The following is a 56739-nucleotide window of genomic DNA, read 5'->3' as shown; positions in this document are numbered from 1 at the left end:
CGGTGCAATATTGGTGGGCACCTTGATGCGTAACCCGATTCCCTCGGTGCAGATGAGTCCGGCGTAAATGCACGATTTGATTTGTAAAAGCGCGCTTGTCAGCAATGGATCGCGAAGCGGCGCGTTCAATACGTCGCCGTTTTCGAGGCATCAATCATGTACCACGCACTAGCTCTGCCCTGCTCCCCCAACGACGTCCACGAGCGGATTTACAAAGGGCAAATCTTGGCTATCGACGCCCAACCGGCGATGGCGAAACTGGTGACGTTCGCCGATGAGTTTCTGCGCGAGGCGCTGTTTCCCCACACCCCTGCGCTGATTCATCAGCACTGGTCCCACGCCCAACAAGCCGAAGGATTCACTCGCTGCCAAGCTGATTTTCATCAGGCACACGAAGCAAATCGCCTCTGGGTCAAGCTCATGGAAGACATCGGCCTTGACCCTATGGAGCTTGCCTGTGACCGGCTGCACTTACGCTTTCAACCGCCACCCAGTTCCGACGCCCCAGCGTCTCGTGCACGTGCAACCGCAACCATTGCGTTTCATCGTGATACCTGGGGTTCGAATCTGTATGCGCAAACCAATTGGTGGGCGCCTATTTACCCCGTGAGTGCGCAAAGAACATTTGCCATGTACCCGCATTTATGGGACCAACCGTTGCAAAACACCAGTGCTGAGTTCGACCTTGCGTCAGTGCTAGCGCGATCCCAAGCCGGCGGCCGTAATTCGGTAGACGCTGACCAGGCCACTCCGCATTTACTTGAAACCGTGGACGCTAGCCTTGGGCAACCCGTGGTGATCGCGCCCGGTTCGATCATCGCCTTTTCCGGAGCCCATGCCCATGCAGGCGTGCCTAATAGCAGCGCCCTGACGCGCATCTCTTTCGAAACCCGGACCCTGTGGCTCAACGATCTGCGTAAGGGGCGCGGCGCACCAAATATAGATGGCCATGCACGGTGGATGTCCCCGGGATTTTTTCGTTGCTTGAGCGACGGCCAACGTCTGCATGAATGGCTAGGCTGCAGTTACCTCACGCTTTACAAAAAAGGCCAAAAATACCCTTAGCGTGACGACGCCAACTGCCACACCCGAGCCAGATCACGCGCTCGGTCGTGTAACAATTGGGCGGCATTACGACATGCATAATCGAGGGTCATCGGGCCACTGGTCAGCGCAAAAGCCGCATTTATGCCGTGTTGGTACAACTGGGCATAGCCCTCCCCCAGCGTTCCCGCCAAAACGATCACCGGAACGCCTTTGTGCTGGGCAATTTTGGCAACCCCAAATGGCGTTTTACCACGCAGAGTCTGAGCGTCGAAACGACCCTCGCCGGTAATTACCCAGTCGGCGCCCTCCAGTGCATCGGCCAGTCCAACCAGATCAGCCACTACGTCCACGCCGGGACGAAAGGTCGCATTCAGATACGCCTTGGCGGCGAAGCCCATGCCACCCGCCGCACCACATCCGGGGTCGTCCCGTAGATCGCGGTTCAGCACCTCAGCAGATTGATCGGCGAAATGCCCCAACGCCGCGTCCAATTCCAGGACTTGCTGCGGTGACGCGCCCTTTTGCGGCCCAAAGACATGCGACGCCCCATGCAGACCGCACAACGGATTATCAACGTCCGCAGCGACTTCAAAGCACACGTCGCGCAAACGCTTGTCGAGGCCATCCATTTCGATCCGTTGGACCCGCGCCAATGCCAGGCCGCCCGGCTCCACACGCTGCCCCTGGGCATCCAGAAACCGCGCACCCAGTGCCGACAGCATGCCGCTGCCTGCGTCATTGGTCGCACTGCCGCCAATAGCCAAAATGATCCGTTGCGCACCGGCATCCAGCGCCGCGCCGATCAATTCGCCTGTACCTTGAGTACTGCTGAGGCAGGCGTTTCGTTGTTCCAGGGTCAAGAGTTGCAGGCCGCTGGCCATGGCCATTTCGATGATCGCGGTGCGGCTTTGCGCTAGCCAACCCCATTGCGCGTCAACCGCATCTCCCAGCGGCCCAGTTACCGAGGCGCTCATCCAATGACCATCACACGCCGCCAAAATCGCCTCGATAGTGCCTTCACCGCCATCTGCCATCGGGCATTGAACGAGTTCGGCATCAGGCCAGACTTCGGCAAGGCCGCTCGCGATAGCAATGGCCGCAGCTTGAGCGCTCAGACTGTCCTTGAAAGAATCCGGGGCGATGACGATTTTCATGATTATTTTCCTGTCCGTAATACGTGGATGTTCTCACCCCGGCCCACGTTTGCCGCCTGACCTTCGCACAACTAACGTCACAGGCTGTTGGTCATCGGAACAAAGGTCGCGACCGTTTTACTCATTAACAACGCGCGCAGTCATTTGCAAACCCAAGTAAAGGCGCAGAAGGTCGTTGGTTCGATAGGGATCGCAGCCGCTGAGTTCGGCAACTTTTTCCAGACGATAACGCAGACTATTACGGTGAATGCCTAACGCGTCGGCGCAGGCCTGGCTTTCGCCGCTGTAATCGAACCAACTGCGTAAAGTTTCCAGCAACAGGCTGCTATTGCTGTGCTGCAATCGGGTGATGGGATCAGCGATGCCTTGAGCCAGCCAATCATTTCGGTAACGCCAAAACAATACCGCAAGCCGATGCACCGCCAAACGAAAGAGCCGTTGTTGTGGATGAACGTGGCGCGCGTAATCAAGCAAATCTCGAGCGGCGGCGCACGCGTGGCGTAAGGTCGACAGATCGGCAGATTGCTCCACGGTGACCAAGCGCAGTGCTGCCCAACCCTGCTCATTTAGTTGCTCCAGCAGCAGTGCGTCGTCGCGCTCTTTACCATTGGCTCGGCACCAATACACCAGCGTCGATTCGCGAACGACGCACCAACTGTTGGTGTAACGAGTATTCAGCCAATTGCTTATTTGATTGGCCGTAGCCGTGTGTGCTGGCAGTTCAATCAAGACCGCTTGACGCGGTAATTGCGGTTGCAATCCCAGGTGTTCAGCCTCTTCAACCAACGCGTCGGGGCAGTCGGACAGCAACAGCCTGGAGAGTAAATCTTCGCTGCGCTGATGCCGCCAATTTTGGTCCGCTTGCTGGCGCCGATGTTCCATAAGCATTTCGGCGGTCATCTTGACCAACTCGCCGTAGACCCGAACCTGATCGGGTTCGCCCGTGATACCTAGCACGCCCACCAATTGCTGATCGAGCATCAACGGCAAATTGACCCCCGGCCGGACGCCGCTCAGGTGCTTGGCAGTTTGCGAGTCAATTTCCACCACTCGATGATTGGCCAGCACTAACTGCGCGCCCTCGTGCCGAGTGTACAAACGGTCGGCCTCACCACTTCCGATGATGATGCCCAGATAATCCATCACATTGACGTTGCACGGCAGAATCGCCATAGCTCGGTCAACGATGTCTTGGGCAAGGGCGTGGTCAAGCGCAAACATAAAAGGCTCCGCATAGAGGGGAATCAGAGGAGTTTGCCTCAATCATAGCGCTGAATCATAGACTCCTCTGCGGCTTTTCGCCCCGACGGTTTTACGACACAGGCCCACCAGCGTGCGGTTTTTTCATCTAACACAAAGGCCGTGCTAAGGTTTGCACAGACCCTGACCGCGATGCTTCCCAATGCCTCATCTTGCCCATACTCATCCCCGCCTGACCGTTGCTGGATTGATTGGCTGCGCCAGCGGAATCGTCTGCAGTTTCGTTGTTCCCGGACTCACGCCAACCACCCACATATTGATCGGCTGGAACATCGGTGTATGGACATACCTGATGCTGATGATATGGCGAACCAATCGTGCGGGTGCCGACGACGTCAAACGTTTTGCCATTGTTGAAGATGAAAATGCCGGGCTCGTATTGGCCATGGTTTGCGTGGCAGCGATTGCCAGCCTGGCAGCTATCAGCGTGGAGTTGATCGGTAGCAAAGACCTCAGCGCCAGCCTCAAAGCTTGGCATTACGGCTTCACCGGGGTAACCGTGGTGGGTTCATGGCTGATGACCGGGGTGATTTTCAGCCTGCACTATGCGCGGCTGTTCTATACCGCCAACACTCCGGAACCGGCATTGCGCTTTGCAGATGGCGAAAAAAATCCGAACTATTGGGACTTCTTGTATTTTTCTTTCACCATCAGCGTTGCCGTACAAACAGCCGACGTCGGTGTCGCCAGCCGAGATTTGCGCAAGACCGTGCTGGCGCAGTCGTTGATTGGCTTTGTGTTCAATACAGCGATTTTGGGGTTTTCGATCAATATCGCGGCGGGATTATTTGGTTAGAACATCGTTCTACGAATCATTTATTGCATAAAAAATGAAATTCAGGAGCAAGCCCTTGTTTGCTGCGAAAAATTCCAGCGCACCTTATCGAGGCATTTTGAATGACTGAGCATTCTCGCCTGCACATCGCCGTCCTTGATGACTGGCAATCAATAGCCAGCGACGTGGTGGACTGGACCGTTCTCAGCACCTTCGCAGAGCTAAGTTTTTTGCACGAATTCCCGGCAGACGCCGACACCATGATCACCCGGCTAGCGTCGTTCGACGTAATTTGCGTGATGCGTGAGCGTACACAGTTCAACGATGCATTATTAAGCCAATTACCACGTCTGAAGCTGCTGGTCACTGGTGGCATGCGCAATGCCGCAATCGACCTCTACGCTACGGCACGCTTGGGCATTCAAGTGTGCGGCACTGCCAGCTACAAAAACGCCGCGCCCGAATTGACTTGGGCATTGATCATGGGCATTACCCGCCACATGGTGGGGGAAGCCAATTCCCTCCGCCAAGGCGGGTGGCAAATCGGCTTGGGCGGCGACTTGTATGGCAAGACGCTGGGTATTTTGGGCTTGGGTAATATTGGTCAATGGGTCGCTAAATATGCCCAGGCATTTGGCATGCGAGTGATCGCCTGGAGTGAAAACCTTACCGCCGAACGTGCTGCTGAAGTCGGCGTGACCTACGTCACCAAGCGCGAACTGTTTGAACAATCGGATGTGCTAAGTGTGCACCTGGTCCTCAGCGACCGCAGTCGCGGCATCGTCGATGCCCAAGCGCTGAGCTGGATGAAGCCTACAGCCTATCTGATCAATACAGCGCGCGGTCCCATCGTCGACGAAGCGGCACTCATTGGCTTATTACAACGCGGTGATATTGCCGGCGCAGCGCTGGATGTTTTTGAGCCGGAACCCCTGCCCGTCGATCATCCGTTTCGTACCTTGAGCAACGTGCTGGCAACGCCGCACATCGGTTACGTCACCGAGAACAACTACCGGATATTCTTTAGCCAAATGATCGAAAACATTCAGGCTTGGCACGGAGGAGAACCTATTAGGGTGCTGGGGTAATACCGAGTCGAGCCTTTGGGGATGAATACGCGAAGAGACAGTACCGGCGATACCGTCTACTAATTCGCAGCTTTATCGATTAAGGCGCTCAACAACGGCTTATGGTTCTGCGCCGAGTGAGGCACACTGCGACTTTCCGCCACCGCGGATGACGCTCAAGGCGGAGCTGACCATGATTTTTTCAAGCGCTTCTTCCCCCAACAGCTCTGGTAGCGCGCTGCTGGTTATTGATATGCAAAATGATTTCATGCCTGGAGGGCAACTGGCGGTCATCGATGGCAACGCCTTGGTGCCACTGGTCAATCAACTCGGGGCATGCTTTCGCAACGTGATCATCACTCAGGACTGGCATCCTGCCGGCCACCTCTCTTTTGCCTCCAGCCATGCCGAACGCAAACCGTTCGACAACATTCACCTGCCTTACGGCGCACAAACCCTGTGGCCGGATCACTGCATACAAAACAGCCACGGCGCACAGCTACACGCCGACCTTGAGCTACCCAATGCTCAGCTGATTGTGCGCAAGGGCTATAACGCCTGCATCGACAGCTACTCTGCGTTTATTGAAGCCGACCGCTGCACCCGCACCGGGCTTGCTGGCTACCTCAGGGATCGCGGCATACACACTGTATTTCTGGTCGGCCTGGCTTTGGATTTTTGTGTCGCATGGTCGGCCCAAGATGCTTGTGCAGAGGGTTTTGACACCTTTGTCATCGCCGACGCCTGCCGCGCCATAGACTTAAACGGCTCACTCGACACCGCGTGGGAAACGATGCTGCTGGCTGGGGTGCAACGCATTGAGTCCGACGAAGTATTCAGCATCAGCAAAGATCACTCGCCCAACGCGAAGCCTTTCAACGTATCCCCGGCCAGGCGATAACGGACCCACTCCTCCTGGGGCTCTGCGCCGATGGATTTGTAAAAATCAATAGCCGGGGTGTTCCAGTCCAACACACTCCACTCAAAGCGTCCGCAACCGCTGTCGTAAGCCAACTTGGCCAAATGGCGAAGCAGTTTTTTCCCGGCACCCACGCCACGGTGACGCGAAGAGACAAACAAATCTTCCAGGTAAAGACCTTTGCGCCCCTGCCAAGTCGAGTAGCTAAGAAAGTAGACCGCGAAACCAATTGGCTGCTCATCGAGCAGACAGATCAAAGCCCGCGCCGGGGATGGTTCATCGAATAGGCTGCGCTCGATGTCCGCTACGCGGGCCAATACTTCGTGTTCGGCGTTTTCGTAGGTTGCCAGTTCGGTAATAAAGCCGAGGATCACCTCGGCATCGGCCCTGGTCGCTTCACGAATGAGGATGCTCACGGTATTTCTCCTGAATAAATAGACTGTGCTCGCAAAACTCGCGCCCTCGGCCTGAAAAAGGAAAGGGCCGAACGCTCGACAGCGGATTGTGTCTTAACCACCAGCGCCGTGCAGCATTCCATGCGCCACAAATAAACTCCGTACCCGAATCAAGGACTTTTATGGCCAGCAAAACAGACGGCAAAACCCCAGGGCTGTCCGAGGCAGAAGAAAAAAACGTCGACAAAAACCAACCTCCTCGTGCGGCGGTGCTGCATGAAACCATTCGCTTGCAAGGCGACCAAGAGCTGGAGCGCAGCGTGGCTGCGTTATGGTGGTCGGCTCTGGCCGCAGGCTTGACCATGGGTTTGTCGCTGATGGCGATGGGCTTATTCAATGCACGCCTGCCCGCAGGCGAAGCCAGTAAGGTGATTGCCTGCCTGGGGTATTCAGCAGGGTTCCTCGCGGTGATTCTGGCGAGACAACAGTTATTCACCGAAAACACCCTGACCGCTGTGTTGCCGGTCATGAGCAAACCGACCTTGCGTAACTTCGCACGGCTGCTGCGCTTATGGAGCGTCGTGCTGGTCGGCAACTTGACCGGTACGTTGCTGGTCGCCTATGTGATGTTGCATCTACCGATTTTTGATCTTAGAACCGATGCAGCTTTCCTCGATATAGGTCATAAGGTCATGGAGAACGATGTGAGCCAAATGTTCTCCAAGGGCATCATTTCCGGCTGGATGATCGCCACCATGGTCTGGATGATTCCCTCCATGGAAAACGCGAAAATCTGGATCATCCTGCTCATAACGTATTTGATGGCGCTGGGAGACTTCACTCACATCGTCGTCGGCTCGGCCGAAGTGTCTTATTTGGTATTTGCCGGGCAGCTACCTTGGAAAGACTTCTGGCTAACCTTCGCTGGACCGACGCTGGCGGGCAACATCATCGGCGGCAGTTTCATCTTCGCCCTGATCAGCCACGCGCAAATCCGTAGCGAAAGCGAAAAAACAGACAACCGCGAAAAAGACCCAAAGCGCTTTGGGCACTAGTCAAACTCCCGCAGTACAAGGCCTGCAAGAGCAAATGGCTGGCAGAGGTACCGCCACTGTGCAGGCCAATAAATTAATTTTTAAAAATTAACCCATCATTTAAGAGCAAAATGCCGCCCTGAGCCGTAACCCCTTTAGGTGTTCCCCCCATGACCCGAATTCTGACCATCGAGGACGATGCTGTCACGGCGCAAGAAATCGTTGCCGAATTGAACAGTCATGGATTCGATGTTGATTGGGTCGACAACGGACGAGAGGGGCTGATAAGGGCTGTAAGCGGCGATTATGACTTGATCACGCTGGACCGCATGTTGCCGGATGTGAACGGTTTGGCCATCGTCACCACCTTGCGGGCTCTGGGCATCGGCACACCGATTCTGATGATCAGTGCGCTGTCCGATGTTGACGAGCGAGTGAGGGGCTTGCGTGCGGGGGGTGACGACTATCTATCCAAACCTTTTGCCTCCGATGAAATGGCCGCCAGGGTCGAAGTGTTGCTGCGTCGACGCAATCCCGTAAGTGAGGCCCAGACCGTGCTGCACGTCGGGGACCTTGCACTCAACATGATCAGCCGCGAAGCCAGCCGAGGCGATCAGCCCCTAAGCCTGCTGCCCACTGAATACAAACTACTGGAATTCATGATGCGCAACACCGGGCAAGTTATCACTCGGATGATGATTTTCGAGGAGGTCTGGGGCTACCACTTCGACCCCGGCACAAACCTGATAGACGTGCACATTGGGCGTCTACGCAAAAAGATCGATGGCCCCAGCCTGACACCGCTGATTCGGACCGTACGAGGCTCGGGTTATGTCATTGCTGAACCCCTCTAAGGGTTGGCGCTCATCGAGCAGCCGTCTATTGGCGCTGTATAGTTTTCTGTTCGTCGCTTGGAGCAGCATCCTTATGGGCGTGCTGTATTGGGAAGTAACCAGCTACCTGAACACGCTCGCCCGCCACTCGCTAACCCAACGGCAACATCTTTTTTCGCGGTTTCAGGGTTATCAGTTGATTGATGCGTTGAACACCAGCGAGAAATCCGACATGCGCGCCGTGGACGCTTATGGGTTATTCGACAGCGAATTTCGCCCCATCAGCGGACCGGTAAGCAGCATCCCGGCCAATTTACCTATGGATGGCCACATTCATGAACTAAGCGACTGCATAGATTCCGACGACCCGCAGTTGCCGCAAAACAGTTGCGACGCGGTAGCTACCCAAACCCACGACGGGCGCTGGCTGATTTTGGTGCGCGACAACGGTTCATTGTTTGCTGTCACTGCCATCATTTGGCACGCCTTGCTGTGGGCCATGTCCCTGACTATTATTCCCGGCGCTGCGGGGTGGCATTTGTTGCGTCGCCGACCGTTACGCCGAATTCGCGGCCTCCAGGCCAGCGCAGAGTCCATCGTTGCGGGTGACATGGCCCGTCGGCTACCGGTGTCTGACCGCCGTGACGAACTGGACATGCTCGCTGTGATTGTCAATGCGATGCTGGATCGCATCGAAAAGCTGATGCACGAGGTCAAGGGCGTCTGTGACAACATCGCCCACGACCTACGGACCCCGCTGACCCGCCTGCGAGCTCAGCTGTACCGCATTCAACAGCAGTCTGCACAAGACTCTACGCAAGCAATGCAGATGGGCCAAGTTATTGCAGAAGCCGACACTTTGATGGCGCGCTTTCGTGGCCTATTACGTATCTCGGAACTTGAAGACCAGCAACGCCGCTCAGGCTTCGTCGAACTTGACCCACGAGCTTTGCTACACGAGCTTTACGCGTTTTATCTGCCGGTGGCTGAAGAGGTCGGCCTTACCTTGGAATTGCGGTTAGCGTCCTTTTTGCCGACGTTAATCGGCGACCGTGCGTTACTGTTTGAAGCATTGGCCAACTTGCTGAGCAACGCCATCAAGTTCAGCCCCCTTGGTGGTGTGGTCGTCCTCACCGCCTACGGCGAAGGCGACAACACGCGCATCGAAATCCAAGATTCCGGTCCCGGTATCCCGGTCGCGGAACGCAACGCTGTATTTCAACGGTTCTACCGGTGCGCAGACGGCACTCAGCAGAGTGGCTTCGGCCTGGGTTTGTCCATCGTTGCCGCCATCATCAATTTGCACGGGTTCAAACTGCGAATCGACACCAGCCCTGCGGGTGGTGCGAGTCTGATTCTTGATTGCCGCCGAGGTAGCGCGCTGGCTTAGGGCTTGGTCTGACAAGCAGCGTAATCCGGCTGAACGTCGTGTCGGTGCCCGCGACCCTGGCCTAAACCAACCTTCGGCGGCGCCTACAAACACGCAAGCCCAAACAAGCTTCGGGGCGCATCCACCAATATGGCCTGTTCAACCTGCGCCGACCAACCCAGTTGCCTACGCTGCTCAACCGCGGAGCCATAATCCATCTGCCCTTCGAACTGGGTGTGGGGCCAATCGCTACCCCATACCAAACGCTTTGTGCCGAACGCCCGAATCAACAACGGCATCGCCTCTTGGGCGAAAGTCAGGTTCTGTCGCAGGTCGCCACCCAATCGATAAATGCCCGATACTTTCAGCCAGACTCGCCCACTCAACCCCAGCTCCAGCAACTGCGCAAACGCCGGTTGCTCCACACCCAGCAACGCATCCGGGCGACCGAAATGATCGATGACTATTTTGCAGTCATACGCCATCAACGCACTGAGCAGCATCGGCAAGTCTTCAACGTCGCGGTGCAGTTCAACGTGCCAGCCCAACGCTGAGACCTGGCTCAACAACGACTTCCACTTGGGGTCGGTAAAGTCCGGCAGCGCTTGTCCCATCAGGTTCAAGCGAATGCCCACGATGCCTTGCTCGGCCATGCTCATCATCATTTCGCGGCTGATGCCGGTGTCGACTACTGCCACGCCGCGCAATTGTATTGGCGCCTGTTGTAAGGCAGACAACAGGTAGCTGTTATCCGTCCCGAGAAAACTCGGTTGTACCAACACCCCATGGCTCAGGCCGCTCACACGTAAGTACGTCAAATACTGATCCAGCGTGGCGTCGTATCCCGGGCTGTAACGCCGGGCCCACGCCATTGACAGTGCGCGGCTAAAAACATGGGCATGGGCGTCTACGCCGCGGATCGGGAGAGGGCTTGCGGACCGACAAATATCAGGCATGGAACTCATCTAAAAAGTGAGCGCAGCAAATTGGCCGCGCGGTTAGGAAGCAGAATCAAGCCTGGGCGGCTTCTGTTTTGTTCACTGAAACCTCAGACGCCACTGCCGTGGCATCCAGTGAACGGCCTCGGGTTTCCGGTAGCAACATGGCCGCCATGACCGCAACGCCATAGGCTATCCCCGCATCAATGCCAATCGCCGAGCCAAGCGACATGGATTCGCTCATATGGCCGACCATGAACGGGAACACAGACGACACAACCCGGCCAAAGTTGTAGCAAAAACCCACGCCCGCGCCGCGTACGTCGGCAGGGTACAGCTCGTTAAACAGCGCCCCCAGGCTCGCAGGAATACCAGCAGCGAAGAATCCAAGCGGGAAACCGAGAAACAACATTTGAGTATTGGTTAGCGGCAGGAATAGGTAGCACTGCACCGTCACCACGCAGCACAGCGCAAACAGAATGATGTTTTTACGACGGCCGATTTTGTCGATCAAAAATCCGCTGACTACGCAACCACACCAGAACGCGACAATGATCACCGCCAAGTACCCACCGGAACTGAGCACCGACAAATGGCGTTCGGTCTTAAGGAACGTCGGCAACCAGGTCATGACTGCGTGGTAACCACCATGTGCGCCGAGGCCCAACAACCCACCCAGCAGCGTCACGCGCAACAACTGTGGACGAAAAATACCGGCCATTGAGGTAAAAAAACTCACGGGTTTGATTTGTTCTTTTTGTTGACGCTGGAAGCTGTCGGGCTCTTCAACATTGCGTCTTACCCAGATGATCAACAGCGCTGGCAGAAGGCCGATCATAAACATGACCCGCCAGGCCATGGCTTCGGGCACGAAGGAATAAATCAGCGCGAAAGTAGCCACCGCAATACCCCAACCCACGGCCCAGGCGCTTTGCACCGTGCCCATGACTTTGCCACGGTATTTCGGCTGGATGGTTTCGGCCATCAGCACCGCACCGGCCGCCCACTCGCCGCCAATCCCAAAGCCTTGCAGGGCTTTTACGATCAATAGCTGATTGAAGCCTGTAACGAAGGCTGATAGGCAGGTGAATATCGAAAACCACAGGATCATCCATTGCAGGGTGCGGACGCGGCCGTAACGGTCGGACAACGTCCCACCGATCCAGCCGCCCAGCGCCGAGGTGATCAACGTTACGCCGCTGATTAAACCGGCGTCACCTTTGCTCAAGGCGAACGCGGCGAGCAGCGCCGGGATCGCCAAACCAAACATTTGCACTTCCAGAGCATCCAGCGACCAGCCACCGAAACAGGCCCAGAATGTCTTGCGCTCTCGAGAAGTGATGTCGCGATACCACTTGAACATTATTTTTATCCTTATTAGAGAGGCACCTATTTAGGGAATCACTCAGCGGTTAGCGGATATCGACGCAGTAACGAAAGTGGCTGGCATGTCCTCTTGAACGGCGCCATTCCAAGGGTTCGCCGGCGTAATTACGCGCCAGTCGCTCAATCACCACCACCGGGCTATTGACCGGAATCTGTAGCAACTGAGCGTGAATCTCACTGACTAGATCGGCGGTCAAAGTCTCTTGGGCATAAGCAACCACTTGGCCGCAGAACTCTTCGTAGATCGGGTAGAGCAAAGGCCCTTGTTGATCCAGATCGATGTCCAATAGCGCTTGGAATTGAATACGTGGCAGCCAGATTTCTTCAGCCAACACCGGTTGCGCATCCAGCAATCGCACACGCAACACGCGAATGACCGGCGATTCTGGCGCGAGCCCCAGCGCTTGGGCGGCGGCCGAAGGCGCGCTCATTGGTTCGATGGAGAGGATGCGACTTTCAGGCACTTGGCGTTCGCCAGAAGCGGTTTGGAACCGGAAGAAACGAAACAACGAAGACTGAAATTGCGGACGGCGAATGAAGGTGCCGCGTCCTTGTTGGCGTTCGAGGATGTTCTCGTTGACCAACATATCAATGGCTTTACGCACCGTTCCGGTGGACAGGCAGTACTCGCTGGAAAGTGCGGCTTCGGTAGGAATCGCCTCCCCCGGTCGCCAACGGTTATTGGCAATCTGTTGCGCCAACTGATCACGCAGACGCTGATAAAGAGGCAGGCGAGCATCGCTGGACAGCTGATTCATATTTATAGCTCCCAGTCATATATATGAATATTTGACGCAGTATTCTCCCGTCATAAAATCTCGTCAAGTAAGCACTATAGCCTGCCGTAAAAACCACACCAGGCGCGCTACTGCCATCTGTGAGCGAACGTGCTCGCGAAGCGGCCTGTTTGATACAAAACAGAGAATGCTTCGCCAACAAATCAACTCCTGAAAGAACCGAATGACCGATGCTTATGTGAAGGCTATCTCGCCAACGACAGTCGCGCCTCACGCTTTTCTTCAGCGACCCCGGCGATGTGCTCAACCAGATATTCAGCGTCCCGAGCAATGCCGGAGAAGCGGCCCGAACCCCAGGTGTACAGCCACGGCAGGCCGAGGAAATACAAACCGGGTTGAGTCGTCACGCCGCGCTGATGACCGGGATGGCCGCGACCATTGAACACGGGGGCTTCGACCCAAGTGAAATCAGGGGTAAAGCCAATGCACCAGATGATGCTAGTAATGCCGTGTGCTTCAAGGTCTAGCTCAGCGCGCTCTTGCTCGGGCGTCCACACCGGCGAGTAAAACTCACCGGCTGGGGCATCGATTGCGTTCTTTTCGATGTAGCCGTCAATGGTCGTATTGATCCGGTTATACACGGCATCGGCACTGTCCAGGCTCTCGCTGAGATTGCTGGCAAACTGCAGCCAAACGCCGTTCAACCCTTCCAGGCGGCCGAACAACTCCATGCCTTCGTTGGCGAATTGACGCAGGTCGATGTCGCGTCCGCCGTCACGACCGGTGACGTAGTGGTTAGTGTTGTCGCGCACGCCTTCACGTAGCGGGTGGGTGTCAACGCCAATGTCGTAGTAGCCCATTTGCGCCAGCCAATCGACTACGTCCTTGCCGCGATAAAACCGCGCGCAACGCGGGGCGTCGCCAACGGCCAAATAAACCTTGCGCCCGGCAAGGTGCAAGTCCTCAGCGATTTGCGCACCGGATTGACCCGAGCCGACCACTAACACATTGCCCGCCGGCAACGCCTGCGGGTTGCGGTATTGCTCAGAGTGAATCTGCTGGATGCCCGCCGGTAAACGCTCAGCCAAACGCGGAATGATTGGGGTGTGATAGCCGCCTGAGGCGACGATGACCTTATCGGCGGTGTACTCGCCTTGGGAGGTATGAAGGTCATAGCCACCACTGGCACGGGGCACTACGCGCTGCACGGTAACGCCTTCCAACAGCGGGGCGTTGACCGATTGTGCGAATCCCGCGAGATACGTATTGATCTCATCGCGCTTCATGAACCCGTGGGGGTCCTGGCCCTTGAACTGGTCGCTGTAGGTGTAACCTGGCAGCGCGCATTGCCAGTTGGGCGTAACCAGGCTGAAGGCATCCCAGCGTTGGTGGCGCCAAGCGTGGGTCACGCTGTGCTTTTCCAGCAACAAATGGTCGATGCCTTGCTGTTGCAGGTAGTAACTGGCAGACAATCCGGCCTGGCCGCCGCCGACGACGATCACGCTGTGATGGGCTGGTTTGACTGAAGTGAGCTGAACCATGAGGGCTCTCCGCCGCGAGGGCTATAAGGTTTAAAAACAAAGACGCAAACGAATCAGAACGAACTCCAACCGGCACCGGGAACCCGGCCACCGCCTTCGGTGCGCATACTGAGTATTTCCACCTGACCGGTGTCGTAGTGCCGCGCATCGAGAACGCTGGCCTGCCCTTTAAGTGAATTCAAGGTGTCCATGGCCGAGCTGCAATAGAAGCCTTTAACCTGCTTGACCCGCTCCGAGGCGTCGTTCAAAGCACTTTCAAGGCGCTTTAGAAAATCCGGTAACGGGTAGCTGACGCCTTCTTGCAGGTGTTCGTAGATCACGGTGGACGGTGAGTAACCGGCTGCTTCTTTGCCGTTAGGCCAGCGGACTTTGAAATTGACGGCGGGCATATCAATGCTCCTGTTGGGTAAGCTTTAAAGGGCTCAAGTCGTGATCGGGATAGCTGAAACCGGTGAACGCCTGCTCGCGCAGGTTCCAAAAAGTGCGGCGCTGCTCACCCGCCTGAACCTCCAGCGAACCGCTGGCGTTGACCTGACCAATACGTTCGCAGCGCAAGCCTTCGAAGGCGAAAGCCGCCTGAACGTTGATCCAGTTACCCTCCTCCAGGGTCATCAGAAAACCGTAACTGGGAAATACCTGCAGCCAGCGCGCCAGATCGGCGCCGAGGGGACAGGGCAAGGCGTTGAGGTCAATAGTGGCGCCGCAGCCGGTGGTCTCCAGCAGCATCAACAGGCTGCCCAATACGCCGGCGTTGCTGATGTCTTTGGCCGCGTATAACAGTTCAGCTTCGGCCAGACGCGGTAGCACTTCGAGTTTGCTGCGCAGGCGCTCGGCCGGAACGCCTTCGAAGGCTTTCCAATAGGTGCTGTCGGCATGCCAGGCACCTTCGAGGTCCACGGCCATGGCGAGCACTTGGCCCGGCGCCACATGCAGGGTCGATAACAGCTTGTGGGCAACGCCGGTAATAGCGACGGCCAGCGCGGTCGGATTACCACAGGCGAGACTGGTGTGACCCCCAGCCAGCAATAATCCGTAGGCCTCACAAGCGGCTCGAATACCAGTCAACACCTGCTTCGCTGCCTCGTGTTCGTGATGCCAATACGCGTTGACCACTGCGGTGGCGCGACCGCCCATGGCGGTGATGTCACTGACGTTCGCCATGACCGCCGACCAACCGGCAAACCACGGCGCCGCCTGAACAAAGCCCGGCAACATGCCTTCGATGGCCAACAGCTGAAAATGATCGCCGCAGGCAATGGCAGCGGTATCGTCGCCCGGCAGCGCATATAGCTGTTCGCGAGTGAGGGAGCGATGAACATCGCGCATCACCTCGGCGGGTTGCTGAATCGCTTGTTTGGAGAGCATGGCCGGGGTGCTGCGCAGGGTATCGAGCAGCGCAGCGAGATTCAAAATGTCAGTCATGGCGAGCCACCTTCAGGGGGCGCAATGACACTTGACGTGGCATTAATGGGTAGCTCGATAAATCGGCTTGCATCAGGCAATGCGATTGACCGAGCAGTTGTAAAAGCTCTAGCGTCTGCCAGTGCAGGCCGTGGAAATACACTTCATTGGGCGCCTGCACTGTGGCGCGAAATACCTCGCAACCCAACTCCTTGGCCCGCGACACGGCTTCATTGACTAATGCCTTGCCGATCATGCTGTGGCGTCGATAAGCCTGAGCAACGCACAACCGCCCGCCAAACCACAGGCCAGGTTCTGGCTGATAGATCCGAACCGCCCCCACCACCTGATCCGCCATGCCGCAACTGCCGCCCAACGCAACAATGGCGATAGCCTGGAAGTCGTGGCCGTCCTTGTCCTGCGCCAGCAGTTGTTGTTCATCTGAAAACACCGAACGACGCAGGGCGAAATAAGCCTGTTTTTCCCAGGTTTCGGTCGCCGGTTTAATCAGCAATTGGCCTGCACGAAACGGCTCGAAGGTGCTGTCGACCAAGGCAAAGGCGAGGTTGTGCATAAGTGGGCTCCAGAGACAGTCGATCACTCGTAGCTTTTAAGCGCCGAGCACGCGCCGCATTTGGCGCAACCGGCGTTGATCTGATCGGAATGCAAGCCGTGACGACGCAAGCTCGCGCCGATCTGCGGGTACAACCGGGCCATCATCGCGCTGTCGGGTTTCGGGTGATGGGCCAACGGCGTGCCATCGATGGGCACGAAGGGCACCACGAACGGGTACACGCCCAGCGCACACAAACGCTCACTCATGTCGCTGATCGCTGCTTCGCTGTCGCCGAGACCGGCGAGGATGTAAGTGCTGACCTGCCCGCGCCCGAACACCTCGACCGCCGCGCTGAACGCGTCGAAATAGCGGCTCAGCGGAACTTCGGCTTTGCCCGGCATGATCCGTTGGCGCACCTCATCGGTGACCGCTTCCAGGTGCATGCCCAGCGACACCACGCCGCTGTCGGCCAGGCGCTGAAACCAGCGATCGTCGTCGGGCGGCTCACATTGCGCTTGAATCGGCAGGTCAACCGCAGCGGTCACCGCAGCGGCGGACTCACACAAAATCGCGGCGCCACGGTCGGCGGTTTGCGGGGTGCCGGTGGTCATGACCATGTGTTTCACACCGTCCAGCTCGACGGCCGCTTTGGCCACTTCAGCCAATTGCTGCGGGCGCTTGCGAGCGATGGTCTTGCCCGCCGCCAACGATTGGCCGATGGCGCAAAACTGGCATGACGTGGCGCGATCATTGAAGCGAATGCAGTGCTGCAACACCGTGGTGGCGAGCACGTCACTGCTGTGTAACGTGGCGATTTTCCAATACGGAATACCCTCGGCGGTGCTTAACCCATAAAACTTCGGCACACCCGGCATTTGCACCAGGCCGACCTGTAAGCCTTGACGAAAAATCAGTGCCTGGCTGCCGTCAGCGGTGGGTTGCGCCTGGTAGGGCGAGTCCTGTGAGGCTTGATTGAGGATCGGCACCATCAGGGTCCGGCTGCCGAAACTCAGCGCCTTGTGGTCCGACGGCCCTGCCCCGCCTTGCCGTGACAAGCCGTTCTGCGCCGCGGGCCAACGCACGCCATGGCATTGCAGCTCGGCCAATAATTCATTGGTTTGCATGTTCAAGTTCCTCGGTCGGCGCGACGGCAAGGTGATGGGCACTGCGCTCATGCACATGGGCGGTGGGCGTGCGGTCGATCAACAGGCTGAGCAGTTCCGGGCGACTGTAATGGCCCACCGAATCCATCATTCGTTTGCGCTTGTCGATCAACGCCAGGTCCAGATCGGCGATCACCACGCCTTCGCCGGAGCGCAGTGGTTCACCGAGCAACTTGCCTTCCGGAGTAACGATCGCGGTGAAGCAGCCCCCCGAAACCGGGCCGAGGCTGCAACCGGTGTCTTGCATGATCTGACCTTGCTGACTGGCGTCTAGCCACGCGGTGGCGTTGACCACGAAGCAGCCGGACTCCAAAGCATGGTGGCGAATGGTGACCTCGATTTGCTCAGCGAACACCTCGCCCACCAGCGATCCCGGAAACATCGCCGCGTGAATCTGTTCGCCGTCTACCATCAACGCGTAACGGGCCAACGGGTTGTAATGCTCCCAGCACGCCAGGGAGCCGATGCGCCCTACAGCGCTGTCCACCGCGCGCAGACCAGAGCCGTCGCCTTGGCCCCAGATAATCCGCTCGTGATAGGTCGGGGTGATCTTGCGCCGGTGCTGAATCAGGCTACCGTCGGCATCGAACAACAACTGCGCGTTGTAGATCGTGCCGCCATCGCGCTCGTTGACGCCGATGGACACCACCATCCCGGCTTGCTTGCAGGCTTCGCCGATGGCCAGGGTGGATGCCGACGGCACGGTGACCGATTGTTCCAGCAGTTTCAGGTGTTCCTTGCCCATCGCGAACGGCGGTTGGACGAAGGAAAAATAGGGGTAGTACGGCACCACCGTTTCCGGAAAGACCGCAAACCGCACGCCCTGTTGACCGAGAGCGATAATCTGCTGGCAGACCTTATCCACAGTGCCTTCGCGGCTATACAGCACCGGACTGATTTGTACAGCGGCAGCTTTAATGATGGCCATAAGGGCAGTCCTGGTGAGAGGGTATTTTCAAAAAAAACCTTCGCGGGCAAGCACCCTTCCACAAGTACGCAGCCTGGACGCAATACTGTGGAAGCAGGCTCGCCTGCGAAGCGACTGGCACGGTTAGCTACGCAGTCCAGGTATCAATGATCATTGCGCCTTCACGGCGCATCAGCAGTCGCAGGTCCATCACGTCCAGTGGGTTGATCGGGCGGATACCTTCGATCAAGGCTTTTTCGGTCTGGCCATACAGCGCCTGCAAAGCAAAACGGCAGGCATAGACTTTGCCGCCCTCTTCCATGAACTGGATGAGTTGCTTGTTCACCGCCAAATGGCCTGGGAACGCTTCAGCACCTAGGGTTGGGAAACCACGCTGCACGCCCAACTGCACGCCGGGGCCGTACAAGAGGATGGTGGTTTCAAAGCCCTTGCGCAGCAGACGCTTGGCCTGAAGCATGTTGACCAGGCCGATGGAGCCTTCGAAAGCGATGGTGTGGAAGGTGATCAGGACTTTTTCGCCGGGCTCGGCTTTGACGTCTTCGAAGACTTTTTCTTCGTAATCGACCAGAAAGTCGCCGTCTTTGTAATGAGGAATATCCACGGTAGGCATGTCGTCGCTCTCCTTTTTTTTTCTTTGGCGGCGGCCTTAAGTGGCTGCCGGGTTGAAACAGAGAGAGCGAACGCCGTGCCAGAAAATTAAAATAAAATTTGCACTGACTTAAGTCATTGAATTAGTTAATAAAGCCCATCTGATACGGTTTTTTATCGCACAGCTGATGCTACCGGTGAACCACGCATTCACGTAGAAATACGAATATTCGTAGCGGCAAATCACGAGATTTCGTAATGACCACCGAAACAGACTCCCTCAGCAACTGGGCCGACCTGGCGTATTCGTCACGGCACATGGTGTTTGAACACTGCGCCGAAGCCATCGTGTTGCTCAATCCGTATGCCGACCGCTTTGGTGACTTGAACGTTGCCGCCTGCAAGCTGCTTGGTTATCAGCGCCAAGAGTTGCTGGCGCTGCCAGTGAGCAAACTGTTCGGCCATCAGTTGGCGGACCTGATCGTATTTACCCAAGCGGTGCTAGACAAAGGCCTAGGTTGGACTGAAGAGCTGAGCTGTCATTGCAAGACCGGAGAGCGCATCGAGCTGGAAATCTCCGCTACTACTCTGCAAATCAAGGGCGAGCAGCAGCTGATTCTGGTGCTGCGCGAGCTGAGTCATCAGAAGTACCAGCGCGATCAAGCTCATACTGAGCGCACCATGCGCGGCGGGCTGATCGAGTGGCGTAACATTCTTAACCTGTTTCAAGAGTCCGAGCGCGACAACCTGTTGCTGCTCAGCTCAGTGGGCGATGGCATCTACAGCATCAACAGTGACGGCCTGGCGACGTTCGTCAATCCGGCTGGCGCGCGCATGCTCGGCTGGGAACCCGAGGACATGATCGGCAAGAATATCCATCGTATTCACCACCATACCCATGCCGACGGCAGTCATTACCCGGTGGAAGATTGCCCGATCTATAAAGCGGTGCGCGACGGCGTGATTCACGAAGGGCGCCAAGAAGTGTTCTGGCGCCGCGACGGCAGCAGTTTTCCGGTGGAATTCACCAGCACCCCGGTTATTTCCGATGGCCGAATCGCCGGCGCCGTGGTGGTTTTTCGTGACATCACCGAACGCCGCAACACTGAGAATCAACTGCAAAGCGCTCTCAAAGAACTCAACGTCCTCAAACAGCGGCTGGAGGAGCAAAACGCGTATTTGCAGGAAGAAATCCACATCGAGCACAACTTCCGGGAAATCGTCGGCCAAAGCGAACCGATTCTGAAGATCATCAAACAGATCGATGTAGTCGCACCCACTGACGCCAGCGTGCTAATCAACGGCGAATCCGGCACTGGTAAAGAGCTGATTGCCCGCGCCATCCACCAAGCCAGCCGCCGCAGCGCCAGCCCGTTGATTAGGGTTAACTGCGCGGCGATCCCCACCGAACTGTTTGAAAGCGAGTTCTTTGGGCACATTCGTGGCGCGTTCACCGGGGCGATTCGGGACCGGGTCGGACGGTTTGAATTGGCCGACGGCGGCACACTGTTTCTCGACGAGATCGGCGAAATCCCCCTGGAGCTGCAAAGCAAGCTGCTGCGGGTGTTGCAGGAAGGCCAGTTCGAACGGGTTGGTGAAGAACGCACGCGCAAGGTCGATGTACGGATCATCGCCGCCACCAACCGGGATTTGCGGCAGGAAGTCACGGCCAAGCGCTTTCGCGAAGACCTGTATTTTCGGCTGAACGTGTTCCCGATCCAGTCCCCGGCCCTGCGCGACCGCGCCATGGACATCCCGCCACTGGCCGCGCACTTTCTCAAGCAAACCAGCCAACGCCTGAACATGCCCGGCCGCCGCCTGCGCAACAGCGACATCGAGCGTTTGCAGCGTTATTCATGGCCGGGCAACATCCGCGAACTGCAAAACGTCATCGAGCGCGCGCTGATTACCTCCCGTGGTGCTGATCTGAACATGGACCTCCCGGACGAACCTAAAAGCGCCGAAAGCACCACCCTTCTGTTCATGCCGTCATCGGTCATGACCGACGCGCAACTGCGAGAACTGGAGCGCAACAACATGCACGCCGCCCTCAAAGCGGCCAACGGAAAGTTGTTCGGCAAAGGCGGCGCGGCGGAATTGCTGGGGATCAAACCGACGACCTTGGCGTCGAGGTTGAAACGGCTGGATATTGAGTTGGAGGGAGCTTCCGGTCAGAAAAATCTGTAGGAGCGAACTTGTTCGCGAAGCGCCTTTCCTGACACACACGGTCAGACGCCTCGCCAACAAGTTGGCTTATACAGGTTCAGCACTGAGTGATTTAGCTGTTTATTCTTTCCAAGCATATTAGCTATCACGGCCACGACCCTTTTTACTTGCGGGCGAAACCATTAGCCTGCGCGCTATCAAAAGCGCGAACGAGAACGTCCATGAGTATTACGACCCACACCGACCACTCCCACACCATGACGCGCGGGAGGGTGACGTTGTTTGCGTTTTGCTGTGGTGCCATTGTCGGCAACCTTTATTACGCCCAGCCAATTATCGAGTTGATTGCGCCTGACATCGGCCTGTCCAGCACCATGGCCAGCATGATCGTGTCGCTGACTCAAATCGGCTACGCCATTGGCCTGTTTTTCCTTGTGCCGCTGGGTGACTTGCTGGAGAACCGCCGGCTGATGATCATGACCGCGCTGCTGGCGATCATCAGTTTGTTGGGGGCGGCCTTCAGTCAACAGCCGAATGTGTTCCTGCTGGCATCGTTACTGGTGGGTTTCAGTTCGGTATCGGTGCAGATTCTGATCCCGCTGGCCGCGCATTTGGCGCCTGAGGAATCCCGAGGCCGAGTGGTCGGCAGCATCATGGGTGGGCTGTTGCTGGGTATTTTGCTGGCGCGACCGTTGTCCAGCGTGATTGCCGACCACTTCGGCTGGCGCGCGGTATTTATCACAGCGGCAGTCGTTATGACATTGATCAGCGTGGTGCTCGCCACCACCATGCCGAAACGCCAACCCAGCCACAGCGCGTCGTATCGCCAGCTGCTGGGTTCGCTGTGGACCTTATTGCGCACTCAACCGGTGCTGCGTCAGCGGGCGCTTTATCAAGGATTGATGTTCGCCGCGTTCAGCCTGTTCTGGACTGCGGTGCCGGTAGAACTGGCGCGTAATCACGGGCTGTCGCAGACGCAAATTGCCTTGTTCGCATTGGTCGGGGCCATTGGCGCCGTTGCCGCGCCCATCAGCGGCCGTCTGGCTGACGCCGGGCATACGCGCGTCGCCAGTTTGCTGGCATTGATATTGGCGGTGCTGAGCTTCTTGCCTGCACTGATTCACCCGGTGTACAGCGTGGTCGGGTTAGCCGTGACCGGCGTCGTGCTCGACTTCTGCGTGCAAATGAACATGGTGATGGGTCAACGCGCCGTATATGCGCTGGATGCCAGCAGTCGCAGCCGTCTGAACGCGCTGTACATGACCAGCATCTTTATCGGCGGGGCTATCGGCTCGGCAGTCGCCAGTGTGTTGTACGAACAAGGCGGATGGTTGTGGATCGTGCTGGTGGGTAGTGCTATGCCGTTGATCGCACTCATCAGTTTCCTGCTGCACGCGGTCAGCGAGCGACGTGTCGCGATAAGTACTGACTGATTGCGATTGTCTGTGGAACCAATGTGTCGGCGAGACGAGTTAACGGACACACCGCATCAGCCCTTCGCCAACACGTTGGCTCCTACAGATCGGTTGGTGCTCATTCAAAGATGCAACGCATGCCCCAGCGCGCGCAACGCGGCTTCATGCACGGCCTCGCCCAAGGTCGGGTGGGCGTGGATGGTGCCTGCGATATCCTCCAGGCGTGCGCCCATTTCCAGGGATTGAGCAAACGCGGTGGACAACTCCGAGACGCCGATGCCAACCGCTTGCCAACCCACAATCAAATGATTGTCGCGCCGCGCCACCACGCGCACGAAGCCGCTTTTCGACTCCAACGTCATTGCCCGGCCGTTGGCCGCAAACGGGAAGCTCGCGACTAAACACTCCAGCCCTAGCGCGATTGCTTGCTCCGGGGTTTTACCGACCACCACTAATTCCGGGTCGGTAAAACACACGGCCGCAATCGCTACCGGGTTGAATTCTCGGGCGTTGCCTGCGATCAGTTCGGCTACCATTTCGCCTTGGGCCATGGCGCGGTGGGCCAGCATTGGCTCGCCTGCCAGGTCACCAATGGCCCAAACGTTGCGCATGCTGGTCTGGCAACGGTCGTCGATCTTCACCGCCGCGCCGTTCATGTCCAGCCCCAGCGCTTCAAGGTTCCAGCCTTGGCTGTTGGGTTTACGCCCCACCGCCACTAGCACTTGGTCAGCGCTCAACGTTAACGCTTGGCCTTCGGGATCGCGCACTTGCAGTGTCAGGTTTTCAGGGTCAAAGCCTTGGACGCTGTGTTGCAGGTACAGCTTCACGCCCAGGTGTTTCAAGGTCTCGGCAATCGGTTGAGTGAGTTCCTGGTCATACGCGGGCAAGATCCGGTCACGGGCCTCGACCACGCTGACCTCGGCGCCCAACTTGCGGTAAGCAATGCCCAACTCCAAGCCGATATAACCCGCGCCAACCACGATCAAGTGCTTGGGAATCGCTTCGGGCGTCAACGCTTCGGTGGACGATATGACCGGCCCACCAAGGGGCAGCATTGGCAGGTTGACCGAAGTCGATCCAGTGGCCAGCAACAAATGCTCGCACTGGATGCGCTGATTGCCTACTTCGACAGTTTTGCCATCAACGACCCGAGCCCAACCATGGATCACCTGCACCTTATTTTTCTTCAGTAGCGCCGCGACGCCGGTGGTGAGGCGATCAACAATACCGTTTTTCCAGTTCACGCTTTGACCGATGTCCAACGTGGCCGAGGGCACGCTAATCCCCAGCGCAGAAGGCGTGGTAAACGAACGGGTTTGATGAAACTGCTCCGCGACATGGATCAACGCTTTAGAGGGGATACACCCGACGTTCAAACAGGTGCCGCCCAATGCCTGGCCCTCCACCAGAATCGTTGGAATGCCCAACTGACCGGCGCGGATCGCCGCCACATAACCGCCAGGGCCGCCACCGATAATCAACAGCGTGGTATTCAAAGTCTGCGCCATGATTACTCCAAAAATAGCGTGGCGGGTTGTTCGAGCAAGCCGCGAATGGCCTGGATGAATTGCGCCGCGTCCATGCCATCGACCACCCGATGATCAAAGGAGCTGGAGAGGTTCATCATTTTCCGAATTACGATTTGGCCGTTGATTACCATCGGCCGTTCGACGATGCGATTGACGCCCACGATAGCCACTTCCGGCAGGTTCAACACCGGGGTGCTGACGATGCCGCCCAAGGGGCCAAGGCTGGTCAAGGTGATGGTGGAACCGGACATTTCATCGCGGCTGGCTTTACCCGTGCGGGCAGCGTTGGCCAAGCGTGAGATTTCCCCGGCATTGGCCCACAGGCTGCGGGTTTCCGCGTGGCGCACCACCGGCACCATCAAGCCGTTATCGCTTTGAGTGGCGACACCAACATGCACCGCGCCGTGACGGGTGATGACCTGCGCTTCGTCGTCGTAACGCGCATTGATCTGCGGGAAGTCACGCAATGCCACGACCATCGCCCGGACCAGAAACGGCAACAGCGTTAACTTGCCGCGACTGGCGCCCCACTTGTGATTGAGGTGAACCCGCAGTTCCTCCAGCGCAGTGACGTCGACTTCTTCGACATAACTGAAATGCGCGGCCCGGCGGGTTGCGTCTTGCATGCGCTGGGCGATCTTACGGCGCAGACCTATGACCGGAATTTGCTGCTCGTCGTTGCGCTGAGCGTAAGCAGCGGTCGTGGCCGGGGTGGGCGTGTCGCGCTGTTCGATGTAGGCGTCGAGGTCTTCGTGGCGGATGTGCCCGGCCGGGCCGCGACCCTGCACCAGACGCAAGGCAATACCCAAGTCCAGCGCGCGTTTGCGCACGGCCGGAGAGGCCAATGGGCGCTCGGCGGTTTCGCGGGAAACATGGGCGTGTGGCAAGGGTTTAACGTCAGCAGGTGAAAATTTGGCAGCCGCCTCTACGTTTGCCTGAACAACAGACGAGGCGGCCGGAACAGGCTCAGGCCTGGCAACAACTGCCGATTCCTTATGGTTGCCCTCGCCCTCCACTTCGATCCGAATCAGCTCGCTGCCGACCGCCATGACCTCACCGGGCTGTCCGCCCAAGGCCATAACGATGCCTGATACCGGAGACGGGATGTCCACCGTGGCCTTGTCAGTCATCACATCGGCCACCACCTGATCTTCGACCACCCGGTCGCCGACTTTGACGAACCATTCCACCAATTCCACTTGCGCGATGCCTTCGCCAATGTCCGGCATTTTAATAACATGCGTGCCCATTCAGACCTCCATAACCCGTTTCAACGCCGCGCCCACTCGGGACGGCCCTGGGAAGTACGCCCATTCTTGCGCATGCGGGTACGGGGTATCCCAACCGGTAACGCGTTCAATGGGTGATTCAAGGTAGTGGAAGCAGTGCTCTTGAACCAGCGCCACTAACTCAGCACCGAAACCGCAAGTGCGGGTGGCCTCATGGACGACCACGCAACGGCGGGTTTTCTTCACTGAGTTGACGATGGTCTCCAAGTCCAGCGGCCACAAGCTGCGCAAGTCGATGACTTCCGCATCGACCCCGGTTTCTTCGGCGGCAACTTGTGACACGTACACCGTGGTGCCGTAAGTCAGCACCGTTACGTCGCTGCCGGGACGGACAATCGCTGCCACATCCAGCGGCACTTTGTAATAACCATCCGGCACGGCGCTGGACGGGTGTTTCGACCACGGCGTTACCGGACGATCGTGATGGCCGTCGAACGGACCGTTGTACAAGCGCTTGGGCTCAAGGAAAATCACCGGGTCATCGCATTCGATGGAGGCGATCAGCAGCCCTTTGGCGTCATACGGGTTCGACGGCATGACGGTGCGTAAACCGCAGACTTGGGTGAACATCGCTTCGATGCTTTGGCTGTGGGTCTGGCCGCCGTAGATGCCGCCGCCGCAGGGCATGCGCAGGGTCATCGGAGCGGTGAACTCGCCGGCCGAGCGATAACGCAAGCGGGCGGCTTCAGAAATGATCTGATCTGACGCGGGGTAGACATAATCGGCGAACTGGATTTCGACCACCGGCCGCAGGCCATAGGCGCCCATGCCCACGGCAACGCCAACAATCCCGCTTTCGGAGATCGGCGCATCAAACACCCGCGAGGTGCCGTATTTGCTTTGCAGCCCTTCGGTGCAACGGAACACGCCGCCGAAATAGCCCACGTCCTGACCGAAAACCACCACGTCATTATCGCGCTCAAGCATCACGTCCATGGCCGAGCGCAGCGCCTGAATCATGGTCATGTTGGTGGTGGTCATGGCAGTGTCCAACTGGATGTCGTTGTTGAAATCGTTCATGTCAAATCCCCAGTTCCTGACGTTGCCGACGCAGGTGCTCGGGCATCTCTTTATAGACGTCGTCGAACATCGTCGCGGCGCTAGGCGTTTGCCCGCCAGCCATTGTGCCGTAGCGCTCGGCTTCTTTTTGCGCGGCGATAATCTCGGCTTCGAGTTCGGCACTGGTGGCGGCGTGTTCTTCCTCTGACCATTGGCCGATGTGAATCAAATGCTGCTTCAAGCGTTGAATCGGATCGCCTAACGGGAAGTGGCTCCAGTCATCAGCCGGGCGGTATTTGGACGGATCATCGGAGGTCGAGTGTGGACCGGCGCGGTAAGTGACCCACTCGATCAATGTTGGCCCCAAATTGCGTCGTGCACGTTCTGCGGCCCAGGCCGAGGCGGCGTACACCGCGACAAAATCATTGCCGTCGACACGCAACGACGCAATCCCACAGCCCACGCCACGACCGGCAAAGGTCGTCGCTTCGCCACCCGCAATCGCTTGGAAAGTGGAAATGGCCCATTGGTTGTTGACCACATTGAGAATTACCGGCGCGCGGTAGACGTGAGCAAACGTGAGGGCGGTGTGGAAATCGGACTCAGCGGTGGCACCATCACCGATCCAGCCCGAGGCGATTTTGGTGTCGCCTTTGATCGCCGAAGCCATGCCCCAGCCCACCGCTTGCACGAATTGCGTCGCGAGGTTGCCGGAGATGGTGAAGAAACCGTAGTCGCGCACCGAGTACATGATCGGCAACTGACGGCCTTTAAGCGGGTCGCGTTCGTTGGACAGCAGTTGGCAAATCAGGTCCACCAACGGCACTTCACGGGCCATCAAGATGCTTTGTTGACGGTAGGTCGGGAAGCACATGTCGGTCACGTTAAGGGCCAAGGCTTGCGCACTGCCAATCGCCTCTTCGCCGAGACTCTGCATGTAGAACGACATTTTTTTCTGACGCTGAGCGACCACCATGCGGTTGTCAAAAATTCGCGTCTTGAGCATGGCGCGCATGCCTTTGCGCAAAATTTCTACTGGAACGCCTTCGGCCCAAGGCCCCAAGGCTTGGCCTTGATCGTCAAGAACGCGGATCAAACCTTTGGCGAGGTCGGCGGTGTCTGCCGGCTCGACGTCAATCGGCGGCTTGCGCACCAGACCGGCGCCGGTCAGCCGCAGGTAGGAAAAATCGGTTTTACAGCCTGGACGGCCGGAAGGTTCAGGAACGTGCAGACGCAGGGGTTCGTATTCGTTCATGGCTATTCTCTACGCTCGGTCTTGTCATGTATTTTTATTGGGCGTTAGGTTGGGCGTTGGAGCGGTGTCAATGTGGTGGACAAACCGTCGCAGGTCTTGTCCTACACAAATCATATTCCTGAGCGTCGAGAATATTTTTCTCATGTTGGTTGCGCGAAAGGCCATTTAAGGACAATTATTCTGAATAACCATAACAAACAGGCGCATTTCTCTCATGAGAAAGCTGGATCGGACCGATATAGGGATTCTTAACAGTCTTCAGGAGAACGCCCGCGTCACCAACGCTGACCTCGCCCGCTCGGTCAATCTATCCCCTACTCCGTGTTTTAACCGGGTCAAGGCGATGGAAGAACTGGGGCTTATCCGTCAACAAGTCACCCTCCTAGACCCAGAGTTATTGGGCCTGCATGTGAATGTGTTTATCCACGTCAGCCTGGAAAAACAAATCGAGGAAGCGTTGCATGTGTTCGAGGACGCCATCGCTGATCGGCCAGAGGTGATGGAGTGTTATTTGATGGCCGGCGATCCAGATTACATGTTGCGGGTGCTGGTCCCGACCATTCAATCGCTGGAGCGATTTCTGCTCGACTTCCTGACCAAAGTACCCGGCGTGGCGAATATTCGCTCCAGTTTTGCGCTAAAGCAGGTGCGCTATAAAACCGCGCTACCGCTGCCCGCCAATGGCATGAGTCTCGGCCTCTGATGCAACCCGTGCACCCTAGAATAAGGTCTGATTGAACCGATGAAATACGCCCGTTCTTCGCGATTACCTGGGCTGCTACGCAAAATGCTGCGGCCGCTGCTGGACCCCTATCGACGTTACCGTCACGCGCGGCTGATTCACTCGGTGCGCGTGTCACTGGGCTTACTCGCGTCGATCTTGCTGACCACCGGTATCAACCTGCCCCATGGCGAATGGGCCTCGATCACCATGTTGGTGGTGATTGGCGGCCTGCAACACCACGGCAACATCGGCAAAAAAGCCGCCGAACGCGCGTACGGCACGCTGATCGGTGCAGCGGTGGGCCTGCTGTTTATTGCCCAGTTCGCCTTTTTTGGCAGCCCGACCCTCACCTACGTCGGCATTTCGGTGGTGTGCGGCTTTTTTGCCTACCACGCCATTGGCAAAGGTGGTTACACGGCATTGCTGTCGGCAATCACCGTTTTTATCGTCGCCGGGCATGGCGACAATCCGGTGGCCGATGGGCTTTGGCGCACTGTGGATATCCTGATCGGCATCGTCCTGGCTCTGGCGTTTTCCTTCGCCTTGCCACTGTATGCGGTGTTCTCCTGGCGCTACAACTTGGCCAGTGCTCTACGCGATTGCGCGGCGATGCATACCCGGATCATCAGTGGCCAATCGGTCACCAACGATGAGTATTTGAAGCTAATGAACCGCTTGAACGGCGCCATGGTGCAATTGCGGTCGCTAATGCCTTCGGTGTCCAAGGAAGTGAAGATCTCGGTGAGCCAACTGGATGCGATCCAGCGCAATCTGCGGATGTGCATCAGCACTCTGGAAATCCTTGCCAGCACCCGCCCTTCCACCGACGACGGACGGGCAATAGCCTCGCTACAAGTGTCATTGCAAGCCGAAAACCGACAAATTCGCATGCAATTAGTCGGCATGGCTCGCGCCCTGCAAACCGGCAACGCAGAGCGGCTTGAGCGGCCGGTCAGTGGAGTGGAAAAAGACCCCATGACCAGCACACCGGTTTACTCGGCACTGGACGGCTACCGTTTATTGTCGCTGCAATTGGCGGCCAACATCGACGACATGCGCCAACGGCTGGCCAAGGTTTCCGGGCAATGGACGATTTGAGGGTGGGACCGACATTAGGCTGTGCGGTATTCCACCGTCAGGTGCGTCACTTCGTGTACCGGCGCCAATCGCTGGCGAATGATGTCGGCGTTGATCGCCGGACTGCCCAGGACGCTGACAATCGCCGCCCGTGCTTCAGGGCCGACACGCCATACGTGGAGATCGGTAATCGTCGCGTCGTCGGTCTCGCTAAGAATCTCGCGAATTTCTTGCGCGACAGGGTCATCGGTCTTGTCGAGCAATACCCCTGCGGTGTCACGCATCAGCGTCCAGGCCCAGCGCGCAATCACCAACGCGCCGACCACGCCCATCGCCGGATCCAGCCAGACCCAACCCAAATATCGACCGGCGAGCAAGGCCGCGATGGCAAGAATGGAGGTCAGTGCATCCGCCAACACATGGACATAGGCCGAGCGCAGGTTGTTGTCTTGGCTGTGGGCCCCGTGGCCGTGAGCGTCATGACCATGATCATGCCCGTGCTCATGGTGGTGGTGACCATGGCTACCGGACAGCAACAGCGCACTGACGATGTTCACGGCAAGACCAACGATTGCGATCAACGTCGCGGTGCCAAATTGCACTTGGGTCGGTTCAAACAACCGCAGCACTGACTCAAAACCAATCCCTATGGACACCAGGCCCAGTATCAGCGCCGACGCAAACCCGCCCAAATCACCCACTTTTCCGGTGCCGAAACTGTATCGGGCACTGGCTGCATTGCGCTTGGCGTAGCTATACGCCGCCGCTGCAATGCCCAAAGCCCCGGCGTGCGTTGCCATATGAAAACCATCAGCGAGCAAAGCCATTGAACCGGTCAGATAACCTGCCGTAATTTCACCGACCATCATCACCACGGTTAGTGCTACCACCCATAGGGTGCGCTGGGCATTTTCATCGTGCGCCGCACCCAAAAAAACATGGTCGTGGGTGTGATTCAGCTGTGAACTCATCATCGTGTAGACCTTCTATTTTGAATACCGGCGTATGGCTTCAAGTAATTCTTCAACGCCTATGGCGCGCTCTTCGTCGCTCAACTCTGGATTCGCCACGTGCTCACGGGCGTGGGCTTCAATGAGTTCATCCATTAAGCCGTTGATCGCACCCCGTGTTGCCGCCACCAAGTGCAGGGTCTTCGCGCAGTCTTGGTCGGACTCCAGAGCGCGCTCCACGGCGTTGATCTGCCCGGCAATGCGTTTCACCCGTTTCAGCAGTTCGTTTTTGTTGGACACTATGTGGGACATACCCTACCCCCCCTACCTATACAGGGTGCGGATAATCACAAAATGCACCGCGTTTCGCAAGTCCTAAACGGCAACGTTTGATTCAGCCGCCGCCAGGCAGTGCTGGACAGAAAGGTCGCTGCGTTGGAAAGTGAATCGCAATTGAACTGATTTTTTAAGTTACGTTTTCAATTTAGGGGTTAAGCCATGATCACCGCGAGCGTTCTCGACAACCTGTTTCCCACCGCTGCCGACATCCCGGAAATTTATCGTCTCGACGGTGAAATCGAACAGCGCGAGTACTTGGTGAACGGTGTATTGGAAATTTGGCCGGGGCCGCTGGCTCGTGTGCATAGCCCGGTTCACTTGGCGACCGATCACGGTGACGAGCAAGTCATTCTCGGCAGCACGCCGTTGCTGGATGCCGCCACCGCCTTGACCGCGCTGGACGCTGCCGTTCACGCCTACGACCGAGGCCAGGGTGTTTGGCCGACCATGCGCGTCGCCGAACGTATTCAGCACGTCGAAGCGTTTCTGGTTCGGATGCGAGAGCAGCGAACGGCCGTGGTCAACCTGCTGATGTGGGAAATCGGCAAAACCCTCAAGGACTCGGAAAAAGAGTTCGACCGCACTTGCGATTACATCATCGAAACCATCAATGCGCTCAAAGAATTGGACCGTCGCTCCAGCCGTTTCGAGCTGGAGCAGGACACACTCGGCCAGATCCGTCGCGTGCCCATGGGCGTCGCCCTGTGCATGGGCCCCTATAACTATCCATTGAACGAAACCTTCACCACGCTGATTCCGGCGCTGATCATGGGCAATACCGTGGTGTTCAAACCGGCCAAACTGGGCGTGTTGTTGATCCGCCCGCTGCTCGAAGCCTTCCGCGACAGCTTCCCGGCGGGAGTCATCAACGTGATCTACGGCAGCGGTCGGGAAACCGTCAGCGCGCTGATGGCCAGCGGCAAGGTCGATATATTCGCCTTCATCGGCACCAACAAAGCCGCCAGTGCCCTGAAAAAATTGCACCCCAAACCCCACCGTTTGCGTGCGGCGTTGGGCCTGGACGCGAAGAACCCCGGCATCGTGCTGCCAAGCGTGGATCTGGACAACGCCGTCAGTGAATGCCTGACCGGCTCGTTGTCGTTCAACGGCCAACGCTGCACCGCGCTGAAGATTCTGTTCGTTCACGAAGAGGTGGTGGACAGCTTCATCGAGAAATACAACCGCAAACTCGAGGCCCTCAAACCCGGTATGCCCTGGGAGCCCGGCGTGTCGCTGACGCCGCTGCCAGAAAAAGGCAAAACCGATTACCTGAGTTCAGTGGTGGCTGATGCCGTCAGCAAAGGCGCGAAAGTGGTTAACGCCAAGGGCGGAGAAATTCGTAGCTCATTCTTCTACCCGGCGGTGCTGTACCCGGTCACCACCGAGATGCGCATCTATGCCGAAGAGCAATTCGGCCCGGTCGTGCCCATCGTTCCCTATCGCGATCTGGACACCGTGATCGACTACGTACTTGAGTCGGATTTCGGCCAGCAACTGAGCCTCTTTGGCAACGACTCGGCTGAAATCGGGCGGCTGGTAGATACCTTCGCCAACCAGGTTGGACGCATCAACATCAATACCCAATGTCAACGTGGGCCAGATACCTTCCCGTTTAACGGCCGGAAAAACTCTGCTGAAGGAACGTTATCGGTCCATGACGCATTGCGGGTGTTTTCAATTCGAACGTTAGTCGCGACCAAGTTTCAGGATGGGAACAAGACTCTGCTCAGCGAGATTATTCATAATCACGAGTCGAGCTTCCTGACCACCGATTACATCTTCTGATCATTTGAACAAGGACCTGCCGTGACCGATCTCAGCAAACGCGAGCGCACTCGTAGCATCCTGCGCGGGGTGGTCGCGGTGTTTTACTTCACCGCTGGCATCTTTCACCTGTACGCCACCGACGGCTTCGTCGGCATCGTGCCCGACTGGGTGCCCTACCCGCATGCCACGGTGATTTTCACGGGTTTGTGTGAACTGATCGGGGCTGTTGCGTTATTGACCCAACGCTTTCGAAAACTTGCCGGAGTCATGCTGGCGCTATACGCGGTGTGTGTGTTTCCGGCGAACATCAAACACGCGATTGACCATCTGCCGATTAACGAAATGGTACTGGGATGGTGGTATCACGGCCCTAGGTTGGCGTTCCAGCCGGTGTTGGTGTGGGTAGCGTTGTTTAGCGGGGCGGTGGTGGATTGGCCGTTTAGGGGGCGAAATGAGGTCGACGGCTGAGGGGTTGGTCGACATTTGGGACCGAGTGTTGCGTAGACATACACCTGTGGGGGCCAACTTGAACTGGCGAAAAATCCATCTGGTTGTATCAGTTACCCCGCCTCGCGAACACGTTCGCTCCTACCGAGGAACAACCAATCCCGGTGGGACCGAATGTATTCGGGGGTGGATTTAAAGATTGACATCGTTTACGCCTGACATGGCCTCTTCCCGAATGAACTCGGTCCCACGGATTCTGGCGATTCGCAGATTTCTGTAGGAGCAACTGTCTGCCGCACCATTTTTTTGGTTTGCATACCTGAAGTTCTTTTCGGGCGCAGCCCGCCCGTCGACCACGGCCATGCTACTATCGCCCCTCATTCGCAACAGCGCGGCATCGTCGTGAACCTTCTTATTCTCTTCTTTGTCCGCCCATGACTTCGGCCTCTGACACGCCATCCGACCTGCCGACAATTCTTGTGGTGGACGACGAATTGCGCTCGCGAGAATCGTTGTCGCGGGTGTTGAACCCAGAATTTGAGGTACTTCTGGCGGACTCGGCGCTTGAAGCGCGCAAGCTGCTCGAACAGCATTCGGTGTCGGTGATTCTTTGTGATCAGCGCATGCCGGGCATGAGTGGCATTGAGTTCCTCAAGGAAGCCCGAGAGCGCTGGCCGCAAGCGGTGCGGATTGTCCTCTCCGGCTACACCGATTCAGAAGACATCATCAACGGCATCAACCACGCCGGAATTTATCAGTACCTGCTGAAGCCCTGGTTGCCAGACCACTTGCTGAGCACAGTACGTAGCGCGGTTGAAAGCCAGTCGCTGCAAAACCACATGCAGCGACTTGATCTTGAGCTGCGCGCCGGTACGCCAGTACTGCGGCGGCGTAGCCAGGAAGCCCTTACTCGGGTTCGCGAGGCCTTCGATTTTTCACGGATTGTGCGCGCCGCTGGCGGCCCGCTGGACGCGATTTGTGAAATGGCGGCGCGTGTTGCCCGCTATGACCTGTCGGTGCTGCTGCTGGGCGAGTCAGGCACTGGCAAAGAGTTGCTGGCTCGCGGCATCCACTATGCCAGCCCCCGCGCCGCCAACGCGTTTGTCATGGAAAACTGTGCGGCGTTGCCCGATACCCTGCTGGAGTCCGAGCTCTTCGGGCACAAGCGCGGCGCCTTTACCGGCGCTCATCAAGATCATATCGGGCTGTTCCAACGCGCCAATGGCGGCACGCTGTTGCTCGATGAAATTGGCGACACCTCTCCAGCGTTTCAGGTCAAGTTGCTGCGGGTTCTGCAGGAAGGCGAGCTACGCCCCGTCGGCGCATCCAGCACGGTGCGGGTTGATGTGCGGGTGATTGCCGCGACCCACCGCGATCTGGAAGAAGACGTTCGCACCGGGCGCTTTCGCAGCGATCTTTATTACCGACTGGCGGGCGTCAGTCTGGCGCTGCCGCCGCTTCGCGAACGCAGTGCTGATGTTTTGCCGATAGCCAAGAAGCTGCTTGACGACGCCCGTCTGGAGCTCGACCTGCCGGGGCTGAATTTTGCCAGCGATGCCATGGCCAACCTGATTGGCTATTCCTGGCCCGGCAACATTCGCGAACTGCGTAACGAGATCTACCGCGCCGCAGCTCTGTCCGACGGCGCGCAAATCAATGCTCGCTCGTTCTCTTGGCGGGTACTGCAGGGTCAAGCCCGGCTTGCCCTGGCCGCCAGCCTTCCCACTTCAAGTTCGACCGGCACCTTGCAAGAGCAACTCGACGCCATTGAGGCCACACTGCTAAAAGAGTCGCTATTGCGTCATCGTTGGAACAAGACCCACGCGGCACGTGAGTTGGGTCTGTCCCGCGTAGGATTGCGCCAGAAGCTGCGCCGCTTCGGGCTGGAGGAGTCGTAATGGAAGGTAAAGCGTTCAACGTGCTTTGGCTGCAATCGGGCGGCTGCGGTGGCTGCACGATGTCATTGCTGTGCGCCGACACCCAAGACTTCGCTGGCATGTGGCGCAATGCCGGGATTGAGCTGCTCTGGCATCCCTCGCTGTCGCTGGAAAGTGGCGACGAAATGCTCGACATCCTCAACGACTGCTTGCAGGGCCGTACCCGTCTGGATGCGTTATGCATCGAAGGCTCGCTGCTGCGCGGGCCCAACGGCACCGGGCGTTTTCACATGCTGGCCGGCAGCGGTCGGGCAATGATCGACTGGGTGCGGGATTTGGCCGAAGTCGCCGAATACACATTGGGCATCGGCACCTGCGCTGCATATGGCGGAATCACCGCTGCCGGCAACAACCCCACCAATGCCTGCGGCTTGCAATACGATGGGCACCGAATCGGTGGCTTGCTGGGCGCCGACTTCCGCTCACGCCGAGGTTTGCCGGTGATCAACGTGGCCGGGTGCCCGACGCATCCGGGCTGGGTCACCGACACGCTCATGGCTTTGGCTGCGGGATTGTTCGTCGAGTCTGACCTGGACATCCTCGCGCGGCCGCGGCTTTACGCTGATCAGTTGGTTCATCACGGTTGCACCCGTAACGAGTTCTACGAATACAAGGCCAGTGCCGAGAAGCCGTCGGACATTGGCTGCATGATGGAAAACCTCGGCTGCGTTGGCACTCAGGCCCACGCCGATTGCAACACGCGCCTGTGGAACGGTGAAGGTTCCTGCACCCGGGGCGGTTATGCCTGCATCAATTGCACGGCGCCGGGCTTCGAGGAGCCGGGGCATGCGTTCAACCTAACGCCCAAAGTGGCCGGAATTCCCGTCGGCTTGCCAACTGATATGCCCAAAGCCTGGTTTGTCGCCCTGTCTGCGTTGTCCAAGTCGGCGACGCCTAAACGGGTCAAGCTGAACGCCACGGCCGACCATCAACTCATCGCCCCCATCGTGCGCCTTCCACGGCGCTAGGAACGTTTATGTCTCGTTTGGTGGTGGGTCCGTTCAATCGCGTCGAAGGTGACCTCGAAGTGCAACTCGAGGTGGAGGATGGCCGCGTGCGTTCGGCGCAGGTCAACGCGACGATGTTTCGGGGCTTTGAGCAGATTCTATTACAGCATTCACCTCTTGATGCGCTGGTGTACGCGCCGCGCATCTGCGGGATTTGCTCGGTCTCGCAGTCGATTGCCGCAGCCCGTGCGCTGGCGTCACTGGCCGGTGTGCAACCGCCGGATAACGGTCTGGCGACGATCAACCTGATGGCCGCGACGGAAAATCTGGCCGACCATCTGAGTCATTTTTACTTGTTTTTCATGCCTGACTTCGTTCGCCCGGTGTATGCCGAACGCCGCTGGTACGCCGCCGCTCAGGCGCGCTTCACGCCGGGCCACGGCAGCCAGCAACGCTTGGCATTGTCCGCGCGCAAACGCTTGCTGGACTTGATCGGCACCTTGGGCGGCAAGTGGCCGCACACCGGTTCAATCCACCCCGGCGGCTCGACCCGCGCCATCGATGCCGCCGAGCGCATGCGCCTGCTGATGCGGGTTCGCGAGTTCCGTCAGTTCCTGGAAACCGAGCTGTTCGCCAGCCCTCTGGAGCGCATCATCGGGCTGGGCAGCGAAAACGAACTGTGGGCCTGGCTGGCTGAAGCGCCGGGCCAAGGCGACCTGCGCCAGTTCCTCGACATCGCGCTGGACAGTGGTCTGGAACATTCGGGGCCGGGGCCGGGGCGCTATTTGTCTTATGGCGCCTATCCGCAACCTGACGGGCAGATGGCGTTCCCGCAGGGTGTCTGGAATGGGGTTACGCAGCAGATAGAAGATCTGGAGCTGTCGGATATTCGCGAGGACGCCGCCCATGCCTGGCTGGATGACGCCGGCGGCCCGCTGCATCCAGCCCAAGGCCAGACCCAGCCGCTGGTAGAAAAGCCTGCCGCTTATACCTGGAACAAAGCGCCCCGACTGGCGGGGGCAGTGCTCGAAACCGGCGCCCTCGCCCGGCAGTTGATCTCCGGACACCCATTGTTGCGCGATGCCGCCGCCCGTTGCGGGGCCACGGTTTACACCCGGGTGTTGGCGCGGCTGATGGAACTGGCCCACGTGGTGCCGCTGATGGAGCAATGGTTGCAGGACCTGCGCCCCGGTGAACCCTACTACCGCACCGCCGAACTGCCGGACAATGGCAGCGCCGTGGGCCTCACTGAAGCGGCGCGCGGTGCTTTGGGCCATTGGCTTCGGGTCGAGCAAGGGCGCATTGCCAGTTACCAGATCATCGCCCCGACCACCTGGAATTTTTCCCCGCGAGACGCCCAGGGTCGGCCCGGTGCGTTAGAACAAGCACTGGAAGGCGCGATCGTGTTGCCCGGCGAAAAAACGCCGGTTGCAGTGCAACATATCGTTCGTTCATTCGACCCTTGCATGGTGTGCACAGTGCATTGAACCGGGAGAACGCCATGGCGCGCAAAGCTCCGCCCGGCACCCTCGACGAGGACGCTTGGCTCGAAGTGATCGGCAAGATGGACGAGGTCTATTCGCAGCTGGTGCAAGACGAAATCGCCCTGGAAGAAAAGAACGCCGAGCTGGAACAGTCGCAGCAGTTCATCGCCGGGCTGCTGTCGTCCATGTCCGACGTGCTGTTGGCCTGCGACCCCGAGGGTCGTATCGAAGAATCCAACAATGCCCTGCGCAAATTGGTAGGGCGCGACGAACAGGCGCTGCTCGGCAGCCCGGTTTACGCTTTGCTGGCCGACACCCACAGTGAAGAACAGCTGCGCAAGACCCTCGACGGACTGCGTCGGCCCAATACCAGCGCTACCCTGGAACTGAACTTCAAAGATGCTCTCGGTGCGCCGCTGCCGGTGGACATCAGTTGCACTGTACGCAGCGTTGGCACCGGCCGTTGTGTCGGACATGTGCTGGTCGGGCGCCCGCTCGGTGAGTTGAAGCACGCCTATCGGCAATTGCATGAAGCCCACGAGGCTCTCAAGCGTACTCAACAACAATTGCTGCACGCGGAGAAAATGGCCTCGCTGGGGCGTTTGGTCGCTGGGGTCGCCCATGAACTTAACAACCCAATCAGCTTCGTGCTCGCCAATGTCCATGTGCTGGGCGGCTACCGCGAGCGCCTGGAGCGTTATCTAGAGGCGGTCAACGCTAACGAGCCGTTGGAGGTTCGTGAAACCTTGCGCCGACAACTGCGCATCGATCCACTGCTGGCTGACCTGCCGTCATTGATCGAGGGCACCATCGAAGGCGCGCAACGGACGGCCGACATTGTGAGCGCGCTGAAGCGCTTTTCTGCGGTGGATCGCGAGTCGCTGGGCGAGGTGGCACTTAACGAAGTCGTCGAGCGGGGCATTCACTGGATCACCCGTGGCATCGCGCCGGACCTGCAGGTTCACTGGCAACCCAGCGGCGAGCCTGCGGTGCATGGCAACAGTGGGCAATTGCTGCAGGTGCTGATGAACCTGATGCAAAACGCTTACGACGCCGCCCAAGCCACCGGGCGCGAAACGCCGGAGCTGTGGATAAGCGTCGAGCAGGACTCCCGTTGGGTCACATTAAGACTGCGTGATAACGGCGGCGGCATTGCGGTGGAACATCTGACGCAAGTGTTTGATCCGTTCTTCAGTACCAAACCGGTTGGCAAAGGCACCGGTTTGGGGCTGTCGATCAGTTACAGCATCATCGAACGCTGCGGCGGCCGCTTGATTGCCGGCAATCACCCGGACGGCGGAGCGGAGTTCACATTGATTCTGCCCGGCCCTAACTGAATCTGCAGAAGCGAACTTGTTAACGAAGCGGCGTACCTGCCACAGCGAGGTGATCCCTCGGCAACAAGTTGGCTCCTAAAGAAGGCATCTGCTGCAAAGTAAGTATTCACTTGGCCGTAATCAGTGCAAAACCAGCTTCCAGACATATAAGTCCCCCTCCCTAAATGCGCTGCTGCACCGGGCTGGCACAGGGTTTGTATGAGGCTTTTTCTGATTTTCAGAGCGCCCCCCTTTCTTGCGGAGTTCCCATGCCTCTATCCAACACCGTCGGAATCGCTAAAGCCGTACCGCCGATGACCTTTAAGCGCAGCGTTGTGGTGATTTTCACCGGTTTGTTCGCCGTCAACGTTATGGTCTGGATCTGGGCCTTCATCGCCTTTCGCGATTTCCCACTGCTGCTGGGTACGGCCTTTCTCGCTTACAGTTTCGGGTTGCGTCACGCCGTGGACGCGGACCATATCGCCGCCATTGATAACGTCACACGCAAGTTAATTCAAGAAGGCCAGCCCACCGCCACCGTGGGCCTGTTTTTTTCCCTCGGCCACAGCACCATTGTGATCCTTGCCACCTTGGTCATCGCCCTGACCGCCTCGACCTTCAAGGCCAATATCGAGGCGTTGCACGGTATCGGCGGTTTGATCGGCACCTCGGTTTCCGCGCTATTTCTGCTGCTGGTGGCGGTGATCAATCTAGTGATTCTGCGTTCGGTGTACCTCGCGTTTCGCCGGGTTCGGCGCGGCGAGCGGGTCGGCGAACAGGAAATGAATACGCTGCTGGCCGGTGGTGGCCTGATTGCGCGGCTGGTGCGACCGCTGTTCGGCCTGATCAGCCGTAGCTGGCACCTTTACCCACTGGGCTTTCTGTTTGGCCTTGGCTTCGACACCGCTACGGAAATCGGCTTGCTGGGTATTTCTGCGGCACAGGCTTCGCAAGACTTACCCATTTGGTCGATCCTGGTCTTCCCTGCACTGTTCACTGCGGGCATGGCACTGGTCGATACTGCCGACAGCGTGATGATGACGGGTGCCTACCACTGGGCGCTGGTGAAACCGGCGCGCAAGCTCTACTACAACCTGACCATCACCTGCGTATCAGTATTAGTGGCGCTGCTGGTGGGCGGACTGGAAGCGGCGAACTTGCTGGCCTCGCACCTGAATCTGGACGGTGGCGCGTGGGACGTGATCGCATCACTGAACGATAATTTCGGCTTGCTTGGCTACCTGATCGTCGGACTGTTCGCCGTAACGTGGATCTTTTCCCTGCTGTTCTACCGCTTCAAAGGCTACGACCGCCTGGATCTAAATCACCCCGCCGCCTGATGTCATTGCGCCACGCCTCACACCCTCCAAGTGAACACTTCGTTGCCAGTACAGCGAAGCAGTGGAAATAAAGTGTCCATCCACGTTTATTCAGCGTCCACGCGCCTACTGACAAAAATAAATAAAATTCTTTAAAAACAGTCAGATAACAAAGTTTTATAGCCGATGGTCTAACCCGCGACGAAATGGCACAGGTCTTGTAGTTACCAGGTATTACTTTCATTAGTTGAACCGCCCATGTCGATTGCAGCCACCTTGATCCTTTGCGCACGGCTGCGCCCTCTTTTACGCAAAACCCACACCCCGAATCAACGCTCGCGCCTGCTGGCAGACGTTTCCTCGTCTGTCCGACAGGGCCCGCATGGCTTTTAACTTAAAAACAGCGTGCAGCCTCAGTAGAAGACAATTCCTGGGGAGGAGAAATTAGGTGATGGAAACATTTTATGAAGTGATGCGCAGACAGGGCATCTCACGTCGGAGCTTTCTCAAGTTCTGTTCGCTGACCGCGACGTCATTGGGGCTTGGCCCTGCGTTCATGCCAAAAATCGCATGGGCGATGGAAAACAAGCCGCGTACACCGGTGCTTTGGCTTCATGGATTGGAGTGCACCTGCTGTTCTGAATCGTTCATTCGCTCCGCACACCCGCTGGCCAAGGACGTGGTGCTGTCGATGATCTCGCTGGATTACGACGACACTTTAATGGCCGCTGCCGGGCATCAGGCCGAAGCGATCCTTGATGAGGTCATGACCAAATACAAAGGCAATTACATTCTTGCCGTTGAAGGTAACCCGCCGCTGAACCAGGACGGCATGAGCTGCATCATTGGCGGCAAGCCGTTCATTGAACAGTTGAAGCGCGTCTCCAAAGATGCCAAGGCCATCATCTCCTGGGGCTCCTGCGCCAGCTGGGGTTGTGTACAGGCGGCCAAGCCGAACCCGACCCAAGCGGTGCCGATCCACAAAGTGATTTTCGATAAACCGATTATCAAAGTGCCAGGCTGCCCGCCGATTGCCGAAGTGATGACCGGGGTCATCACCTACATGCTGACCTTCGACCGCTTACCTGAGCTGGATCGTCAGGGCCGGCCAAAAATGTTCTACAGCCAGCGCATCCACGACAAATGCTACCGCCGTCCGAACTTCGACGCCGGCCAGTTTGTTGAAGCGTGGGACGATGACGCCGCGCGTAAGGGTTACTGCCTTTACAAAGTCGGCTGCAAGGGCCCGACCACCTACAACGCCTGTTCGACCGTGCGTTGGAACGGCGGCACCAGTTTTCCGATTCAATCCGGCCATGGCTGCATTGGTTGCTCCGAGGAAGGTTTCTGGGACAAAGGCTCGTTCTATCAGCACCTGACGGACATCAACGCCTTTGGCGTGGAAGCCAATGCCGATCAAATCGGCCTCGCTACCGGTGTCGCCGTCGGCGCCGCAGCCACCGCGCATGCCGCCGTGACAGCACTCAAACGCGCCAGTAGCAGCAAGGCGCCCATTGCGCCGCATGACGCTCCAGCGACAAGACAGGACGACCAGCGATGAGCAACTATTCGACCCAGGGTTTCGACCTGAACAGCACTGGCCGACGCATCGTCGTTGACCCCGTGACCCGTATCGAAGGCCACATGCGCGTCGAGGTCAATCTCGACGCCAACAACATCATTCGTAACGCGGTCTCCACCGGCACCATGTGGCGTGGCCTGGAGGTCATTCTCAAAGGCCGTGACCCACGTGACGCCTGGGCGTTCGTCGAGCGTATTTGCGGCGTGTGCACCGGTTGTCACGCGCTGGCCTCGGTCCGTGCGGTGGAAGATGCGCTGGGTATTCGTATCCCGCCGAACGCTCACTTGATCCGCGAAATGATGGCCAAGACCCTTCAAATCCACGACCACGCAGTGCACTTCTATCACCTGCACGCGTTGGACTGGGTTGATGTGGTGTCGGCACTCAAGGCTGACCCCAAGCGCACATCGGAATTGCAGCAACAGGTTTCGCCGTCCCACCCGCTGTCGTCGCCGGGCTATTTCCGTGACGTGCAGAACCGCCTGAAGAAGTTTTTCGAGAGCGGCCAGCTCGGCCCGTTCATGAACGGTTACTGGGGTAACCCGGCCTACCAACTGCCGCCCGAAGCCAACCTGATGGCGGTCACGCATTACCTGGAAGCCCTCGACCTGCAAAAAGAGTGGGTCAAGATTCACACCATCTTTGGTGGCAAGAACCCGCACCCGAACTACCTGGTAGGCGGCGTGCCGTGCGCCATTAACATCGACGGCGATTTGGCCGCCGGGGCGCCGCTGAACATGGAGCGGCTGAACTTCGTTCGTGCCCGTATCGATGAAGCGCTGACCTTTTGCAAAAACGTTTATGTACCCGACGTGTTGGCCATCGGCACCATTTACAAACAGAAAGGCTGGCTGCATGGGGGCGGTCTGGCGGCGACCAACGTGATGGACTACGGCAACTACCCGAAGGTCAATTACGACGAGAGCACCAACCAACTGCCGGGCGGCGCGATTCTCAACGGCAACTGGAACGAGATTCACCCGGTTGACCCGCGCGACCCTGAACAGGTGCAAGAATTCGTCACCCACTCTTGGTACAACTACCCGGATAACGACAAGGGCCTGCACCCGTGGGATGGCATCACTGAAGCCAACTACGAGTTGGGCGCCAAAACCAAAGGCACTCGCACCGCCATTGAGGAAGTCGACGAAAGCGCGAAATACTCGTGGGTCAAATCCCCTCGCTGGCGCGGTCATGCCATGGAGGTCGGGCCATTGGCTCGCTACATCCTTGGCTATGCCCATGCTGTCCAAGGCAACCCCCACGCCCAGCGCATCAAAGAACAGCTCGACGGCGCGATGCAAGCGGTCAACCACGACCTGCCGAAAACCCTCGGCATGGTTGCGACCGACTACAGCGCCAAGATTTTGCTGCCGAGCACCATCGGCCGCACCCTGACCCGCGCGCTGGAAGCCGAATACTGCGCCGAGCTGATGGTCGACGACTGGAACGAGCTAATGACCAACATCCGCAACGGCGACCGCTCCACCGCCAACGTGGAGAAATGGGACCCGGCGACCTGGCCGAAAGAAGCAAAAGGTGTCGGTATCGTCGCCGCACCGCGTGGCGCATTGGGTCACTGGATTCGCATCAAGGACGGGCGCATCGAGAATTACCAGTGCGTGGTGCCAAGCACCTGGAACGGCAGCCCGCGTGATGCCAAGGGACAGATCGGCGCGTTTGAAGCCGCACTGATGAACACCCCGGTGGCCATCCCCGATCAGCCGGTGGAAATCCTGCGCACCCTGCACTCCTTCGACCCGTGCATGGCCTGCGCCACCCACGTGATGAGCGAGGACGGCGCCGAGCTGAGCACCGTCAAGGTGAGCTGAGTAATTAACCCAGGCATCCGGCAGGTGCGATACGGCACCTGCCCTTCCAAAGGTGAAGATATGACCCTTCAGACTGAAACCCCCATGGGCCTGCCGGAGTACGTTTACGAGGCACCGGTGCGCATGTGGCATTGGATCAATGCCGCCTGCATTTTAGTGCTGGCGGTCACCGGGTATTTAATCGGCTCCCCACTGGCCACCCAACCGGGTGAAGCCAGCGCCCATTTCGTCATGGGCTACATCCGCTTCGCGCACTTCACCGCCGGCTATGTGTTTGCTATTGGCCTGCTGGGCCGCACCTACTGGGCCTTGGTGGGCAATCATCACGCCCGGGAACTGTTCTCGGTTCCGGTGCTGAGCAAAGCTTACTGGGCTGACTTCTACATCTGGCTGCGTTATTACCTGTTCGCCGGGCCGATCCCGGAGCCGACCTTCGGGCACAACCCGCTGTCGCGTTTCGCCATGTTTTTCGTGTTCCTGCTGACCTCGATATTCATGGTCCTGACCGGTTTCGCGCTGTATGGCGAAGGGTCGCAAATGGGCTCGTGGCAAGAACGGATGTTCGGCTGGGTGCTGCCGCTGCTGGGGCAATCCCAACAAGTCCATACCCTGCACCACTTCGGTATGTGGGTAATGCTGATCTTCATAGGGCTGCACGTGTACGCCGCCGTCCGCGAAGAAATCAACGGTCGCCTCAGCCTGATCGGCGGGATGATCTCCGGCTACAAGACCTTCAAAAAATGAACACACCAGCAGAGTCACTCATGAAAACCTCAGCATCGCCCCGTCCACGCATCACCGTGTTGGGCATTGGCAATCTGCTGTGGGCCGATGAAGGCTTCGGCGTGCGCTGTGTCGAAGCGTTACAGCAACGCTATGAGTTCGCGGACAACGTCGCGCTGATCGATGGCGGCACCCAGGGTTTGTACTTGATCCAGCATGTGCAGGAAGCCGATTACCTGCTGATTTTCGATGCGGTCGATTACAACCTGACCCCCGGTGAGTTGAAGTTCGTCACCGACGATGAAGTGCCTAAATTCCTCGGCATCAAGAAGTTGAGCCTGCACCAGACCGGTTTTCAGGAGGTGCTGATGCTGGCCCAACTGACCGGTCATTTCCCGCAACGGGTGCTGCTGATCGGTTGCCAGCCGGAGCACATGATGGATTACGGCGGCAGCCTGCGGCCGGTCGTCAGGGCGGCCATGGAAGGCGCGTTGACCGAAGCGGTGCGGGTCCTGGAAACCTGGGGTGCCGAGCCGCGTCAACGCGCTTCGCCGCTCACCGATGAAGAGGCAGTGACCTTGCCGCACTTGGAGTTGGACCGCTACGAAGGCGAACGCCCTTCTGCGCAGAACGCTTGCCGGATCGGTGACGAACGCATTCTCGCCAGGCGCGTTTGATATGTGCATCGGACTGCCCATGCAAGTGGTAAGTGCCAACCTTGGCTCTTCCGTGTGCCGCGACCGCCACGGCCGGGACCGGCTCATCGACACCTCGCTGGTCGGCACCTGCGAGGTCGATGACTGGTTGCTGATCTTTCTCGACGCCGCCCGCGAACGCCTCGACCCACAGCGGGCGGCAGAAATCGACTCGACCCTGGTCATGCTTGAATCGGCGATGTTCGGCAACGCGCCGGAGCCGGACACCGCGCCCGGCTTCAGCCTGCCTTCAGCGATGAACGCTGAACAGCTCGCCACCCTGTTGGGCCAATCACCCATCGCTGCTGCGCCCGTGCGGCCCAACCTCAAGGAATCCACATGAGTGAATCCGCCGCTTTCATGGCGCCTATCCCTGTCCCGCCGGCCATCCCTGCGCTGATCACGCGGCTGGTGGAGCAATTCGACGCCAGCTGGATTGGCTGCGAAAACCTCGACGCCTGGCTCGCCCTGGGCGGCAACTGTCTGTTGCTGCTGTGTGGCGACCCGGTGCGCCACCCTGAATCCCTGGACGTGGCGGTGGTCTTGCCCGAACTGCGCCAGGAAGTGTCCCGCCGCCACGGCTGCACCTTGCGGCTGGGTGTCGTTCATCGCGCGGAAGAAGAAGCCATCGCGGCACGTTTTGCCCTGCGCCGCTGGCCGACCTTGGTCTGGCTGCGCGACGGCGGTTACGTCACTACCATCGACGGCATGCACGACTGGGACGAATACCTGAGCCTGGCTGATAAAGCCTTGGCCCAGAGCAATGCCCGCATTCCCCTGTTCGCCGAAACGCCTGGCGCTAACGGTGGTTGCCAGTGAACGGAGGAACGCCTATGGCCCCACAAATGTACATCCCGCTGGTCGATCTCGGTCCCGGCTCCCAAGTGGAAGAGGAAGTCCTCGAATACATCAGCATGCCCCAAGGCATGTACACCCACAGCGCGCCGATACTGCCCGAGCCGGAAGAATTGGACGAATTGCCCGGCGCACGTCAGGCGTTGCAAGACCTTCTGCACCGGCTGTATGCCTGCAACCGCGGTGAAGCCACAGAAAGCCTCGATTTGAGCGGGCTTGAAGTCGGTGATCGCACGCTGCTGGATCAACTGCTCGGTGAAGGCGAAGTCAGCATCATGCTGGTCGTGGAACCGCCGTTGCGGATTCAGGAGTCGATCTTCGCTGGGGTCTGGCGCCTCTATGGTGAAGGCCAAGATTATGTCGAGGTCGGTGCCGCCCCCGCCCAACTGCGCAGCGTTGCCCGTGACGCGGCGCGGCCAGCAGCCTTTGATATCCGGTCTGCGCTGCCGATGGGCGTGATGAACGCTCCGGCGATTCTCACCGAGATCGAAGACCAGACTCAGCACTGGCAACCCGGCAGCCCGGCCCATGTGATCAACCTGACGCTGCTGCCGTTGTCCGAGCAAGACATTGGTTTCCTCGACGTGTGTTTGCCGGTCGGCCCAGTGCGGGCATTGGCGCGTGGTTACGGCAATTGCCGGATCAGCAGCACCCTGATCCACAACTGCTGGCGCGTCACGTACTTCAATTCCCAGGATGCGCTCATTCTCGACACCATCGAGATCACCGACCTGCCAGAGGTGATCTGCGCAGCGCCGGAAGACCTCAGCGATTCGCTGGAGCGTTTCGAGGATGTTATTCAATGGTTTGAAGGGCAGTGATATGACGGACAGACCCAGCTTTGAAGGCAGCTACCGAGGCGATTCCACTCGCATCAGCGATGACACTCGCCTGGAGTGCAAGATCTGCTGGTGGGTGTACGACCCGAAGGACGGTGATCCGGTGTGGCAAATTGAGCCCGGCACGCCGTTTTCCGCGTTGCCGGACCATTGGTGCTGCCCGAACTGCGATGGCGCCGCCGAGCAGTTCATGGTGCTCAATGACGCAGCCTGAATGGCCAGACAGTGCGCAACTGCGGGGAGCAGAACTGGCGGCCCATTTCCGGGATATCGCCGACACTCGCATGCGCGGCCTGCCCTTCCTCAATCCCGTGTTGGAGGTCGAGGCCGTGGGTTTTGCCCCGCAAGTTGCCGGTGAAGACGCGTCCTGCGGGGTGCTCGGGATTCTGATCACGCCCTGGTTCATGAACCTGATGTGGTTGGCTCCAGCCTTGAGTGCACCCTTGGCCCAAGGCGCCTCCCGTGAACATCTGTTCGGTGGCCAACACCTAACGTTCATTGGCGCAGTCGATGCAGACTTCGGCACCTACGAAAGCTGCTCGTTGTTTTCGCCGGTTTTTGAGTTCGCGGATCAAGCGGCAGCCCGCGCCACCGCTGAACAGGTATTGATGCTTTTGCGCGGCCCGGCCGAAGAAGAACACACCCCGCAACACCCGGCGCTTAGTCGCCGCTCGTTGCTGTTCGGCCGTTTGTCCGGCGACGCGCAATGACGCCCCCAAACAGCCTGTCTGGGCTTGCCGGATCACTCACGATTCGACCCGGTCAGCAACCGGCGATCATCGGCAGCCGCCCGCTTTTGGCCGCGCGTCTATTGCGCGGCCAACCCCCTGAGGCTGCGGCTGTACGTCTGCCGCTGCTTTACAGCTTATGCGCTCAGGCCCATGGATTGACTGCGCAACTTGCAGTTAGCACGGCATTGCAGGGGCAGGCAACGATCCAGGTGGGCGCCAGCCTGGCTTTACTAGCCGAAACTCGCCGTGAGCACCTGCGGCGTATCCTGCTCGACTGGCCGCTGTTGCTTAACCCCAGCGCTGAGCGCTGCTCTCCCATTGAACTGCATGCTTGGGATCAAGCGCCCGAAGCCACCATGAGTGTCTGGCTCGGCGCCCCGGTGCGCGCTTGGCTACAACGCTGGGAAGACGATCCTCAGCGCACCTTAATGGAATGGACTTCGCTCAAGAACCACTGGCTTAGCCGCGCCTTCGCCCACTGCCGCGACGATGCGCAATCGCTGCAATTGCCGGTGAATGCGCTGCAACTGATCACCGACAACTCAGCGTTACGCGCAACTGCAGAGCACTTGCGTGGTTGCGCCGATTTTGCCAAGCGCCCTGAACTGAATGGCCAACCCTGCGAAACCGGAAGTTGGACCCGACTGGGTGAAGCCCATCCGAAACGCCACAGCACCGCCTGGCTAAGACTGGGTGCGCGGGTCGCCGAACTGGCCCGACTGTCGCTGCCCGATGCCCGCGCCCCGGCGCTTGGCGCACTGGCCTTGGATACGGGCGAAGCCTTGGCCTGGAGCGAAACCGCTCGCGGTCTGTTGCTGCATCGGGTATGTCTGGAGTGTCACGGCGACGGCGTAAAGATCAGCGACTATCAAATCGTTGCGCCCACCGAATGGAACATGCACCCGCAGGGCGCTCTGTCCCAGGCGCTGTCATCGTTACCCAGTGACGATCCACGCAGCCAGCGCCAGGCCGAGTTATTGATGGCGGCCTTCGATCCCTGCATCGCGTTTACGCTAGAAACCGGTCTGAAGATGGACCCAGACAACCACCAAGGAACGCCAATCCATGCATGAATTGAGTCTGGCGGGCGGCATTCTTAGTGCTGTGGAAGCAGCAGCGGCGGCCGATCCGTTCGTGCGCGTCAGCCGTTTACGTCTGGAGGCCGGAAAACTGGCCGGGGTCGAAGTGCATGCGTTGCGTTTCGCCCTGGAAGCGTTGGCACCCGGCACGTTGCTGGCAGGCGCGCAGATCGACATCGAAGAGCCCCACGGTCAGGCCTGGTGCCTGGACTGCGCCGCCAGCGTGCCCTTGGTCGAACGCGGCGCACCTTGCCCGACCTGCGGCGGCTTCTGGTTGCAGCCCACCGGCGGCACCGAATTACGCATCCTCGATCTACAGGTCGAGGACCACTGACATTTGATTTCTGATTAGAGATCTGGAGAAACGCCATGTGCGTCGTCTGCGGCTGCGGTACCGGCCATTCACACGAGCAAGACCCAAGCAACGAAGCCGCCCCCGATAGCGACGTGCAGGTCGACGCCACTGGCGATCTGCATTACGGCGCGGGCCAAGCGCGGGTTTCAGTGCCCGGCTTGAGCCAGGCACGCACGATCCGCATCGAACAAGATGTGCTCGGCGAGAACGACCGCCACGCCGCCCGCAATCGGCAGAATTTCACCGCCCACGGCGTGTTGGCGCTCAACCTGGTGTCCAGCCCCGGCTCGGGAAAAACCACGCTGTTGTGTGCCACCCTGCTGGCCCTGCGCGCACGCCAACCTGGGTTGCCATTGGCGGTCATTGAAGGCGACCAACAGACCCGTCACGACGCCGAGCGCATCCGCGAAACCGGGGTGGCGGCGATCCAGATCAACACCGGCAAGGGTTGCCACCTGGACGCGCGGATGATCACCCAAGCCTATGCGCGCCTGCCGCTGCACGATGAACTGCACGCCGCAGGGCATGGCCACTCTCACGCCAAGGCTCCGCTGCTTTCCAATCACCATACTCATAACCATCACCCAAAGGCCGCAGACGAACCGGCGGGCATTCTGTTTATCGAGAACGTCGGCAATTTGGTCTGCCCGGCGCTGTGGGACCTTGGCGAAGCCGGGAAAGTGGCGATTTTGTCGGTCACCGAAGGCGAGGACAAACCGCTCAAGTACCCGGACATGTTCGCCGCCGCGCAATTGATGATTCTCAACAAGATCGACCTGTTGCCGCACCTGGACTTCGATGTGCAGCGCTGCCTGGACTACGCCCATCAGGTCAATCCGCAGTTGCAGATCATTCAGCTCAGCGCCCGCGACGGCACCGGTCTGGATGCCTGGATCGACTGGCTGCTGGCCGGCGCGCCGCAAATGGATCGCCGAGCGGCGCGCATTGCCGCGCTGGAAGCGGAGCTGGCAGCGCTAAAAATATCAACCAAGGAGGCCTGACGTGCACAGTCAGAAACTCCCCAACATGAACGTCTGGCCACCGGTATTGGCCTGCGGTGCCTGGCTAAAAAATGCGGCGTGTCTGCTCCAGCGCGATCAGGTGTTGTGGTCACCGGTGCACGGTGATCTGGGCGATCCGCAAAGTTGTCTGGCCCTTGAGGCGTCGTTGGAACGCCTGCTGACATTGGCCGAGATCACGCCGCACGCTATCGCCCATGACTTGCACCCGGATTTCTACAGTTCGCAACTGGCCGTCAGCCTGGCCGAGCGATTGGACGTGCCAGCGCTGGCGGTTCAGCATCACCACGCCCATGTTGCTGCGGTGATGGCTGAACATGGACTCGACGGGCCGGTGCTGGGTCTGGCACTGGACGGCGTTGGCTTGGGCAGTGACGGCGCCGCTTGGGGTGGCGAGTTGCTGTGGGTCGCTCACGCTTGGCGTCGGCTCGGTCATCTGCTGCCGTTGCCGTTGCCAGGTGGCGACATCGCCGCCCGTGAGCCGTGGCGGCTGACCGCCGCCGCGCTGCACCTGTTGGGCCGCGACGCTGAAATCACCCCGCGTCTGGGCCCGCTGGTGGGCGAGCAAAGCGCCGGCACCGTCGCCGGCATGCTCCGCCGTGAGCTCAATTGCCCGCCGAGCAGCGGCGCGGGCCGCTGGTTCGACGCGGCTGCCGGAATTCTGGGTCTCAGTGTTCGCCAGCAAGCCGAGGCCGAAGCGGCTATCGCGCTGGAACGTTCGGCCAGCGAGTACCTGGCGGTGAACGCCGACCCGGTAGTTGATGGCCTATGGCGCATTCAAGCGGACGGCGTGCTGGATCTGCGCCTGTTGCTTACCCGGCTATTCGATCTGGCCGACCATGGCCGCAGCGCCGAAGGCGCAGCAGTTTTTCACTTGGCACTGGCTGCTGCCCTTTCAGACTGGGTACTGCAACAGCCTGGAAATCTGCCGGTCATGCTCGGCGGCGGCTGTTTCGCCAATCGCTTGCTCAGTGCGCGACTTACCCAACGGCTTAGCGCCTGTGGCGTACAGGTGTTTACCGCACAAAGCGTGTCCTGCGGCGATGCCGGACTTGCCCTCGGCCAAGGCTGGATCGCCGCCCATTGGCCCGAACTTGAAAGCCAAGCGGCCTTGCCGCTGGAGGAAATCCCATGTGCCTAGCCATTCCCGCCCGCGTCATCGAACTGCGTGGTGTCGACACAGCGCTGGTGGATCTCGGCGGTATCCGCAAAGAAATCTCCTTGGCGCTGGTGCCTGAAGCACAGGTCGGCGACTACGTGATTATCCATGTCGGCTATGCCTTGGGTTTGATTGATCCAGAAGAAGCCCAGCGCACGCTGGAAATGTTCGACGAATTGAACCGCGCGCAATCGGAAGCCTCATGAAGTACATCGACGAATACCGCGACGGCGAGTTGGCGCAACGCATCGCTGCCCGCATCCGCGAAGAAGCGCACCCCGACCGCGCCTATCGGTTCATGGAGTTCTGCGGCGGCCACACTCACGCGATTTCTCGCTATGGCGTGAGCGAATTGCTGCCGGATAACGTGCGCATGATCCACGGTCCTGGTTGCCCGGTCTGCGTATTGCCGATTGGACGCATCGACCTGGCAATCAAGCTGGCGCTGGAAGACGGCGCGATCCTGTGCAGTTACGGCGACACCCTGCGTGTGCCGGCCTCCGAAGGACTTTCTTTGTTGCGGGCCAAGGCCCACGGCGCTGACATCCGCATGATCTACTCGCCGCTGGATGCGCTGAAAATTGCTGAGGCGAATCCATCACGGCAAGTGGTGTTCTTTGCCATCGGCTTCGAGACCACGACCCCGCCTACCGCGCTGATCATTCGCGAAGCGGCGGCACGCGATCTGGATAACTTCAGCGTGCTTTGCTGCCATGTCCTGACCCCAGCGGCGATCTCTCACATTCTCGCCGCCCCGCAACATGACGCCGCTTCAGCGGTGGAACTGGACGGCTTCATCGGCCCGGCGCACGTCAGCATCGTCATTGGCTCGGCGCCTTATGAGGGCTTCGCCCTTCGGTACCGCAAGCCGGTGGTGATCGCCGGTTTTGAGCCGCTGGACGTGATGCAAGCCATCTTGATGCTGGTGCGCCAGGTCAACGGAGGCCGGGCCGAGGTTGAGAACGAGTTCATCCGCGCAGTCGGGCGCCATGGCAATACCGGTGCCCAGGCGTTGATGGATGAAGTGTTCGAGCTACGTCCCAGTTTTGAATGGCGCGGGCTCGGCGAAGTCCCGCTCAGCGCCCTGCGGATTCGCCCGGCCTTCGCCCGCTACGACGCCGAAGTGCGCTTTGGCCTGGAATATAAGGCGGTGCCGGACCACAAAGCCTGTGAGTGCGGCGCAATTCTGCGGGGCCAGAAAAAACCCACTGATTGCCGCTTGTTTGGCACCGTGTGTACACCGGAAAACCCCATGGGGTCATGCATGGTTTCCAACGAAGGCGCGTGCGCCGCGCATTACGCCTACGGGCGCTACAAGGATATTGAGGTGGTCGCTTTATGAACGCTCGTTCCCCGGTCAAGCGCGGCTATGTTCGTCCGCTGAACCTGCGCGACGGGCGCATCGACATGAGCCACGGCGCGGGCGGACGCGCCTCGGCGCAATTAATCGAAGAACTGTTCGTCGCCGCCTTCGACAATGCTTGGCTGCGTGAGGGCAACGACGGCGCTGTCTTCAGCCCGGCACTCGCCCCCGGCGAACGCATGGTCATGGCCACCGACGCCCATGTGGTCTCGCCGCTGTTCTTTCCCGGCGGCGACATCGGCAGCCTGTCGGTGCATGGCACGGTCAACGACGTGGCCATGACCGGCGCGCGCCCACTCTATCTGTCCGCCAGCTTTATCATCGAGGAAGGCTATCCTTTGGCCGACCTCAAGCGCATCGTCGAGTCCATGGCCCGCGCCTCCCGGGATGCCGGTGTACCGATTGTCACCGGCGATACCAAAGTGGTTGAGCGCGGCAAAGGCGACGGCGTCTTCATCAGCACCACCGGAATTGGCGTGGTCGCCACTGGCGTTGACACGGGCGGCCATCGCGCGCGTCCTGGCGATGCCATTTTGTTATCCGGTAGCATCGGTGAGCACGGCGTGGCGATCATGTCCAAGCGCGAGGCGTTGGAATTCGACACCGAAATTCTTTCCGACAGCATTGCCCTGCACGAACTGGTCGCCAAGATGCTCGCCGTCGCTCCAGGTCTGCGCGTACTCCGCGACCCGACGCGGGGCGGACTGGCCACAACGCTGAACGAAATTGCTGGTCAATCCGGGGTGGGCATGTTGCTCGACGAAGCGATGATCCCGGTTCTACCCCAAGTTGAAGCCGCCTGTGAACTGCTGGGCCTCGATCCCTTGTATATCGCCAACGAGGGCAAGTTGGTCGCCATTTGCTCGCAGGCCGACGCCGAACCGCTGCTGAGTGCCATGCGCGACCATCCGCTGGGGCAAAACGCAGTGCGCATTGGCACTGTTCTGGATGACTCACATGGGTTCGTGCAGATGCAGACCCGCTTTGGCGGGCGGCGGATCGTGGATTGGTTGACCGGGGAACAATTGCCTAGGATCTGTTGATCCGCGCGCAGGGTGTGCGCGTCATCTTAATGCTGATGACGGCGAGACTTTAGGGCAGGTAAATAATGAATTTACCGCCGCCCAACTTGCCGCCGTTGGCCAGTTCGATGTGCCCACGCACACCGTTTCGCTCATGCCGTTCGGCGATGCGCGCGGCGAAATAAAGGCCCAAGCCGGTGCTGCCGCTGCGTTGATTGATACCCTGCACGTAGTCTGACTGATGCTCAAGCATCTGAGCCGGATAACCTGGGCCATCGTCATTGACGGTCAACACCAATTGGCCGTCCTCTTCATGGGCGGTGATCAGTATCGTGTGGCGCGCATAGCGGATCGCATTGATGATGATGTTTGCCACAACCGAGCTGATCAGTTCACGGTCAAAGAAACCGAGTTCATTAAAGCCCTCGATCTCGTAGTTCGCGACAATACCGTGACTGTGCAAGACATCCTGGTGGCAGGCCAGCAGAGCTTCGATGAAATCATCAAGCTCGTGATAGTCAGGGCGCAGGGGTAGCTGATTGACGCCCAGCTTATATAGCCCAAGCAGTTGCACCAACATACCGTTGAGGTGGGCAAATTCGTATTCGATGGCCCCATGTTCGGGGACGTCTTGCTGAGCTTTAGTCAGTTGAGTCAGCCACTGGCTGTGAGCGTGCATCAGCGTCGATAAAGAATTTTTCATGTCATGTACGACGGAGGCGATCACCATCGAGAAGTCGAGCCCGTTATCGTTCATGCGCCAAACGCCCTGCTTTGCAATTTCTGATAGCGCTCATAACGCGGGTCGGTCTCGGGCATCATGCCAATCATCTTCAGGCAAACCCGACATTCTTCAAGCCCTGCAGAATCTGCAGGCATACCTTTTGCGTGCAGCAACGACTGCACCAGGTTCAGCGCGATACTGATGTTCTTTGATTGCAACGCCATTGCCTGACGGAAGAAACTTTGGGCTTCGGCGATATTACCGGCCTTGTATTGGCGCACGCCTTGAAGGTTTAGATCGGACGCCGCCTTGCCCGCACCAAGGATCGCTGGATCATCGGTTAGGCGACCGATACCTTGCATGACCGCAGGATCATCACCGTATATTTCTGCGCAGCTTTTCAATATTCCGGCGCCTGCTTTTTCTTGGCCCAGTTGCTGGAGTTGGGAGGCAACCAATAGCGCAGTCTCGGCGCTGAAGAAATGATCCATGCCCTCAAGATGTGCCAACGCCTCCAGCGTCAGTTTCGCCGCAGCTTCAGGGTCTGACCGTTTAAGACTGGTGGCTTTCATCAAACCGGTGCGCATTTGTAGCCCCTGGTCGCTACCGTATTCCTTCGCGACATCCCCCAGTGTCTGGTTAACCTCTACCCGAGAGCGCGCATCCAGCCCGTTATCGCCATTTTTGTTGATCAGCGCTTGTGCCAGGCCCAAGTTACTCTCTGGATCCTTGAAACGAGAAAACTTGCCTTGGGAGACAGCGTAACGATAGGCCTTGGAGGCACTTTCAAAATCGTCATTACCCATCGCCAACTTGCCCAGCAACCGTTGCCGGCGCACCGCCAATGGCGACAGACGCACCGCATTTTCAAGCACGCTCTGTGCGCGCTTGACCTCTCCCTGAGCAACCAACACATCGGCCAGACCGTCGTAGAGCGTGGGCATCATCGGGAAGGCAACAATTGCTCGCTCATAAATCGCCTGTGCCTCGACGGCTTTACCACGTTTGAGTAATAACTTGCCGAGCCCCGCGTAAGCCCAAGGCGTAGCGCGGTCGGCCAACACCGACTTGAGAAAGCTTTCCAGCGCGTCATGTTGATTTAGATCGCGCAAGGCATTGGCCTTGTAGCGCAAGCAGAGGGGAGCGAAGCGCTGGTCTTGCTGCGTAAGGCTGGCGCAGGCAGCCATTACTTCCACAGGTTTGTCACGATCAAGCGCCTGAAGAATCGGCTTGAGTAAGGTCTTGCGCTGGGCAAGCTTCTCAAGACGCTGAGCCAGGCCAGCGCGGTTGAAAGGTTTAGTCAGATACGCATCAGGCTCCCACTCCAAAGCACTCATTACCATGGCTTGGCTATTCTCGGCCGTGACCATGATAAAAATCGCTTCATGACTCATTAGCTTGTCGACCATCAAGTCTTCAAGCACTTGCTGACCATTTTTTTTACCGTCACCAAAGTTGAAATCATGCAGGATAAAGTCGTAACGCTTTTGCGCACACATGAGCAACGCCTGCTCACCGGTGTCGGCGGTATCTACTTCCACTACACCCAATTCGCGCAGCATCGACCTGACCGAACTGCGGAAGTCGGAGAAATCATCGGCGATAAGGAAGCTTTTCTTGGAGTACGCCAGCATCGAGATTCCTGTCGTGGGAAGTAAAAAGAGTGCCCAGGCAAATACCCATGCAAGGTTGGGTGTAGCTTCGCTGCCAATTACGGCGCGCGCATCATAACAACATCAATAAGCCATCAAACGATTTTACACACAGAGATTGTGCCCGCTAATTGACGCCTTGCATGAGCTGGACATAAGAGTAGCCAGACGCTCGGATAAAAGCGATGAGGAGGCTAATTACCTTGCAGTATTGGGCCACCGCATACGGGATCAGTTTAGTAGCTGCCCAAGGCTGCGATGAATGTTCAATACTTACTATTCTGTATGTGCCCAAGCATTGATGGAGTTGGCATTTCATCGAAGCGTCAATGCAGGCGACCCAGGGTTTGCGGTCGAAGTCTGCCAGAGGGTAACAAACCTTTTCACAGGCAATTGCGGGCCCTATGTTAGCTGCCAGGCAGCGGCTTTGATGACGAGCACTACCTCGAACGGCCTTTGGCAGTTAGATACGATTTACTCATCCCAAGCTTCTGCCGAGGGTAGGGCTACTGAGCTTCTTTTAAATAATCCTTGAGTACTGTCAATGGCGCATCCAAAGCGGCTATCGTCTCAACGCGTCTGACGTTATCGGAGAGTTTATGAAGTTCTTTCCCGAGCGGCGTATCAGCCCCCCCTAAAGCGTTTAGCGCAACCTGCAGGCAATCGGCCACTTTAAGTTGTATCGCTTTGACATCACCTCTGCGAACAAGCAAGCCGAAGACCTCTTTTTGGTAATCACACATCACAGTGTCTTCACGCAAAATCGGACTGTCGCCCTCCTTCTCATGCACCAGCTTGAGGCAAAAAAGGGCAACCGTTTCCAGTGACGATTCCATACAGTGAATCCTTAGGGTTTAAACGGGCCGGATAAGGCAGAATAATAACCCATTGGATTGATCTTATACGCTAACAAATAGGGGAGCGATTGGGTTGCATAACCGCAGAACTTGCAATTTTCATCTCCTGCCCAAGCACACTTTCGACACTACGCATCACCCACCTTCTTTTAGGGTGATCTTGCGATCACTGATTGGGTCGTTTTTCCAACGCACGAAATA

The 56739-nt window shown here is 58.4% G+C and carries 58 protein-coding genes (2 of these 58 only partly in view); 35 read left to right on the top strand and 23 right to left on the bottom strand.

Going from position 1 to position 56739, the window contains the following annotated elements; genetic code table 11:
* Window positions 1–67, top strand: partial view of an MFS transporter gene (locus QN378_RS03675; protein WP_322202317.1) — the 3' portion only. It extends 1463 nt beyond the left edge of the window; 67 of the gene's 1530 nt are visible here — the last part of the coding sequence; its start codon lies off the left edge, out of view; the stop codon is at window positions 65–67.
* An 89-nt stretch (window positions 68–156) separates the two neighbouring features.
* On the top strand, window positions 157–1065 hold the full coding sequence (locus QN378_RS03670) for a hypothetical protein (protein ID WP_323549430.1): 909 nt from the start codon (window positions 157–159) through the stop codon (window positions 1063–1065).
* Here QN378_RS03670 and QN378_RS03665 read toward each other — a convergent pair.
* Window positions 1062–2201 (bottom strand): glycerate kinase, encoded by a 1140-nt coding sequence (locus tag QN378_RS03665; protein WP_322202312.1) that lies wholly within the window; start codon window positions 2199–2201, stop codon window positions 1062–1064. The two genes, QN378_RS03670 and QN378_RS03665, sit on opposite strands and share 4 nt — an antisense overlap.
* Before the next feature lie 117 nt (window positions 2202–2318).
* Window positions 2319–3422, bottom strand: coding sequence for a sugar diacid recognition domain-containing protein (locus QN378_RS03660; RefSeq protein WP_322202310.1), 1104 nt, complete (start codon window positions 3420–3422; stop codon window positions 2319–2321).
* Window positions 3423–3603: 181 nt separating this feature from the next.
* On the opposite strand from QN378_RS03660, the gene QN378_RS03655 reads away from it, so the two are divergent.
* From QN378_RS03655 to pncA, 3 genes are all read left to right on the top strand, one after another.
* Window positions 3604–4257, top strand: coding sequence for a DUF1345 domain-containing protein (locus QN378_RS03655; protein ID WP_322202308.1), 654 nt, complete (start codon window positions 3604–3606; stop codon window positions 4255–4257).
* 101 nt (window positions 4258–4358) lie between these two features.
* The gene (locus QN378_RS03650; protein WP_323549431.1) at window positions 4359–5324 is read left to right on the top strand and encodes a D-2-hydroxyacid dehydrogenase family protein; all 966 of its coding nucleotides are present in this window, start codon (window positions 4359–4361) and stop codon (window positions 5322–5324) included.
* Between the two features lie 172 nt (window positions 5325–5496).
* Window positions 5497–6204, top strand: coding sequence for a bifunctional nicotinamidase/pyrazinamidase (pncA, locus tag QN378_RS03645; RefSeq protein ID WP_322202304.1), 708 nt, complete (start codon window positions 5497–5499; stop codon window positions 6202–6204).
* On the opposite strand, the gene QN378_RS03640 is transcribed toward pncA, so the two are convergent.
* A complete protein-coding gene (locus QN378_RS03640; protein WP_322202302.1) occupies window positions 6156–6638 on the bottom strand; it encodes a GNAT family N-acetyltransferase in 483 nt (160 codons plus the stop codon). The genes pncA and QN378_RS03640 overlap by 49 nt on opposite strands.
* Window positions 6639–6799: 161 nt before the next feature.
* Here QN378_RS03640 and QN378_RS03635 point away from each other — a divergent pair, with 161 nt between their 5' ends.
* From QN378_RS03635 to QN378_RS03625, 3 genes are all read left to right on the top strand, one after another.
* Entirely contained in the window at window positions 6800–7672 is an 873-nt protein-coding gene (locus QN378_RS03635; protein ID WP_322202300.1) for a formate/nitrite transporter family protein, read from the top strand.
* A 149-nt stretch (window positions 7673–7821) separates the two neighbouring features.
* Window positions 7822–8505 carry a response regulator transcription factor gene (locus QN378_RS03630; protein WP_322202298.1) on the top strand — a complete coding sequence of 228 codons (684 nt, stop codon included), beginning with the start codon at window positions 7822–7824 and terminating at the stop codon, window positions 8503–8505.
* Window positions 8483–9874 (top strand): HAMP domain-containing sensor histidine kinase, encoded by a 1392-nt coding sequence (locus QN378_RS03625; protein ID WP_322202296.1) that lies wholly within the window; start codon window positions 8483–8485, stop codon window positions 9872–9874. Before QN378_RS03630 ends, QN378_RS03625 begins: the two co-directional genes overlap by 23 nt.
* A gap of 83 nt (window positions 9875–9957) precedes the next feature.
* Here QN378_RS03625 and QN378_RS03620 read toward each other — a convergent pair whose 3' ends face one another.
* The 10 genes from QN378_RS03620 to QN378_RS03575 all read right to left on the bottom strand — a co-directional run bounded on the left by QN378_RS03620 (window position 9958) and on the right by QN378_RS03575 (window position 19113).
* Window positions 9958–10809, bottom strand: a complete 852-nt coding sequence (locus QN378_RS03620; protein ID WP_323549432.1) for an amidohydrolase family protein — start codon at window positions 10807–10809, stop codon at window positions 9958–9960.
* A 55-nt stretch (window positions 10810–10864) separates the two neighbouring features.
* Window positions 10865–12154 carry an MFS transporter gene (locus QN378_RS03615; RefSeq protein WP_322202292.1) on the bottom strand — a complete coding sequence of 430 codons (1290 nt, stop codon included), beginning with the start codon at window positions 12152–12154 and terminating at the stop codon, window positions 10865–10867.
* A gap of 49 nt (window positions 12155–12203) precedes the next feature.
* Window positions 12204–12935 (bottom strand): GntR family transcriptional regulator, encoded by a 732-nt coding sequence (locus QN378_RS03610; protein WP_322202290.1) that lies wholly within the window; start codon window positions 12933–12935, stop codon window positions 12204–12206.
* Between the two features lie 224 nt (window positions 12936–13159).
* On the bottom strand, window positions 13160–14455 hold the full coding sequence (locus QN378_RS03605; RefSeq protein ID WP_323549433.1) for an MSMEG_0569 family flavin-dependent oxidoreductase: 1296 nt from the start codon (window positions 14453–14455) through the stop codon (window positions 13160–13162).
* 53 nt (window positions 14456–14508) lie between these two features.
* Window positions 14509–14844 (bottom strand): MSMEG_0570 family nitrogen starvation response protein, encoded by a 336-nt coding sequence (locus QN378_RS03600; protein WP_322202287.1) that lies wholly within the window; start codon window positions 14842–14844, stop codon window positions 14509–14511.
* A gap of 1 nt (window position 14845) precedes the next feature.
* The gene (locus tag QN378_RS03595; RefSeq protein ID WP_323549434.1) at window positions 14846–15877 is read right to left on the bottom strand and encodes a sll0787 family AIR synthase-like protein; all 1032 of its coding nucleotides are present in this window, start codon (window positions 15875–15877) and stop codon (window positions 14846–14848) included.
* The gene (locus QN378_RS03590; RefSeq protein WP_323549435.1) at window positions 15870–16430 is read right to left on the bottom strand and encodes an MSMEG_0567/Sll0786 family nitrogen starvation N-acetyltransferase; all 561 of its coding nucleotides are present in this window, start codon (window positions 16428–16430) and stop codon (window positions 15870–15872) included. The genes QN378_RS03595 and QN378_RS03590 overlap by 8 nt, the downstream gene beginning before the upstream one ends.
* Before the next feature lie 23 nt (window positions 16431–16453).
* Window positions 16454–17536 carry an MSMEG_0568 family radical SAM protein gene (locus QN378_RS03585; protein WP_322202281.1) on the bottom strand — a complete coding sequence of 361 codons (1083 nt, stop codon included), beginning with the start codon at window positions 17534–17536 and terminating at the stop codon, window positions 16454–16456.
* Complete coding sequence (locus QN378_RS03580) at window positions 17523–18503, bottom strand: Nit6803 family nitrilase (protein ID WP_323549436.1); 981 nt, start codon at window positions 18501–18503, stop codon at window positions 17523–17525. The genes QN378_RS03585 and QN378_RS03580 overlap by 14 nt, the downstream gene beginning before the upstream one ends.
* 127 nt (window positions 18504–18630) lie before the next feature.
* Window positions 18631–19113 carry an MSMEG_0572/Sll0783 family nitrogen starvation response protein gene (locus QN378_RS03575; protein ID WP_297843590.1) on the bottom strand — a complete coding sequence of 161 codons (483 nt, stop codon included), beginning with the start codon at window positions 19111–19113 and terminating at the stop codon, window positions 18631–18633.
* 236 nt (window positions 19114–19349) lie between these two features.
* Between QN378_RS03575 and QN378_RS03570 the strand changes: the two genes are divergently transcribed.
* Together QN378_RS03570 and QN378_RS03565 are read left to right on the top strand one after the other, a co-directional pair.
* Window positions 19350–21278 carry a sigma 54-interacting transcriptional regulator gene (locus QN378_RS03570; protein WP_323549437.1) on the top strand — a complete coding sequence of 643 codons (1929 nt, stop codon included), beginning with the start codon at window positions 19350–19352 and terminating at the stop codon, window positions 21276–21278.
* Between the two features lie 200 nt (window positions 21279–21478).
* Complete coding sequence (locus tag QN378_RS03565; RefSeq protein ID WP_323549438.1) at window positions 21479–22690, top strand: MFS transporter; 1212 nt, start codon at window positions 21479–21481, stop codon at window positions 22688–22690.
* 104 nt (window positions 22691–22794) lie between these two features.
* On the opposite strand, the gene lpdA is transcribed toward QN378_RS03565, so the two are convergent.
* Genes lpdA through QN378_RS03545 form a run of 4 tightly spaced genes read right to left on the bottom strand, consistent with a single transcriptional unit; the run spans window position 22795 to window position 27744 of the window.
* Window positions 22795–24180 (bottom strand): dihydrolipoyl dehydrogenase, encoded by a 1386-nt coding sequence (lpdA, locus tag QN378_RS03560; protein ID WP_323549439.1) that lies wholly within the window; start codon window positions 24178–24180, stop codon window positions 22795–22797.
* Window positions 24181–24182: 2 nt separating this feature from the next.
* Window positions 24183–25451, bottom strand: coding sequence for a dihydrolipoamide acetyltransferase family protein (locus QN378_RS03555; RefSeq protein WP_323549440.1), 1269 nt, complete (start codon window positions 25449–25451; stop codon window positions 24183–24185).
* Window positions 25452–26510, bottom strand: a complete 1059-nt coding sequence (locus QN378_RS03550) for an alpha-ketoacid dehydrogenase subunit beta (protein WP_322165133.1) — start codon at window positions 26508–26510, stop codon at window positions 25452–25454.
* Window position 26511: 1 nt separating this feature from the next.
* Window positions 26512–27744 (bottom strand): 3-methyl-2-oxobutanoate dehydrogenase (2-methylpropanoyl-transferring) subunit alpha, encoded by a 1233-nt coding sequence (locus tag QN378_RS03545; RefSeq protein WP_323549441.1) that lies wholly within the window; start codon window positions 27742–27744, stop codon window positions 26512–26514.
* A gap of 214 nt (window positions 27745–27958) precedes the next feature.
* On the opposite strand from QN378_RS03545, the gene bkdR reads away from it, so the two are divergent.
* Window positions 27959–28447 (top strand): Bkd operon transcriptional regulator BkdR, encoded by a 489-nt coding sequence (gene bkdR, locus QN378_RS03540; RefSeq protein WP_322202268.1) that lies wholly within the window; start codon window positions 27959–27961, stop codon window positions 28445–28447.
* 39 nt (window positions 28448–28486) lie between these two features.
* A complete protein-coding gene (locus tag QN378_RS03535) occupies window positions 28487–29566 on the top strand; it encodes an FUSC family protein (protein WP_322202266.1) in 1080 nt (359 codons plus the stop codon).
* A gap of 14 nt (window positions 29567–29580) precedes the next feature.
* Here QN378_RS03535 and dmeF read toward each other — a convergent pair whose 3' ends face one another.
* Complete coding sequence (dmeF, locus tag QN378_RS03530; protein WP_322202264.1) at window positions 29581–30519, bottom strand: CDF family Co(II)/Ni(II) efflux transporter DmeF; 939 nt, start codon at window positions 30517–30519, stop codon at window positions 29581–29583.
* 12 nt (window positions 30520–30531) lie between these two features.
* Window positions 30532–30807: a metal/formaldehyde-sensitive transcriptional repressor gene (locus QN378_RS03525; protein WP_322202262.1), complete on the bottom strand. Its 276-nt coding sequence runs from the start codon at window positions 30805–30807 to the stop codon at window positions 30532–30534.
* A gap of 189 nt (window positions 30808–30996) precedes the next feature.
* On the opposite strand from QN378_RS03525, the gene QN378_RS03520 reads away from it, so the two are divergent.
* From QN378_RS03520 to hypE, 23 genes are all read left to right on the top strand, one after another.
* Window positions 30997–32619, top strand: a complete 1623-nt coding sequence (locus QN378_RS03520; protein ID WP_323549447.1) for an NADP-dependent glyceraldehyde-3-phosphate dehydrogenase — start codon at window positions 30997–30999, stop codon at window positions 32617–32619.
* A gap of 21 nt (window positions 32620–32640) precedes the next feature.
* Window positions 32641–33069 (top strand): DoxX family protein, encoded by a 429-nt coding sequence (locus QN378_RS03515; protein ID WP_322202259.1) that lies wholly within the window; start codon window positions 32641–32643, stop codon window positions 33067–33069.
* A 413-nt stretch (window positions 33070–33482) separates the two neighbouring features.
* Entirely contained in the window at window positions 33483–34946 is a 1464-nt protein-coding gene (locus QN378_RS03510) for a sigma-54 dependent transcriptional regulator (protein ID WP_322202257.1), read from the top strand.
* Window positions 34946–35953 (top strand): HupU protein, encoded by a 1008-nt coding sequence (locus QN378_RS03505; RefSeq protein ID WP_323549442.1) that lies wholly within the window; start codon window positions 34946–34948, stop codon window positions 35951–35953. The genes QN378_RS03510 and QN378_RS03505 overlap by 1 nt, the downstream gene beginning before the upstream one ends.
* Before the next feature lie 8 nt (window positions 35954–35961).
* Entirely contained in the window at window positions 35962–37419 is a 1458-nt protein-coding gene (locus QN378_RS03500) for a nickel-dependent hydrogenase large subunit (RefSeq protein WP_322202253.1), read from the top strand.
* A 14-nt stretch (window positions 37420–37433) separates the two neighbouring features.
* Entirely contained in the window at window positions 37434–38753 is a 1320-nt protein-coding gene (locus QN378_RS03495; RefSeq protein WP_322202251.1) for a sensor histidine kinase, read from the top strand.
* Window positions 38754–39001: 248 nt separating this feature from the next.
* Window positions 39002–40072 carry a HoxN/HupN/NixA family nickel/cobalt transporter gene (locus QN378_RS03490; RefSeq protein WP_322202249.1) on the top strand — a complete coding sequence of 357 codons (1071 nt, stop codon included), beginning with the start codon at window positions 39002–39004 and terminating at the stop codon, window positions 40070–40072.
* Window positions 40073–40502: 430 nt separating this feature from the next.
* Complete coding sequence (locus QN378_RS03485) at window positions 40503–41612, top strand: hydrogenase small subunit (protein ID WP_323549443.1); 1110 nt, start codon at window positions 40503–40505, stop codon at window positions 41610–41612.
* Window positions 41609–43465, top strand: a complete 1857-nt coding sequence (locus QN378_RS03480) for a nickel-dependent hydrogenase large subunit (RefSeq protein ID WP_323549444.1) — start codon at window positions 41609–41611, stop codon at window positions 43463–43465. The genes QN378_RS03485 and QN378_RS03480 overlap by 4 nt, the downstream gene beginning before the upstream one ends.
* Before the next feature lie 60 nt (window positions 43466–43525).
* Window positions 43526–44209: a Ni/Fe-hydrogenase, b-type cytochrome subunit gene (gene cybH, locus QN378_RS03475; RefSeq protein ID WP_323549445.1), complete on the top strand. Its 684-nt coding sequence runs from the start codon at window positions 43526–43528 to the stop codon at window positions 44207–44209.
* A 20-nt stretch (window positions 44210–44229) separates the two neighbouring features.
* Window positions 44230–44865: a HyaD/HybD family hydrogenase maturation endopeptidase gene (locus QN378_RS03470; RefSeq protein WP_322165148.1), complete on the top strand. Its 636-nt coding sequence runs from the start codon at window positions 44230–44232 to the stop codon at window positions 44863–44865.
* Window position 44866: 1 nt separating this feature from the next.
* Window positions 44867–45226: a HypC/HybG/HupF family hydrogenase formation chaperone gene (locus tag QN378_RS03465; protein WP_322165149.1), complete on the top strand. Its 360-nt coding sequence runs from the start codon at window positions 44867–44869 to the stop codon at window positions 45224–45226.
* Window positions 45223–45702: a hydrogenase gene (locus QN378_RS03460; protein WP_322202243.1), complete on the top strand. Its 480-nt coding sequence runs from the start codon at window positions 45223–45225 to the stop codon at window positions 45700–45702. Before QN378_RS03465 ends, QN378_RS03460 begins: the two co-directional genes overlap by 4 nt.
* Window positions 45703–45716: 14 nt before the next feature.
* Entirely contained in the window at window positions 45717–46559 is an 843-nt protein-coding gene (locus tag QN378_RS03455; RefSeq protein ID WP_322202241.1) for a hydrogenase expression/formation protein, read from the top strand.
* Between the two features lies 1 nt (window position 46560).
* Complete coding sequence (locus tag QN378_RS03450) at window positions 46561–46791, top strand: rubredoxin (RefSeq protein ID WP_322202239.1); 231 nt, start codon at window positions 46561–46563, stop codon at window positions 46789–46791.
* Window positions 46778–47287 carry a [NiFe]-hydrogenase assembly chaperone HybE gene (gene hybE / locus QN378_RS03445; RefSeq protein WP_322202237.1) on the top strand — a complete coding sequence of 170 codons (510 nt, stop codon included), beginning with the start codon at window positions 46778–46780 and terminating at the stop codon, window positions 47285–47287. Before QN378_RS03450 ends, hybE begins: the two co-directional genes overlap by 14 nt.
* Window positions 47284–48381, top strand: a complete 1098-nt coding sequence (locus QN378_RS03440) for a nickel-dependent hydrogenase large subunit (protein WP_322202235.1) — start codon at window positions 47284–47286, stop codon at window positions 48379–48381. The genes hybE and QN378_RS03440 overlap by 4 nt, the downstream gene beginning before the upstream one ends.
* A complete protein-coding gene (locus QN378_RS03435; protein ID WP_322165155.1) occupies window positions 48374–48721 on the top strand; it encodes a hydrogenase maturation nickel metallochaperone HypA in 348 nt (115 codons plus the stop codon). The genes QN378_RS03440 and QN378_RS03435 overlap by 8 nt, the downstream gene beginning before the upstream one ends.
* Window positions 48722–48756: 35 nt before the next feature.
* A complete protein-coding gene (gene hypB / locus QN378_RS03430) occupies window positions 48757–49743 on the top strand; it encodes a hydrogenase nickel incorporation protein HypB (protein WP_322202233.1) in 987 nt (328 codons plus the stop codon).
* Between the two features lies 1 nt (window position 49744).
* Window positions 49745–50902: a carbamoyltransferase HypF gene (locus QN378_RS03425; RefSeq protein ID WP_322202231.1), complete on the top strand. Its 1158-nt coding sequence runs from the start codon at window positions 49745–49747 to the stop codon at window positions 50900–50902.
* Window positions 50893–51126 carry a HypC/HybG/HupF family hydrogenase formation chaperone gene (locus tag QN378_RS03420; RefSeq protein ID WP_322165159.1) on the top strand — a complete coding sequence of 78 codons (234 nt, stop codon included), beginning with the start codon at window positions 50893–50895 and terminating at the stop codon, window positions 51124–51126. The genes QN378_RS03425 and QN378_RS03420 overlap by 10 nt, the downstream gene beginning before the upstream one ends.
* Window positions 51123–52262 carry a hydrogenase formation protein HypD gene (hypD, locus tag QN378_RS03415; RefSeq protein WP_322202229.1) on the top strand — a complete coding sequence of 380 codons (1140 nt, stop codon included), beginning with the start codon at window positions 51123–51125 and terminating at the stop codon, window positions 52260–52262. Before QN378_RS03420 ends, hypD begins: the two co-directional genes overlap by 4 nt.
* A complete protein-coding gene (hypE, locus tag QN378_RS03410; RefSeq protein ID WP_322202227.1) occupies window positions 52259–53326 on the top strand; it encodes a hydrogenase expression/formation protein HypE in 1068 nt (355 codons plus the stop codon). The genes hypD and hypE overlap by 4 nt, the downstream gene beginning before the upstream one ends.
* Window positions 53327–53375: 49 nt before the next feature.
* Here hypE and QN378_RS03405 read toward each other — a convergent pair whose 3' ends face one another.
* The 4 genes from QN378_RS03405 to QN378_RS03390 all read right to left on the bottom strand — a co-directional run.
* Complete coding sequence (locus QN378_RS03405; RefSeq protein ID WP_322202226.1) at window positions 53376–54062, bottom strand: HAMP domain-containing sensor histidine kinase; 687 nt, start codon at window positions 54060–54062, stop codon at window positions 53376–53378.
* Entirely contained in the window at window positions 54059–55663 is a 1605-nt protein-coding gene (locus QN378_RS03400) for a response regulator (RefSeq protein ID WP_322202224.1), read from the bottom strand. Before QN378_RS03400 ends, QN378_RS03405 begins: the two co-directional genes overlap by 4 nt.
* A 524-nt stretch (window positions 55664–56187) precedes the next feature.
* Window positions 56188–56517, bottom strand: a complete 330-nt coding sequence (locus QN378_RS03395) for a hypothetical protein (RefSeq protein WP_322202222.1) — start codon at window positions 56515–56517, stop codon at window positions 56188–56190.
* 187 nt (window positions 56518–56704) lie between these two features.
* Window positions 56705–56739, bottom strand: partial view of a DUF6691 family protein gene (locus QN378_RS03390; protein ID WP_322202220.1) — the final stretch only. The gene runs 385 nt beyond the window's last position; only the last 35 of its 420 coding nucleotides appear in the window; the start codon falls outside the window, past its right edge; it ends in the stop codon at window positions 56705–56707.

This window comes from Pseudomonas sp. 10S5, from assembly GCF_035019745.1.
Taxonomy (GTDB): domain Bacteria; phylum Pseudomonadota; class Gammaproteobacteria; order Pseudomonadales; family Pseudomonadaceae; genus Aquipseudomonas.
Note: the sequence above shows the minus strand (reverse complement) of the source record. Positions and strands in the feature narration are given on the sequence as shown.

Excerpts from the sequence above, each read along its gene's own strand:
- QN378_RS03670 (WP_323549430.1), top strand. The coding sequence starts at position 157 with ATGTACCACGCACTAGCTCTGCCCTGCTCCCCCAACGACGTCCACGAG.
- QN378_RS03665 (WP_322202312.1), bottom strand. The coding sequence starts at position 2,201 with ATGAAAATCGTCATCGCCCCGGATTCTTTCAAGGACAGTCTGAGCGCT.
- QN378_RS03660 (WP_322202310.1), bottom strand. The coding sequence starts at position 3,422 with ATGTTTGCGCTTGACCACGCCCTTGCCCAAGACATCGTTGACCGAGCT.
- QN378_RS03655 (WP_322202308.1), top strand. The coding sequence starts at position 3,604 with ATGCCTCATCTTGCCCATACTCATCCCCGCCTGACCGTTGCTGGATTG.
- QN378_RS03650 (WP_323549431.1), top strand. The coding sequence starts at position 4,359 with ATGACTGAGCATTCTCGCCTGCACATCGCCGTCCTTGATGACTGGCAA.
- pncA (WP_322202304.1), top strand. The coding sequence starts at position 5,497 with ATGATTTTTTCAAGCGCTTCTTCCCCCAACAGCTCTGGTAGCGCGCTG.
- QN378_RS03635 (WP_322202300.1), top strand. The coding sequence starts at position 6,800 with ATGGCCAGCAAAACAGACGGCAAAACCCCAGGGCTGTCCGAGGCAGAA.
- QN378_RS03630 (WP_322202298.1), top strand. The coding sequence starts at position 7,822 with ATGACCCGAATTCTGACCATCGAGGACGATGCTGTCACGGCGCAAGAA.
- QN378_RS03625 (WP_322202296.1), top strand. The coding sequence starts at position 8,483 with ATGTCATTGCTGAACCCCTCTAAGGGTTGGCGCTCATCGAGCAGCCGT.
- QN378_RS03620 (WP_323549432.1), bottom strand. The coding sequence starts at position 10,809 with ATGCCTGATATTTGTCGGTCCGCAAGCCCTCTCCCGATCCGCGGCGTA.
- QN378_RS03615 (WP_322202292.1), bottom strand. The coding sequence starts at position 12,154 with ATGTTCAAGTGGTATCGCGACATCACTTCTCGAGAGCGCAAGACATTC.
- QN378_RS03610 (WP_322202290.1), bottom strand. The coding sequence starts at position 12,935 with ATGAATCAGCTGTCCAGCGATGCTCGCCTGCCTCTTTATCAGCGTCTG.
- QN378_RS03605 (WP_323549433.1), bottom strand. The coding sequence starts at position 14,455 with ATGGTTCAGCTCACTTCAGTCAAACCAGCCCATCACAGCGTGATCGTC.
- QN378_RS03600 (WP_322202287.1), bottom strand. The coding sequence starts at position 14,844 with ATGCCCGCCGTCAATTTCAAAGTCCGCTGGCCTAACGGCAAAGAAGCA.
- QN378_RS03595 (WP_323549434.1), bottom strand. The coding sequence starts at position 15,877 with ATGACTGACATTTTGAATCTCGCTGCGCTGCTCGATACCCTGCGCAGC.
- QN378_RS03590 (WP_323549435.1), bottom strand. The coding sequence starts at position 16,430 with ATGCACAACCTCGCCTTTGCCTTGGTCGACAGCACCTTCGAGCCGTTT.
- QN378_RS03585 (WP_322202281.1), bottom strand. The coding sequence starts at position 17,536 with ATGCAAACCAATGAATTATTGGCCGAGCTGCAATGCCATGGCGTGCGT.
- QN378_RS03580 (WP_323549436.1), bottom strand. The coding sequence starts at position 18,503 with ATGGCCATCATTAAAGCTGCCGCTGTACAAATCAGTCCGGTGCTGTAT.
- QN378_RS03575 (WP_297843590.1), bottom strand. The coding sequence starts at position 19,113 with ATGCCTACCGTGGATATTCCTCATTACAAAGACGGCGACTTTCTGGTC.
- QN378_RS03570 (WP_323549437.1), top strand. The coding sequence starts at position 19,350 with ATGACCACCGAAACAGACTCCCTCAGCAACTGGGCCGACCTGGCGTAT.
- QN378_RS03565 (WP_323549438.1), top strand. The coding sequence starts at position 21,479 with ATGAGTATTACGACCCACACCGACCACTCCCACACCATGACGCGCGGG.
- lpdA (WP_323549439.1), bottom strand. The coding sequence starts at position 24,180 with ATGGCGCAGACTTTGAATACCACGCTGTTGATTATCGGTGGCGGCCCT.
- QN378_RS03555 (WP_323549440.1), bottom strand. The coding sequence starts at position 25,451 with ATGGGCACGCATGTTATTAAAATGCCGGACATTGGCGAAGGCATCGCG.
- QN378_RS03550 (WP_322165133.1), bottom strand. The coding sequence starts at position 26,510 with ATGAACGATTTCAACAACGACATCCAGTTGGACACTGCCATGACCACC.
- QN378_RS03545 (WP_323549441.1), bottom strand. The coding sequence starts at position 27,744 with ATGAACGAATACGAACCCCTGCGTCTGCACGTTCCTGAACCTTCCGGC.
- bkdR (WP_322202268.1), top strand. The coding sequence starts at position 27,959 with ATGAGAAAGCTGGATCGGACCGATATAGGGATTCTTAACAGTCTTCAG.
- QN378_RS03535 (WP_322202266.1), top strand. The coding sequence starts at position 28,487 with ATGAAATACGCCCGTTCTTCGCGATTACCTGGGCTGCTACGCAAAATG.
- dmeF (WP_322202264.1), bottom strand. The coding sequence starts at position 30,519 with ATGATGAGTTCACAGCTGAATCACACCCACGACCATGTTTTTTTGGGT.
- QN378_RS03525 (WP_322202262.1), bottom strand. The coding sequence starts at position 30,807 with ATGTCCCACATAGTGTCCAACAAAAACGAACTGCTGAAACGGGTGAAA.
- QN378_RS03510 (WP_322202257.1), top strand. The coding sequence starts at position 33,483 with ATGACTTCGGCCTCTGACACGCCATCCGACCTGCCGACAATTCTTGTG.
- QN378_RS03505 (WP_323549442.1), top strand. The coding sequence starts at position 34,946 with ATGGAAGGTAAAGCGTTCAACGTGCTTTGGCTGCAATCGGGCGGCTGC.
- QN378_RS03500 (WP_322202253.1), top strand. The coding sequence starts at position 35,962 with ATGTCTCGTTTGGTGGTGGGTCCGTTCAATCGCGTCGAAGGTGACCTC.
- QN378_RS03495 (WP_322202251.1), top strand. The coding sequence starts at position 37,434 with ATGGCGCGCAAAGCTCCGCCCGGCACCCTCGACGAGGACGCTTGGCTC.
- QN378_RS03490 (WP_322202249.1), top strand. The coding sequence starts at position 39,002 with ATGCCTCTATCCAACACCGTCGGAATCGCTAAAGCCGTACCGCCGATG.
- QN378_RS03485 (WP_323549443.1), top strand. The coding sequence starts at position 40,503 with ATGGAAACATTTTATGAAGTGATGCGCAGACAGGGCATCTCACGTCGG.
- QN378_RS03480 (WP_323549444.1), top strand. The coding sequence starts at position 41,609 with ATGAGCAACTATTCGACCCAGGGTTTCGACCTGAACAGCACTGGCCGA.
- cybH (WP_323549445.1), top strand. The coding sequence starts at position 43,526 with ATGACCCTTCAGACTGAAACCCCCATGGGCCTGCCGGAGTACGTTTAC.
- QN378_RS03470 (WP_322165148.1), top strand. The coding sequence starts at position 44,230 with ATGAAAACCTCAGCATCGCCCCGTCCACGCATCACCGTGTTGGGCATT.
- QN378_RS03465 (WP_322165149.1), top strand. The coding sequence starts at position 44,867 with ATGTGCATCGGACTGCCCATGCAAGTGGTAAGTGCCAACCTTGGCTCT.
- QN378_RS03460 (WP_322202243.1), top strand. The coding sequence starts at position 45,223 with ATGAGTGAATCCGCCGCTTTCATGGCGCCTATCCCTGTCCCGCCGGCC.
- QN378_RS03455 (WP_322202241.1), top strand. The coding sequence starts at position 45,717 with ATGGCCCCACAAATGTACATCCCGCTGGTCGATCTCGGTCCCGGCTCC.
- QN378_RS03450 (WP_322202239.1), top strand. The coding sequence starts at position 46,561 with ATGACGGACAGACCCAGCTTTGAAGGCAGCTACCGAGGCGATTCCACT.
- hybE (WP_322202237.1), top strand. The coding sequence starts at position 46,778 with ATGACGCAGCCTGAATGGCCAGACAGTGCGCAACTGCGGGGAGCAGAA.
- QN378_RS03440 (WP_322202235.1), top strand. The coding sequence starts at position 47,284 with ATGACGCCCCCAAACAGCCTGTCTGGGCTTGCCGGATCACTCACGATT.
- QN378_RS03435 (WP_322165155.1), top strand. The coding sequence starts at position 48,374 with ATGCATGAATTGAGTCTGGCGGGCGGCATTCTTAGTGCTGTGGAAGCA.
- hypB (WP_322202233.1), top strand. The coding sequence starts at position 48,757 with ATGTGCGTCGTCTGCGGCTGCGGTACCGGCCATTCACACGAGCAAGAC.
- QN378_RS03420 (WP_322165159.1), top strand. The coding sequence starts at position 50,893 with ATGTGCCTAGCCATTCCCGCCCGCGTCATCGAACTGCGTGGTGTCGAC.
- hypD (WP_322202229.1), top strand. The coding sequence starts at position 51,123 with ATGAAGTACATCGACGAATACCGCGACGGCGAGTTGGCGCAACGCATC.
- hypE (WP_322202227.1), top strand. The coding sequence starts at position 52,259 with ATGAACGCTCGTTCCCCGGTCAAGCGCGGCTATGTTCGTCCGCTGAAC.
- QN378_RS03405 (WP_322202226.1), bottom strand. The coding sequence starts at position 54,062 with ATGAACGATAACGGGCTCGACTTCTCGATGGTGATCGCCTCCGTCGTA.
- QN378_RS03400 (WP_322202224.1), bottom strand. The coding sequence starts at position 55,663 with ATGCTGGCGTACTCCAAGAAAAGCTTCCTTATCGCCGATGATTTCTCC.
- QN378_RS03395 (WP_322202222.1), bottom strand. The coding sequence starts at position 56,517 with ATGGAATCGTCACTGGAAACGGTTGCCCTTTTTTGCCTCAAGCTGGTG.